Raw genomic sequence first — 57,671 nt, 5'->3', positions numbered from 1 at the left:
TCCGCTATTTTATCTAAAAGGCGTTCAATTGTATGTAAATTTAAGAAATAAGGGATCCTATGTCCGTTATATCGAGAAAAAGCATGATTATCATCAAATAAGGGATCTGATGTCCGTTATTTAAATGAAGAAATTTAATAGACTGTTTCAAGCGATGGTTTTGAACTGTTTTTGGCATGGAAGCGGATGTCCTTCACTTCATTTTTTATACAGAAACTGAACCATTGATTAAAAAAAGACCCTTTTGCATCATAAGTTCATTAAACATATATCACAATTTCGATATAATCTTGCGCAATAGACCAATCTTGTGTTAAAAAAACTTTAAAACCTAACACAGATATGAGACAATGGATGTCGAGTAATGAGACTAGTCAATTATAAAAGAGGTGAACGGCTCATGCAGCCCAAAAGTAATATCGTCCACCTTCCCGTCTATCAACCCGGAAAGCCGGTTGAAGATGTTAAGAGGGAGCTAGGGTTAAAAGAAGTCATCAAACTTGCATCTAATGAAAATCCGTTTGGCTGTTCTGAACAAGTTAAAGCAGCAGTCATTGAAGAATTAGGCAATTTTAATATTTATCCAGATGGTGCGAGCGTTGAACTAACGGCTGCACTTGCGGAAGAACTTGGCGTAGATACGAATCAAATTATTTTTGGCACGGGCTCCAGTGAAATTATTCTTATGATTAATAGAGCGTTTATCGTTCCTGGCGACGAAACGATTATGGCGGACGAAACTTTCCCGCAATACAAGCATAATGCAGAAATTGAGAATGCAACGATCATAGAGGTTCCTTTAAAAGACGGCAAGCATGATTTGCCTGCAATGCTGTCTAAAATTACTGAGCGAACTAAAATCATTTGGATTTGCAATCCGAATAATCCAACGGGTACCATTGTCACACTGCCTGAGCTTTCTGAGTTTTTGCAGCAGGTGCCAACGAACGTGCTTGTTGTACTTGATGAAGCCTACGGGGAATACATCGATGACCCGCAGTTTCCAGACGGAATACAATTGCTGCGCGAGCACCGCAATTTAATCGTGCTGAGAACTTTTTCGAAAATTTTTGGCCTAGCTGCATTGCGGATTGGTTATGGCGTTGGGCATCCTGATGTCATTCGTTATACGAATCAGGTGCGTGAACCATTCAACACGTCGCGAGCGGCACAAGCTGCAGCGAAAGCAGCACTTGCTGACAAAGCATTTATTGACTACTGTCGTGACCAAAATAAACAAGGTCTTGCTTATTTGTCGGAGCAATTTGATCGCCTTGGCTTATCTTGCTTCCCTGCATACGGCAACTTCGTAATGGTAGATGTGAAGCGTCCATCACCTGAAGTATTCGACGGTTTGCTGCGCAGAGGAATTATTTCAAGACCGCGCTGGACTTACTACCCGAATCATATTCGGATTACAGTTGGTACAAGTGAGCAAAATGAAAAATTCATTACAGCACTAGAACAGGTTTTGCAAGAATCGGCGGTGCAAGGATAAAGTTATGACGACTGTAGCGATTTTTGGAGTAGGGCTGATCGGTGGTTCGATCGCCCTTTGTTTTAAAGGAAAACCAAATATTACAGTAATCGGACATTCAAACCGCCCCTCGCAGGTAGAGAAGTACATGCAGCGGGGTGTGGTTGATTTTGCAACGACTTCAATGCAAGAAGCGGCCGAGCAAGCAGATTTTATATTCGTTTGTGTACCGGTCGGCAACATTGAGGAATATATCGAGAAGCTCAGTGCGTTTAAATTAAAACCCGGCTGTATCATTACAGATGCTGGGAGCACGAAGGCTTCTGTTATGGCATGTGCAAAATCACTTGATTTTGGACAAGCTACTTTTATTGGCGGGCATCCGATGGCTGGCTCTGAGCGTACAGGAGTTGAAGCGGCTTCATCGCATCTATACGAGAACGCCTTCTATGTGCTGACACCTGATGAGAATACGCCTGAGGAAGCAGTGGAGCGTCTAGTTGATTTACTCAGCCATACGAAAGCGAATATCGTAAAAGTTGATGCGAAAGAGCACGATGAGATAGCAGGCGCGATAAGCCATTTGCCGCATATCATTGCCGTGTCACTTGTGAATCAGGTTCGCGGATATAACGAAAATAATATGCTATATGAATCGTTAGCAGCAGGGGGCTTCCGCGATATTACACGGATAGCATCAAGCGATTCGATTATTTGGCGTGATATATTAATTAATAATCGCAAGGTTTTGCTTGAGCTGCTGCGCGATTGGAGCAAGGAAACGGATAAATTTGTGTCTATGCTGGAGAGTTCAGATGGGGATGCGATTGCTGAAGCTTTTGAAACAGCAGGTCAATTCCGCAGCAAAATGCCTGAGCGCCGCAAAGGCATGATTCATTCTGCATTCGACTGTTATGTCGATATTCCAGATCATCCTGGTATTATCGGTAAAATCACAAGTGAGCTTGGGAACAGCCTTATCAACCTGAGCAACATTCATATTATTGAGAGCAGAGAAGACGTGCCAGGCGTTCTAAGACTTTCATTCCGAAGTCAAGAGTATCTGGATCAGGCTGTTATCGTACTTACTGCTAAAGGCTATGACGTACACCTTTAATCGGGTGTTCGTCATTTTTGATTAAAAAAAGCGTTTACAATTTATTTCGAACAAAATAAAAACGCTTATTGACAAAATGGAAGCGTATACATATAATAARGGTACAGTATGGTTTCTCTCCACTCCTATCCAAATCCTGTAGCTTTCATAATGAAAGCGGACCACTCCTCGGAGTGGTTTTTTTTTTTAAAAAATAGAACCTCATTATTCTTGTAAGATGATTTTGTGTAGTTAATCTCTTGTATTTCACCCCATCTAAAGTGAATTTGTGTGGTTCTGTTTGGAATTATTTTTTCTATAATAAGTTCTGTCATGATACGTTTATCACGTGAATCTAGTCCGAGTTCAAATGCGATTGCAAGTTCACTAAGAAGGTCATCAAAATTCCCATATTTATTATTGGTTTTTGGTATAGGCATTTTTTCAAGTTTTTTATTAATTTCTTTTTGCCTGTTTTCGTACCGCTTCATTAAATCATTATAATGTTGCTCACTGAGTTTTTTATAGATATAGAAATCATCAAAAACATCCTGAATTGCCTTTTCTAAACTGTTATATTCATTTTGTAATTGTTGAAGAACATTTGTTGTCTCATCTATATCGTCAACTAATTTGCTCGATATTTGTTCTTTACTGTACCTACCATTACTGATATCAACAATTCTTTTTAGAACTGCATCATTGAGTGAAGGGAGGTCAATCACTGGACTATTACAATTTCCATGTTCATTTTTATTACTACATACATATCTTCGTGTTTTCTTGCTTCCTGTTTGTCTTGAATACATTTTGCCACTACACATTGGACACTGTAGGATTGAAGATAATAATTGTCGCTCTCTACCTCTCCAAAAGTTTTCTCGACCAAACAACGTACTCTGAACATATGTATAATCATCCAAGCTTACTAAAGCATCATAGCCTATTAGTGGATATAAAACTCCCTTCCAATTTTGCATAGCAGCATAGGTTGGATTAGTTAACATATAACGTACTCTTCGTGGTGTCCATTCGACATTTGTTTTTGTGGTTACTGAAGCACTTTTTAGCCATTTTGAGATAATGTAAGGTCCTTTTCCCTCTTTTGCCATTTTAAATGAGTGTATGACTGCTTCTGCATCTAATCCATCAGCTTTAAAAACACCTTCTTTCTTTATTAAACCAAATGGGGCAGGTCCACCATTCCAACGTCCTTTTTCTGCATTTGTTTTTTTGTTATCACTAGTAACATCACTAAGATTATCACTATAATATTCATTGAAATTAACAAGTATATTAGCAACTAATCTTCCTGTTGGTGAACTGAAATCTAATAGTTCAGCAGTGGAACAGATATCTACATCTAATTTGGATAAAGATTCATGTATAAGTAGAAAATCTTTTTTCCTACGTGTTAAGCGGGAGAGATTAAAGATTACAAATTTTCGAACACGTTTATGAGATTTTATGTATTCCAGTGATTTCATAATGCCTGGTCTTTTAAGGTAGCTGATTCGAAAACCAGAATAATCGATGTCTTTGAAGACATCTACAAGTTTCCAATTGTTAATATCACAGAATTGTTTAATTTTTGTTAATTGAGTTTGTTCTGATATATCTTCTTTATCATCGCGTTCATCACTTTGTCTTATATAGCCTATTGCTTCTATTTGATCATCTTGTTGATACGTATTATTTTCAATTCTATTTTTTACAACCAACCTAATAACCTCCTTGTTACCTTTATCAATATCTCTTCCTGAGTTCAATTACTTTCCCTAGAATGATCACTTCACAACTAGATACAAGTAATGGTTGCATTTTTTTATTTGATGGAATGAGCATACACAAATTATCTTGAAAAAGAACTCGATAAATGTTGGCATTAGTATTATTAATTGACACTAATGCAATATCGTTATAACTTATTTCTTCTGTAGCAGTACAAATAACTATATCACCTTCATTAATAAAGTCTTCAGTCATAGTATTTCCTTGTACACTGACGGCAAAGACTTCATTGTCTAACACATTAGAAATATCTATATATTGAGTTTCTAATATTCGTTTTGAACGGTGCTTTCCTGAAAAACTTTCATAAACAGGGAGTTCTATGAACTGCTTGTTTGTTTCTTGAATATTATCTTCAGAAATCATAGTACTCAAGCGTATAAATTTCAATTTTATTTCTTCAGGAGCGCGTTCAAGAAAAGAAGCTGTTAGTAGTTGTTCAATGTTTCCTCCTGTAACTTTAGCTAAAGCTCTAGTTAAATCATCTGTTGCAGGTCTATCTGTCTTACCATTTTGTAATTGACTGATGTATCCTTTACTAATATTGAAACCGAAATTTGTTAATTCCTTTGAGATATCATGCAATGTAAGACCCGATTGAGCAATATAGCTTTTAAGCATTTGATGATAAGTCATCATTTCACCTCACATGTTTATAATCTGTATTTTAATAAAAGTTTCACCAAAAAGTCAACATCATAATTATTTAACTGTTGACTGAAACTTGCGTATATTTTACTATTGATTTATCTGAATGATATGGAAAAAGATGAACAATCTTCAAATTAAAAATTTGTGAAGTGAGCTGCAACAAAGTGTCATGATAGAAACATAAATAGAGCAACCGTTAAAGTTGCTCAATCTTAATGGTAAATATAATAGCATCTAGAGTGGGATGGTGGGATGGATTTGGAAATAGATGAAATAGTAAAACTAATAGGAGCTATGTCAAATGAAGAGTTTGAGATATTAGTTAAACACTTAAAGGTAGATCCGAATATGTACATACTAGTTGATTTTTTAGAAGAGATCAAAAAGAATTAATTTTTAATAATAAACTGAACAGTTTTAAGGATATGATCGACTTGTTCTTTGTTCATTTTCTCAAGAAGTTTATACAACTCGACTTTTTTGTCATCAGTTAGATTAATTCTCTCAATATTATTCTTATCAAATAAATTTCTAATGTCTGAATGACCTATTAAATAATCGGTAGTTACATCGAAAATATCTGCCAATAGTTTAATGTTCTCTAAACTAGGTTCACGTTTACCGGCTTCATAGTTAGCATATGTTGATCTAGCTACACCAAGTTTGTTAGCTACTATTTCTTGAGTCCAATCATTTCGAATTCGTTCTTGTTCAATTCTTTTACCCATTAATTCTGAAATATTAATCACCTCAAGACTATTATAACGTTTCTTATTGAAACATATACGAAATCATTTCAATAAGAAACAAAATCATTGACAAGTTTCGTTACGAAACATATAATGAACACAATAAAGGTTTCGTTACGAAACATTTTATAAGGGGGTGACGAAATGAAAGAATCCAATCGTGAATGGCTCATTCAACTAAGAGGTCTGGAACGTCAAGAAACAGTTGCTGATCGTGCTGGAGTCAGTAGGAGTAATTACACGAATATTGAGAATGGTCTGCGTTCTCCAAGCGTTGATACAGCTAAGAAAATAGCTGGTGCTTTAAAATTTGATTGGACGCTTTTTTTTGATTAAAAATGTTTCGTTTTGAAACAATATAAGTGACTGATCCTGAATTATTTATCGATTCAATTGCGATATATAGTCATATTTCAAATCGAAAAGAAAAGATGATCGATTACGAGTCGACCATCTTCTCAGGGAAAAAGTATGATTGTTGCCTAGACACCTACAATTTTACACTTTCCCCTGTACTTACCGCAATGAATATTTCATAATTTAACCTCAAATTTTCCTTTTTGTTTTTTCCTTCAAATAAATCAGAAACTTCGTAGAAAGGAGAATACCGTTGAAAGCACTTGAAAGTTATGAAGACGAATTTTTAAAACTAGTCGCTAAAGCATTGAAGAATTACTCTAACATAAAGAAACAAGAGAAAATTATACAAAACAAATCTTAGAAGTGAATCTATCAGTGAATACGAAATAACTAATAGGAGGAATTACAATTGAATATTCAACGTATGGTTACCGACTTTGGTAACTCACTTGGCCAATTCATGATTGATGGTCATTATTTTGAGATGCCTTCATCTATTAAAGAAATTTCGTCAGAGGCTGTAGAGGGGTTATTTGCACAGACCATTCCTGCTGATTCCCTTGGAGAACAACTTGTTGTCAAGTCGGGTGATCTGTTCTTCATGGTTGGAAAACGAGCACAGGCGGAGCTCTTAGGTAATGCTCATATCTATAAATTACATGATAAAACAAAATCTGAGACGGTATGGGTTACTTGGCTTGCTGGATTAGCATTATATCATGCATTTAAATGCCCAGAGCTGAATCAAGATACCATATCGATTGAGTATTTTGGCACGTTATTACCAGTTTGGCTGGTTAAGAAAGGAAATAGTTTTAAAGAAAAATTAGCAACGATGGCAGATCGTTTTCAAGTAGAAACCTCTTTCGAACTTATTACTCCAGGATTTAGTCGTAAACTAACGATTAAAGTGAATTATGCTGAGTGCCGCATAGAAGGAGAAAATGCGCGACATGCTCTGAAACTCGATCTTGAAGGCAATATAAAGGAGGATGCTAAGAGGTACAAGGAAGCATTTACGGTCATAGATGATATTGGAGGTCAAAGTCAAGATTTATGTAAGCTGCAGCCTGATCTAAACGGAGCTCAAAAGTCAGATGACTTTGTATCATCAACGGATCAAAGTTATTTAGCGGTATTGGAGAAATTAAGAACGGACAAGCTTATGGATTATTTTCAGGACGTTCGGTCTCTGGAATCCTTTATCCTCTCACACATTGAATCTCAAATTTTTTTATATAAGGATCCAGTATCTCATGCAGAGTTCCCTCTGACAGAGGATATTGAGCCGGTACTAAATGATTTTGCAGCTGTTGCCATGCAGAAGTCATTACAAAGTTTCAATTTTAGGCAAGGGGATCTAGTGTATTACGTTCACATTGGTGGTGTAAATCAAGCACTTCGCAAATACATGATGGATTACTTATGTAAACAACTGGGCGAGAAAGTAGCTAAGCTGTATCATATATTTCCTGAAGATTCACGCAAATTGAATATTTATGCTTCAGAGATCGTTGCGAAAAATTATTTAAAACGCAACATTCCAGTTAGCGTAAGGATCGCTAATTCAGAATGACACGCCGAAATCAATACAATGTCAGCGCATTGAAATTTACGGATGATGTACATGACTTTTTGGAGCATTTATCTACAAGTCGTGAATTATCTGAATGGGTAGCACAGCAAGTTAAACAGGAGATTGGACGTATCGGTACGTCAACGGGGACATGCTCCTGCAGCAAAGTAATGGATGAATTGAAGGAAATAAAGCAGCTTCTTATCAGCGGCTGCAATAAATCGAGTCAAGAAGAGCCAGAAGACAAAGAATCTAAAACGGCCATGAAACAAATTAGTAGTGATTCGATAAATCAGCTCATTGTAGAAAGTGATTTGGAATACGGATTTTAAAGCCGTTTTATCAACACGGTGGCAGGCATGAACCATAAAATCGTTTAAAAGGAGGGATGGATGTGCAGAGGGATGGGCTTGATAAAATCATTGAGCAAAAGCGACTCATGATGCAATTAGCAGCTAATCAAAATAACAATAATCTCGTACATCCAGATGTGGTAAAGGCGAGTCAGGAACTGGACGAGCTTATTAATTTAGCGATGCAAAAGGAGAGGAGGTAAGGCAGATGGAAGCTACTGGTTTCCCTTATCAACAAGATTTAAAACAGCTTGTTGAAGGAGAAAAAATCGTACTATATCTGGCTGAAAAAGCTTATATCGTGCAGCTGGCAACGGATGAAGAGTTGGAGAAAATCAACCAAGGATTTTTTATTATGACATAGCCGAAACGCCCAGCATGGGGCGTCGCGAGGTAAATAGCCATTCCTCGCCTGAAGATGGCAGGCTAGATTGGAGGCAAAATGGATGGGGGTTGCTAAGTTAAAATCTAATTCAGAAATGGATCTTATCGATGGCATTACATATGACAAACATTATCGGATGACATATCATCCTGACTTTCATTTGAATCACGGATTAAAATTCTCAAATGAAGATTTGGAATATTTATGTATGTTTTATGGGATCGATAAAAATCGAACTTTGGCTTTTGGCTTAGGTCGCACGGAGTCAGTGATTCGATCAAAATATGAGTATCTTAAGAGAAAGGGCCTTATTGATTACTATCGTAATCGTTATCTAAGAAAATACGAAGCATTTGATTTAGCCGAAACGCTCGTTCCAGGCGTCGTGAGAAGATAACCGCTCTCACTTGATAATGGTAGGTTGAAATTACAAGCAAAGTGAGGGGATTTCTATGAAGAAGTATGAGGATTGGAAGGGCAATATGGATGATTTCTTGAAAATTGGTGATGAGGTTGATGAGGAGTTTTACGATTATTTTTTGAACGTGTTACCTCCAGCATCCTGGACTTCTTCTCTCGTCCAAATCGGTGAACCTCATAGCCACGTTGGGGGAAGGGCTACTTACGCCACGATAGCCAAAGTTGATGGGAAATGGATTTATAGAGGGCATTGTCATAGAGGTGAAACCTCGCATGCAAAATAGCTTGCAGGTTGATGCATTTGAGCAAATTCATGACTTGAAAGTAGATTTGCAGAATCTTTTGCAATCTGTTGAGGGAGAGAGGAAATTGATTCGTCAATTACTCTCTACCACTAACCGGTTGGCCAGTAGCACTTATTCTAGAAATTCTGCAGGATTTAATAAGGATGGGAGGATATTATGAAAATCTGTAATCGGGAAATTAAATTTCGTCGTGAAAACTTAGCACTGATTCACAAGGTCAACGGAATTATTGATGAATATATCTCTAGAGGATACTCGTTGTCACTTAGACAAGTTTATTATCAACTGGTCGCACGAGATATCATACCGAATACTGAGCGCAGCTATAAAAATTTGGGAACGCTCGTATCGGATGCTCGAATCTCAGGTCTGATTGATTGGGATGCGATAGAGGATCGAACACGAAATTTGAAAGGGAATAGCCATTGGAATACACCAGGGGATATTATGTACTCCGCAGCAAGTAGCTTTGCTTATGATAAATGGGTCGACCAGGACTATCATGTCGAGGTTTGGGTTGAGAAAGATGCCCTCGTTGGTGTGGTTGGTACGATTTGCGATCAATTAGATATTTCATACTTCTCATGTCGTGGTTATGTAAGCCAAACGGAAATGTGGGTCGCAGCACAGCGGCTAGTCCGAAAATAAGATGAAGGTAAAGAAACGGTAATTATCCATTTGGGAGATCATGATCCTAGTGGAATTGACATGACCCGCGATATCGAAGCGCGATTAAATATATTTGAATCCTTTCCATTAGTGCGACGAGTAGCTTTAAATATGGATCAAATTGAACAATATCTACCGCCTCCCAACCCAACTAAGCTTACAGACACGCGAGCTACGAGCTATATATCGGAGTTTGGTTATGAATGCTGGGAATTGGATGCGCTTGATCCACAGGTTATGGAACAAATCAAAGAGACGAATGTATCTGAGTTTTTGGATATTAAGCGTTTTAATGCAGCAGCTGCTCATGCGAAAGAAGCAAAAGCGACACTACGGAAGGTAGCGGATCATTGGGATGATATTAAAAAACGTTACGCTTAATAATGTACACAAGAGCCGAAACGCCTGGCTTTAACAGGCGTCGCGAGGAGATTGGTTACCTCGCCTGAAGATGGCAACCAACAACGGAGGGAGTGACAAATCTTGATTTGCATACATTGCGATAGACTATGCCATCCAATAGACGAGGGACTTTATTACTGCGATTATTGTAGCCAACAATTTGAACAAACCTTATTACCTTTAGATGACCTATATGTTGTCCCTGTTAAGCGAAAGGAGAGAACGACGATCATGCGGAGAAAAATATCAGTAACCGAACAAAATATCGCATCTATTGAGCTAAACATACCACAGACTAAAAAAGAAGAATATGTTCCTCTCGTGGAGGAGCTGCTTGAACAGTATTTTTTAAATACAAAGCGCAAACGCAAATTAGAGCTCGATTTAGAAACTATGCAATCTCAACTAGCTTTGCCAGCCATGACCGCTTCCTACAGTGGCATGAGCGGTGGCGGTGGCCCTGCAAGTCCTATCGAGGCGGAGTACATTCGAAAAGAACAGCGGATGACAAGCAAGGCACAGGAAATTGCAGATCTAGACATTGAAATAGAAGAGATGGACCGAGCATTATCCCGTTTATCATCGGAGCAAAGTGAATTAATAGAAAAACGCTATTTAGTTCGGTACAAACCATATGATTATGAGTTGCTGGAACAAATGCGTTATAACCGTCAAAAATATTTTCAGCTAAAGCACAATGCCTTATGTAAAATAGCTACCAGTTTGAAAATTATATAGAATCACCTCATCAAGAAAGGAGAAAACCTATGCTGAACGAACATAAATCAATCATCCAGCCACTTCAAACTAACACACCTATTAAGTTCAGCTACCGTTTTTTACAAGCTTTATTTGCTATTGAAGAAGGATTCGAAGCACGTCAGACGTTTCGTTCTCCGAGTGGACGAGCAAGACTCATGCATCATCTCACTAAAGCAGATTTGCAGCTTGCAATGACGCTTCAGGTAGGCATTCAGACAGTAGGTATTTCCACGTACATCAATCGTCATATTATCTACTTAAAGCTGAAGGAACTCTTTGAAGTCCCCGTAAACAAAGATCAGTTTTATGCATCCTATCATAAATTTGTTTTGCATAAGCTCATACTTGAAACAAAAGAAAAGTATATGGGTACGCTATCCATTAGCCTGCCCTCGTATTTAGAGCCTGACGGTCAGTTAGGGCGATTTATTTTGCTGCCTTCACTAGTAACGAGAAAGGCTTTTACATCGCTGTCTATAGCGGTTCAGAAGCTTTATATCTATGGTTGTGGCCAACAAGGAGATGAGAGACGTAAATTGCTGCAGCTTAATTTCTCTAAGCTTGGGCAGCTCATACATCGTGAGGATAACAGTCATATTCGGAAGGTATTAGAGCAGCTGGGATCAACTATGGTTATAGATGGTCAGGCATTGTTTTCAATTGCACGAGTGGAACGTAACTTATTCGGTGAACCAAAAGCAGTATTTCAGGTGAATGCGGCACTCATGCCAAGGCATATCACCGGCATGCATTATCGCTCTATTTTTCCTGCCAAAAAAAGCTACCGCCGCTTGATTGCCCAAATAAAGGGCTATTTAGTGGCTATTGGTTGTGAATCAATCCTGGATTGGCAAAATGGACAAGGTTTGCTGCAGCTTGCTGCGATGCTGAAGGATAAAAGCCAAAGTGTACTGCGATACGTTATGGCTCGCATTAAAGAAAGCTTTGATATGGATGGTGAGCATCCAGAGAAGGCAATAGATCGCATACGACTTGAAATGCGAGATAAAGGGGCAGCTGCACTACTGGCCATTACCAAAGAGACAGGTATCATAAGATTTGTGAAGGAACGCAAGCGAGAAGATTTTGTACTCAAGCTGAATGGTTTTATGAAGCCAGGATTTAGAAAGTTATGCCGCCGCGCTTTACTAACACTGGAACAACAGCATGCCCTACCAGGCGCGTTTAATACACTAGACTATAAGTTGTCGACCTTGGCTGCTGAAGAGCTGGAGTTGAATGTGGATCTACATACATTCCGGACGATGGCACTGGCCAAGCGCATCGATCCTACCGCCTTTAAGGATATGATTATGGATGCCGGTTATCGTATGCGTGAAGGCGAATCCTCAGAGTCATTGATGCAATGGATGGCTTGGGAAATGGACAAACTTCCTACATGGAAGCCTATACCTGATCCGCCGCAGGATTTTTGCCTCGCTACATATTTAAAAACAATGCAAGCTTAGCCCTCAGCCCTAGACTCTAGGATAAGGGCTCTTTCGCATTTCCCAATCCGTTATCGTTCCCTTCAAAACTATTCATTCTCGCAATAAAACTCACCTAATCATTTTCTGTAATCGTCCTTAACACATGATTTCTCACCCAAGTAATGACAGTTTTGAATGATGAATTTTTTGTAAGAGCATTTTCGAAAATAAACAGATAAAAAAAGCGTTGAACTAGCCAGTGGAATTTAGGTATGCAAAAACAAGAAAGTTAAACTCTATTATTTAAAAATTTTCCGTTTTTATAAGCTGTTTTTTAGAAATAGTCGGTTTATATTCGGTAAAATAAAAATAGGTTCGTTTTTATTCGGCAAAGTCTCGTAAATGCTGCGCTGTTGTTAAGGTGCGTTAAATCGTAATCGTTTAATCTTGTAATCGTTAAAGGTTATAAACGTYTTCATCATCAATCGTAGACTTAAAACAAGTTTTGATAATTTGGAACAAAGATCGATAAAATTTCGGTGTAGATTACAAAAATGGTGCTTCATTAAACTCCCTCGGTACGATGCAGGTTTCTCACGAATAGCAGAGGTCCACTAATTTCACATAAAAGTCTGTATTCCATCTTATCCCAGTCTGAGCTAACTTTCATATCTGCAGAAAATACTGGACTGATCATTCCGAAAAAGAATATACTGTACCTACGGAAACGGAGGGAGAACCATGGGACGCTACAAAGAGTTTGATAAAGAAGCGGTGCTTCATAAAGCGATGCTCGTTTTTTGGAAGAAGGGCTACGAAGCGGCAAGCATTCCCGATTTGCTGGAAGCTATGAATCTTAGCAGATCAAGTCTGTACGAAACGTTCGGAGACAAACAAACGCTTTATATCGAGGCGATCAACTGGTACAAGAAGTGGAAGCAAGCCAAACGGGACATCCTCGTCAATGCGACATCCGCAAAATCGGGAATCCGGCAGTACTTCGAGATACACATCGATTCCGCCTTGGACGGCGAGTCGCCGAAGGGCTGTCTCATTACTAATGCGGCAGTCGGCATGGATTCGCCAGATGAGCAACTGAATGCGTTGATCCGGGAGCGGTTTTACGAGTTGGAGAAATCCTTCTACGAGCTGCTGCGCAAAGGTCAGGAGACGGGAGAAATCATGCCTGAGAAAGATATCAAGACTTTATCTTATCTGCTCTCAAACCTGAATCATAGTATAAATATCGTTGCGAAGGTGCAGGGTGACCGCATCAAGATGCAGCAGATGATAGACATGGTGATGGAAATGATATAAGACATTTTTTTGCGCATTCCGGAACGATTGTTCCAGAAAATTTCTGGTGAGCAAAGGGGACTTTCTATGCATTCAGCTTCCATTCCAACGGAAAAACCGGTTTCGCCATCGCTGATTTTTATCCTGGCAGCCGCTTGCGGTATCATAGCGGCAAATCTTTATTATGCTCAACCATTGATAGGCTCAATCGGTTCGACCATCGGGCTCTCTTCCGGGGCTGCGGCACTCATCGTTACGTTGACTCAAGTCGGCTACGGGATTGGCTTGTTATTTATCGTACCGTTGGGAGACATCTTGGAAAATCGTAAGTTGATCCTTTCATCATTGCTCCTTACAGCTGCCGTTTTGACAATTGCCGCTGTAATCAAAAGCGCCATCCTGTTCCTCACCGCCTCACTCGTGATCGGAGTAGGTTCCGTAGCAGCACAAATCCTTGTACCGTATGCGGCTCATCTTTCGCCTGAAGCCGAGCGCGGTCGCAATGTGGGCAACGTCATGAGCGGGCTACTTCTGGGGATTATGCTCGCGCGTCCCATTTCAAGCTTGGTGGCGGAGTATATGGGCTGGCGCGCCATATATTTCATCTCCGCAGCATTGATTTTCGCGCTGGCTCTTGTATTGGCAAAGGCACTACCCGCAAGGAAGCCTTCGACCACTAAAGCTTACCCGGCGCTGCTGTACTCCATGCTGCATCTGCTGAAGGCGACACCGGCATTGCGCCGGAGGGCAATTTATCATGCTTGTGTATTCGGAACGTTCAGTTTGTTTTGGACTACAGTTCCGTTGGTATTGACAAGTCCGCCGTTCCATTTCACTCAGAATGAGGTCGCTCTGTTCGCATTAGTCGGGGTAATGGGGGCAATTGTGGCGCCAGCGGCGGGCCGTATGGCAGACCGTGGATGGGTTCGCCCGGCTACGGGATGGGCATTGGCCATCGTCATCTTTTCCGGGCTGCTTCCCTTGCTCGTTCCAACAAGTTCTGCACTCGCAGTCCCCATCCTCGTAGTTGCGGCGATTTTACTTGACATGGGGGTTACCGCCAACATGGTTCTCGGGCAGCGGGTGATTTTCTCTTTAGGAGCGGAATTTCGCAGTAGGCTTAACGGTTTGTATATGGCCATTTTCTTTTTAGGGGGCGCTATGGGCTCAGCGGCAGGGGGATGGGCATACGCAACGGGGGGCTGGGAGGCGGCACTGCTGATCGGAATCGCCTTACCGGCCATCGCCATGGCGTATTATGCGACGGAGTTTTCGAGATTAAGGAAGGAAAATCTCATTGATTGAGGAGCACAGTTGAGTAATCCACACGTTCTAAACTAACGGGCAGAATAATATAGAAAATTATTCAAAAGAATTCGTTTACTGTACGGAACACTTGTTCTATTATATTGAGGTATCCTATAATTAACTCGACTCAGGATGGAAAAAGAATGGGAGACGGCAATTCGTAAATAAAATTGCTGAAAAATGGAAAAGAGGTTGATTACGGATGGCGACAACTGAATGGACAAACAAAATTACCGAAATCACATTATTTGTGGAAGATTTGAAACGGTCGAAGATATTCTATCAAGAGTCGTTTAAACTTGCGATCATGTATGAAGATGAAAATTGTGCGGTGTTCGATTATGGCAATACAAGCATTAATCTGTTAAATCAAACAAATGCCCGCGAGTTAATTGAGCCGGTACGAGTAGGTCATAATGGTGATGGCGCTCGGTTTCAGTTCACGATCCAAGTACCCGATGTTGATCAGGTATGCGATGAGCTTGTAATTCGTGGTGTTAAGCTATTGAATGGACCGGTAACGCGCCCCTGGGGGCGGCGGACGGCTTGTTTTGCCGATCCGGACGGGCATGTGTGGGAGATTGCGCAGGTGCTGTAATTAATTGAGATTAGCGGGAGAGGATCAGGATGTTGAACGATTCTTCTACTATTATCGAGCAATATATGTGGAATTTGGACAGGTATTCGATGGAGCAGTTGAGGTTTAAATGCAATGAAAACGTATGGTCGATCGGGTAAATGTATATTCACGTGATCGAAGTGGCGGAAGAGTACATTGGGCATATTGAATCCTGTATCAAGGCAAAGCACGTAGAGCCTAAAGGCAAGACCGAAGACGGAACGAAGGCGTTTGCCCAAAAAGAGTGGCCCAATATCCGTGTGAAGCTTGAGCAACCACCCAACGCGACAAGAAACCCCAGTAGCAAGGATGAAATCAAAGTTGGCTTGGAGCAAGTACTAGAGAAATTGGCATACTGGGCGAGTTGCGTAAATGAGGCGAATCCGGCTTGCAAGGTGCGTCATGGTTGGTTTGGGTGGCTGAACGCGCGTGATTGGTTTGAGATGGTTGGCATGCATAGCAGGCACCATTTGCGACAGAAGGCGATACTGGACGAGAAAATTGCAAAGTTCAGCATTAGTTAGCACGACTTCCTAAAGCTATTTGCTACTGATGATTGAACTAACGGGAAACGATAGTTGAAGAACAAAAGGGATGCCTGATGGAAACCTTTCGTCGTAAAGTTCAGTTTTTATCAAAACTTATTTTAAAAATATTTGGTCTCCTTAACGAAAAAAGTAGCTTTAAAATTATTAAACTTTATTATAAAGCTACATCAATCCATGTTTTCTTTAAATATCATACTTTTTGCATACGAAATGCAAACGATGACAATGAGAAAATTAGATATACTGAAAGAGTAGAAAAATGAGAAGCGAAAGGCCGTCAGACATGAGCTGGCGGCTTTTACTCGTTTATGGAGGTGACAGAGGATTGCATGTCTTGATTTACAATTTAGAAGTAAAAGAGATACCGCCGCCAGCGTACCGGCTGCATGTATGTAATGATCAAAAAGAAATGGAAGGCATGCTCCTAAAAATGACGGTTACCCTTATTGTCATGCCGGAGGAGCATGCTGGATTGATTGAACGTTTGAGTTTGTTCGCACCCAATATCCCCATTGCTATTGTGGTCAAAGAGCATTCTCATCAACATGCACGTCACTGGACCTCGCAAGGGATTGCTTGGGTTTGGCCAGAAACCAATTGGGAGAGACATTTGAATCTTACGCTCGATGCTCCGCTGCCGGAGACACAATTAGCGGATAGCCAAGAAAAGGTAGTATCGCAAACGTATGATCAACCAACCATACTAATTGCCGTAGCAGGGGCTTTTGATGGGGCTGGAAGTACACATCTATCTTTTGCGCTTGCGAACTACCTAGCTAAACAGGGCGATGGTAAAGTGGCCATTTGGGAGGCTGGTCGCAACCCCTGTTTCGAATTTCTTGCTTTTAATCACAATGGGGTAGTCAATACTAAGCCACGCTTTGAAATGGATAAAGTGACTTACTTTAAAAGCACAGTAGACATGGATTGGGTAGAGTCTTACGCTGAGCAATTTCGCTATTTAATCGTTGATCTGGGCAATATTAATACGAGTGAACATACGAGTCTTTTCTTTCGGGCAACGATTCCGGTCTTGGTCGGGTCCGGTAGCAGCTGGCGGCAACGTGAGCTGGTGCAGCTTTGCCGCAAACATATTCATAAGCCACAAGAAAAGTGGCGAGTCGTATTGCCTATGGCTTCGGAAGATGCCAGGGATGAAATAGCGGAAACCTTGGCTGGAAGACATGTCATGTCCTTACCAACTTGCGATCCCTACCAGTTGTCGGAAGAAGCAGAGCAGGTGATCGAGCGGATTCTAAATATCACTACACGAAAGCCAGCAGGTTTCTTTGGACGATTTATAAAGCGTTAGGAGGGAAATGAGTGAGCTATATCTTACGTTACCAACCCATAGTGGATATTTCGCGAGGACAGGAGGTTATTGGGTATGAGAGCTTTGTGAGTGGATCTAGGGGAGAGAGTCCAGCTGAGCTCTTCAAACGTTATGCTGGACAAATCGCACGTTTTGATCGTGAGCTCATGCATACAGCTATCGCGGAAGCTTTACCAAGGCTCCAACCGCAGCAATTGCTATTTTTAAATGTACATCCTAAAACGTTATTAGCAGGCGTGTCATTACCTGAAGGCCTTGCCAATCAACTGGTACTGGAAATCATGGAGAGCACGATCTACAGTGCGCGTATAAAAAGGCAGCTGCAGCAATTGGCCTTGAAAGGATATACCATGGCCTATGATGACTTTGGCAAACGAAATGCCAACTTAGATCGGCTGCTGTCTACGACATTTCGACCATCATGGATCAAACTAGACAAGGCGTTTATAGCGGCATATGCTGAACCTCAAGTGCCTCTTATCATAAGATACATGCTAGAGTTATGTGAGCTCTTGCATACTAAGCTCATTATCGAAGGTGTGGAATCAGAGGAGCAATTGCAATTGCTTCATACCTGTGGTGTCCGGTACGTCCAGGGCTATTACCTAGGCATGCCAAGCCGTGTTATTGAAGGGAAAACAATCAGCTCTCAACCACTTCAAGCAGTAAAATAAGCGATTCACCATACCTGGGTGAATCGTTTTTTTATGTGAAAAAATCGAGAGAGGGGGTGAAAACAATGAACAAAGCAGGACATGTGGCACTAGGTGTGGCCGTTGGATCGGGCCTGCTTTCACTCTTGCCACAAATGGACGGACATATGGCATCGCCCATAGTCTACATTTTAGCTGTTGCGGTAGGGAGCCTGGCACCGGATTTAGATCATAAGACCAGTACGGCTAGTAACCTCATTCAGCTCTCTACACAAAACCGAAGAATGGCTCAATCACTTGGTTTGCTACTTTTGTTAATCGCGGCTGCCATATGGGGACTCCCTAGACTTGGACTCGACCTAGACAACGTATGGGCAATGAGTGCACCGCTTTGGGCTGCTGCAGGCGTTTTATGCTTATTGCTTGCGAAGCTGCGTAGCCTGGTATTGCTTGGCGTAGGAGCCTTATTACTTGCGGCATATGCCATGTATGATTGGCACTGGATCACAGCTTTTGCAGGCGGGGCATTACTTATTCTTCCCATGGTGAAGCATCGGGGGATCATTCATACGCCAGAGTTTGCGCTAGCCTTAAGTATTGGAGCCTTTTCTTTTGGGCAGCAAAGCGATCTATGGATGGTGCAGGCCATTAGCATGGGGCTTATCGTGGGCTGGTGGGCGCATCTGATCGGTGATCTATTTGGACGTGAGGGGATTGGCTCTCTAATCTCAAAAAAAATACATGTGGCTTTACGGCTTTTTGATAATGGAGGCACCGGTGAACGGTTATTGTCGGGGTTGTGTTGGGGAATTAGCATTGTTTGCTGGATCGTCTTTATAATGCCAGAAGATTGGCGAATGGAGGCTTTTTTATCTTCAATCCTATAAAACTCCTACAAACATTTCGATTGAAAGAGATCAAATGAGCAATAGTCCTATAAAAATCCTACAAACGGAAGGTGTTTTTAACAATGAAGATTAAAAAATGGTTGGTATGGCTGCCTATGATGATTATGGTTTGGATGATGCCGGTGATGGCCTATGCGGCAGATGAGAGTAATCCAATTACAAAACTAAAGAAGTATTTCAAATTCGATTGGAAACTGCTTGATGGGCTTGGTTTCATGTTTTATGTCGTGATGGTCCCAATTACGTTTATGATTATCTTCCTATTGGTTTACAGCATATACGATATTATCCGTTTTGGCATAAAAGTCAAACAAGCAAAAGAAAGTATGGGTAATAAGAAGTTTTGGATTGAAACGGGCGTTGTATTCCTCATTATCTTCTTCTTCTTCTCCGGTCTATTCCTAGACTTTCTGGAGCAGGTATATAACTGGACGAGCACACAAGATATTACTTCCGGTATGTAATGCTTAGTTATCTCGCATCGGAAACGTCGGAAGCTTATCTCAAGAAGATGAAGAAAATGTACGCTATTGATGTCAATCAGTTGGGGGCGCTGGAATGGGTGCTTGTCATTGCAGGCACCTTTGCCACTATCGTATCCACCATCGCCCTTGTCTACTGGCTGTATAAAATGATCCTTTTCTTATGGCAGGTGAAGTTGGCGAAGGCCAATCTGAATGATTCAAAGTTTTGGAAACGGATGGGGATTGCGCTCGCTATTATTATGCTCTTCGTCACTTCAGGGATGTTTGCTATCTTAGAGGGCATCTTTAATGTTTTGGGGAAAATGGGGTGGACGATGTGATGCAAGATGTTTTTTACACCTATTTGGCTGCTGCAGTGGAGGAGCCAAAAGAGAGCAATGATAAATGGTATATACCGGAATGGGTGACGGACTTAGGTAGTCAGTTCCGCGATATAACCCAAACGTTTCAGGATCTCATGTCGGGTAAGCTAATTAAAGATGCTATCGATGGCGTAGTTATCGGCTGGACGGATGAGTTTCTTGCACCGTTATATGGGACATTTGCAAAGAGTTACTTGTTTACCCCTCATATTGCTGATATCAAAGCAGTATTTGTAGGGTGGTCGATTATTTCCATCATTAGCTTAGTTGCGCTACTGGTAGGTATTGGTATGCTATCCATCCAGATTATAAAGGGCAAAAAAGAGATGGGTCAGCTCTTAAAAGTATTTTTATGGAGCTTTATATCTGCCGGTGTAAGCCTATCGGTTATGAATTTTATAAACGTGGGTTTAAACTGGCTCACACAATTGACGCTCGCTGGCATTATCGGCAAGGCTGACATTACGTATCAAAATTTAACGGGTGAAGAGATCCTAAAGTCATTGGTAATCGGCATCGACAGTATAACGAATCCTGCGTATGCCGGCATGTCGCTCGGACAATTAATGGCAGAAACAGAAGGCGGTATTTTTATACTGTTTTTTGATGTATCGGGGATTATTGTGCCATCCTTTGTGCTGTCGATGCTTAAAAGTATTATTGTCATTATCATGGCCATCTTTGTAGGACTCTGGATAGCTTATACAGCGTATTCCGGAAAGCTAGAAACACTGGTAGGATTTATAAACATTTATACTCGAACCTTGTTTGCGGGTTACCTGATGGCTGTGTATTGGGCGATTTTTGTTAAAGCGCAAACAGACTTTGGGGCGGATATTGGGTTTATGTCGGACATTGGCATCCATCCTGCTATTGCTGCTCCGATCACCGCCATTGTGTTGTTTGTGCTCCTCTTCTTTGTTTGGCTCCGTCCGGTATGGTTAGCGGCTAAAATGCCGGTACATCTCAATGGTGGTCAAGCCGTCGAAAAGTTAGGAACGTTTGGTCATCGCAGCTCAATGGCTTTAAATGCAATGGGTAAGCGATTTGGCTCAGAAGCGCTCCAAAGAAAAGGTTTAAGCTGGTCACAGTCAAGTAACCGTGTAGCCGATGTTGGCAGACGGATGCAAGAGCGAAATGTGCAAAAAGCCATCATGAAATCAATCATGACCGGTGGTGGTTCTGAAGCATTGCAGGGTGTGAAATACGAAGCGCCTGCCGTGTGGAAGCATAAAACGGGTAACGTGGTTATGAAAGAAGCTGGTCAAGAAGTGACGAATCATGGCTTGAATTTACTAGATATCCCTGCGCACGAACTTGAACATCAGCTAAAACCGGAGGGCTTTGTATCAGGTGCCGTCATTCGAGTGGATCAAGAAAGTCGAGGAGACATGGAGAAAATAGTCGGTCATCTCGAACAAACGTATGGTAAGGGTATAGCATACAACGCAGGCACCGGTGAGCTGTTAGTAGAGAAAACGGTAAGACCTGTTATGCGCGAGCTGCAGGATGCGCAGATCAAGTCAGCAGCCAGTCATGGTTATACCAAAAATGGTGTCTTTATTGATAGTGACAAGCAGGATATCCGCCGCTTTACGAAGTCTGAAGCAAGTAGGGAAACACTTGATGCTTTAACGGAGAAACTGCCGGTTTATACAAAAACCAATTTAAGTACAACCGAAGCACAATCGGCCTATAACCAGCTGAGTGAAAAGGGAAAACAGTATCCATGGGTCAAGCAATTGAAGCTGGTAAATGGACAGCTATGGATTCCGGAGATTGATATGCCAGAAATTTTGCCATTGCTGCAAAACCTTCGCACGGAGAGTACACCTTATGTGCGTTTTGATTTGCCGCGGGGATCGCAATATTTGGCAGATCTTGAGCAGCAATTGAGATCCAGCGGTGATACTGATTTACTTGCTGGTTTTGAGGCAAATGTAACAGAGAATTACATTATGGTAAGAGAAACGCAAGCCAAACGACTAGAAGAAGTCCATAAGCTATATCGGGAAAATAGGCTGCCTTTCTGGCGGACCATGTCCGGAAAAATCATGGTCATTATAGACGGTATGCCAGTAGATCATGGGCAACAACCGCTAAATGGGATGGATATGGGCAGTTTTGAAAAGCTGCAAGCGGATATGTTGCGGCAGCATGAAGGAACAAGTAAAAAGAAAGGAGGGAAATAGGTGGCAGAGGATCTCAGTCGGCAAGAACAGGAAAATGAGTTGTTGAGTGCTTATTTTTTAGGGGATATACGAGAGGATATACAGTATCTGGGTTTGACGTTTAATGATATCGCTTGGGTAATGGGGAATACGCTCTTCGGAGGCGGATTCCTTTTTTTATTGCCTTTGCCATTTTGGATTAAGATCCCTGGACTGCTATTGATCTTTGTCTTATCCATATTCGGACGATTATTTTCATGGTCTTATCGGCGTCGTCGTCGTTATCGGTATATTCGGCAAAAAAATACAGGCACCGGTGATGAGATGGAGCAGCTGCTTGGTGCTGAGAGTGATGGCTGGTTTTATCGCAGCGGCAAAATGTTGCATATGGTCATTTCGTTGCAAGCAGATCCATGGCAAACCGCGGTCTACAACCAAAAGAAACAACGAATTAACGGCTTTGAACAATTTTTAAGGGCATGCGCAAGCGAACGTTTTGAGGCTTCGATATCTTCTGAACAGATTTCGGACTATCAGCACGAGTTATGGACAGCTAAAGCTAATAAACCGGTAGCTTCCGAAGGTATGGCAGCTCTGAAGCAAAACCGTATAACGATGTGGCGGAACATGGCTGAAAGCGGTGAAGCAAAGCGGAGCGTGTATGTGCTGCGTTTATCCGTCATGGAATACCAAATCGATTCGCGTGAACGTGATGACGAAACAACCGAAATGACCAAAGAAGAGCGCCAGCGCTTTCGCATGATCGCGGAGCTGCGCGAAAAGCTGCAGCGTGTATTAGATCCGCTAACGGCATCAGGCCACGAGGTAACGATTCTATCAGGGCTTAGCATGCCGGAGCTCATTGGCCGCTGGTTAGATCCAATCAGCTGGGAGCGTTGGATGGCAGCAGAGGGGAATTGGGAGCAAGAGGCGCCTGAAGAGCTTGTTATATCGTTAGCAAAGGAGGATAGCAAGGAAGAAGAGGTTGACCATGAAGAGAAGGAACAAACGGATAGCCCACCTCGCAAAGGCGTTTTAGCGGTCATAACGGCTGGTCTTATTACGCTGGCGAGAAAAGTCGGCTATGGCTTACGCTGGGCAGGCAATGCATTACATCGCATTCTAGCGCGTTTGAAATCGAGGAGACCAAGGAAGGAAGTCCTGGATGATTTATTACACATAGCAGATTCACTATCGGATCTAACCCTGCAGGGTGAAGAAGAGGAGAAGGAACAGCAACTTATGTCTGCTCTTCAGGGGATCTTGTTTCTGACTTCGCCCACCTCTAGCGGGAAGTCATTTTTAACGGCCAATATGGCTGTTGCGCAAAGCGGTGAGGGTGTAATTCTACACGTGGTGGACTTATCACCGGATCGTGGTACGCATACGTATCTCAATCCGCTGCGCGTATCAAGCTCGGAGCCAGGATGGGAAGCTTGGACGTCACGGAATGCACCAGGGCTTACCTTGTGGCTGCCAAGTGAAGAGCAGCGTCCTCACATTGAGGAAACCATTCGTCTTCTTCGCAAGCTTTCGGAACAGGGTCCGGTCTTGGTTGATCTTCCCTTTGCGCACCCCTCACGAGCAGAGCTGCTAAAGCTTGGTCAAGCGGTTGCGATTGTAGATGGTGATTATCACCACTGGCTGCAATGGGAGCAAGCGGCAGAGAGCTGGCATGGCGAGGTATGGCTTAACCAGTGTGAAGAACCTATGACAAGTCATATGGCTACGCTGCTTAAGGAGAAATGGGGCCAGCGTGTATCACTTACATTCCCGCATTTTCAAGAGGCAAGCCGGTGGCTCTTCCAGGGCCGACCTTTTGTCTTAGATCCTAAAGCGGTTGTTCATTTTATCCAGGTAGAGGAGGAGCAGTCCCATGTTAGCGGAAACCAAGCGGCTAGTTAAAAATTGGCGAAAAGAAAAATCAGAAACCGTAGTCAATGTTATTGATGGTAAAGACGATAAAAGTGGCCACTTTGTGCGCGTACTGATGATTAAGGGATATCCACCGGTGCTGCTCACCGGCTACCTGGACAAGCTCGATGAGCTGGTGGGCAAGGAAGGCGCTACGCTGCGTAAAACGATTCGTTATGCAGCCAGCGATGTGACATGGAATCTATCACTAAAAAATAAATTAAACCGGCTAACCGTGTCGATAGCCAAGCAGCAGGAAGACGATCCAGCTAGAAAAGCGGAAGTGCAAGCGAAAGAAACGATTTTATCCTTACGCGATGCGAAGCAGCAGGACAATCGCAAACTGCTTGACGTTTATACCTATCTTACGATTACAGCTCCAAAGCGCCATCAGCTCCATGCAGTCGAAGTAAAACTTAAACTCTGGTTTGATGAGCTAGATTGCAAACTGGATAATCTGCCATTTGAGCAGCAGGAGGCGCTGAGGCAGACGAGTCCTATATTTGATCCCCACACGCCAAATAGCGAGTTCTTTAACAAAAAGCATTATGGCCATGTGACCACGGATACCGCAGCTGCGCGCACCTATCCCATGACAAGAAGTGGATCTAGTGATGGGCAAGGTCCTTATTTCGGCAGACGGACAGAAGACGGCTCTTTTACCTTTATTAATATTTGTGATCCCGATGATCCAAGAGCACAAAATATTACGGTTTTCGGTAAAACAGGACAAGGTAAATCCTACTTTTTAAAAGCCTTAGTTGTTTCGTTGCTAGAGGAAGGCATACATGTATTTGTTTTCGATCTAGACGGCGAGTGGCGCGATCTTTGCGAATATGTAGGCGGGGTTTATATCGATCATACGGCAGACCAAGGCCGCTACTATGAGCCGCTTACGATTATGCCTGCGCTACCTGAATTGGATTTGGATTGCATTAACTTTAATCGTTCAAGGCGAGGGAAAGCCATTGATAATGGTGTTCGCGCCTTCTCGCTGCTTGCAGATGGCTTAGCTAAGGCAGAGCTTTTTGAGGCAGGTGAAGCGATTAAACGTGTGTTCGACAAAGCTGGCATTGTGAAAGAGAAGCCAGAAACGTGGGATGCGCCATATACGGGTCCGCGACCAACCATTCATCGTGCTTTTGAGGAGATAGCCGAGGAAGCGAAGAAAGAAAATCCGGCAGCTAAAAGCTTGTACGATGCCATCAAGATTTACTTTATTGGCATTTATGATGGCATTTTTCAAATTGAAGAGTCCATCACCTTTCAAAAGACAAAACTTACCGTCATTAAAGTCGGAACGGGTCAAACGGATAATAGCGACGATAAAGATGAACTAGCCAAACAATCGCAACTTAAAATGTCGATGGCCATTGACGTTGTAAACTCCAATATTCAATGGTTGAAATTCGAAGGCGCTTATTTTTCAGCGGTGCTAGTGGATGAAGGTCAGCGACAAACGAAAAATCCAGAAATGAGGCGCGAGATTTTTGCTTGGTATACAGCGATACGGAAGTGGAACGGCATGATGATCCTTGGATCTAATACGCCAGCGATTATGCTCGATACAGCAGAGGGCGAGGGCATGTGGGAAAACACGAGTGTTCGCGTTTATTTCTACATGGAGCAATCAGCGATTAGAAAGCTTGCTGAGCACTCCAATGTGCCGATGGAAATTCAGGAGCGCATATCACAAAACGAAGATACCAATCAATACATCCTGGAGTATCACAAAAAATATGATGAGCTGGTCATGGTGGTACCTCCTGAAGAGAGCGCTTTGTACAAGACTCGTGGTCTTAAACAGGCAGGGTAGGTGGGAAAATGCAAGGTTCCATCACCAATACAGTACAAACCGTAAAGAAAGCCCGTGCTATCTATAAGTTAATTCTTCTGCTAGGTACACCGGCTTCAGTCGTCCTTATAATTTTAGCTGTTCTGATTGTTCTTATTATGCTGCTCACCGTTCTCCCCTTTCTCTTATTTGCTGAGGAGGGGAGTTTGAATAACCAAGGAGCGTTAGGAAGTTCTTGGGGACCGATCCAGCTCGATGCCGACGGCAGCAATTATCAATGGCCGGTGCCATCGATTACGCGCATTACGTCGTATTTTGGTATACGAGATATTGGCGAAGGCGCAGAAGCGCATGGCGGCATTGATATTGCTGATGGTGCTGCGAACACAGAGCTGCAGCCGATCTATGCGATCGCTTCCGGCACAGTAACCATTGCGGGAACGCTGGGTACATTCGGACAAGCGATCTATATTGATCACGGTGGGGGGCTGGTGAGCATCTATGGACACTTGGATACGCGAATGGATGTAGAGCCAGGGAGCGTCGTAAACAAAGGGCAGCGAATCGGCAGGATCGGTGCAGGTAAAGTGGGGCGCTCGACGGGTCCTCATTTACACTTTGAAGTGCGTGTCAATAATAAACGAGCTAATCCACTTGATTATGTGCAGCCGGTCATTCAAGTATCAAGCGAATTGTCTTATCGTCCGCTCGATATTGCACTGGCTAATCGCTTCTTAGTGAGCAAAAAATCAGCGCTTGCTGACCGCTCGATTTTAAGTGCCATCGATCAGGCAGGAAAGGCGCAAAACGTCGATCCTATGCTTTTACTTGCGATCACAGGGCAAGAACAATCCTTTGTTCCGATCACCAAAAAACATGCAGAACTGATCGTTAAAAACCCTTGGAATGTATTTGGATGCTGGTGTAGCGGCAAAGGCGCGACACTCACCACAGAGCAATCTGCGTTGATCGCTGCAAAGACGATTGTAAAGCTTTCGCAGGATCGGCCAAGCAATCGTAATGCGATTGAATGGCTTAGCGCGAAGGACAACCCACGAGGCTATTACGCAGAGCATGCAGGCTGGTGGATTGGTGTCACCAAATTTTATAGTGTGCTGCTCAATTTGAAGGAGTGATTTATTATGTCCACCCTTGTAATCCTTATTGGTCTGGTACTGTGGTTCCTACACCGGCAGGGGAACAATTTTGTCATACCGAAATGGATTTGGACCATAATCGGTTTATTTTTGATTTTTATGGTCGTAAAGAACTTAAATGATGTTTTTGATTTTGCAAGTCATGAGGCGTCGGAATGGTGGCCATTAATTCAAGAAAATGCTTATCGGACAAGCGAACGGGTACGTAGTTTTATACAACAGATGATGCAGGGAGGCTGATTCATTCATGGAGGGTGGGGGGAAAGGGAAATCAAATGAAAAAGAAAGCTTTGCACAATATCTAACACGCATATGCGGAATTACGCTGGCGGTTTGTATTGCGTTGCAATTTCTAAATGTGCCAGAGGTGATATCGCTATTTGCGCTGCAGCTCATCCGCTATGTACTTATGCTATTTGGTTTGTTTGTAGCGTTGCCTGCAGCCATGCAATATGTATGGCGCAACCGGCTTAGATGGTTGGAGCGATATCGCGAATGGAAGCAACGAGAACGACCGATCATGATGCCAGTAAGCGCTCTTCAGGGGCAGGTAGAGTCACAGCCCGTAAGTGTTTCTGATGTTTCAACCAACCAATTGATGAGTGCTCCAACTAATCCCTTATCGGATGGTCCATTGATCGCTCCCTTTTCATATTTGCCGGTTAATCCTAAACCACATTCTACATCTATATTGCGAGTTGAGGGGGCTGGTCAGCTAATCTCTGATGCCCTGCAGCTGGCCGGTATTCCGTTGGAAGGTGAAATTGATGTTTTAGCAGTAGAGAGTGGTCCGACGCTTCAAGCGATTTCCTTTCAATTGCCGCCGAAAGTGCAGCTCTCCAAATTAATTAGCAAGAAAGAAGATATTGCTAATCATATTGGTCACCATATGGGGTTTGATGTGACGTCTGCTCCGCAATTTAGAAGTGCAGCAGCCTTTGTCGTGCCACAAGCCGACCGTGCATTTGTTTATATGCGGGATATGGTACACGAACTTATAGCTTTTGCTGAGGATGCAGCCTTGCCCGTAATTTTCGGTAAGGATATTCTTGGAAAGCCTATTCTTCAGGATTTAGCACGTATGCCGCATTTACTTATCGCGGGTGCAACCGGTTCGGGTAAATCGGTATGCATTAATACACTTATCAATTCGTTACTACTCACCCGATCACCGAAGCAATTGCGATTGCTGCTCATTGATCCAAAACAGGTCGAGTTTACCGTCTATCGAGGGCTGCCGCATTTGCTTGTGCCGCCAGTATCAGATATGCGTAAAGCAATGCTCGCTTTTAATAAAGTCATTATGGAGATGGATCAACGCTATGAAAAGTTTGCAGAAGCTGGCGTACGTAATTTGGAGGCTTACAATGGCAAGATGAAGCAAGACCAGCTGCCCTATATCGTGGTCATTATCGATGAGTATGCGGATCTCATGTTGGTAGCTGGTGATGAGGTAGAGGACGGTGTACAGCGGATTACGCAAATGGCTCGTGCCGCTGGTATTCACTTGGTTTTAGGAACGCAGCGACCAAGTGTGAATGTGGTGACGGGTGTGATTAAAGCAAATCTTCCTTCACGGGTGGCCTTCCGGCTGCAGAGTGCGGTTGATTATCGGACGGTACTTGATCGTGGAGCTCCTCCATTGCTAGGGTACGGGGATGGCGTGTGCATGATTCAAGGGGGGACGTTGCAACGATTCCAATCAGCTGCAACGAGTGCGATTGATAATGAAGCAACAGAGTTAATTGAGGCATTAAAAACTTTTTGGTCAAAGGATACTGGAAAGCAAAACGAATGGACGATGCCAGAAGAGGACAGCGAAACAGGAACGACCTCGAATGAGGATCAGCCGCCATGGGAAGCTGACCAGGAGACGGATGGAGCTGATCCGAAAGCTGATAAAACCGAGCAGCCAAGCTATACCGATGATCATCCGAAGAGTGAATATGAGCAGGTACTTGCCATAGTACGCGAACACGGAGGATTTTCGATGGAGGTAGTACAGAGGAAATTGCGAATAAGTTATGCTGCAGCGACAAGGCATATTGAACGGATGCTAAATGATAACGTGATTGGTCCATACGATAAGGATGCGAAAATGAGACCATTGGTTCGTGATGCTGAAGCACAGCATGAACATGAGCAAACAGAAATTCTCCAAAAGATGAAACGCTATATTTGCGAACATCGATCCGCTAAGAGCTCGGAGCTGCGTGAAGTGTTTTCGATCCGGAAAGAAAAGGTTTTAGAATATATGCAGCAGCTTGTAGATGATGGTTTTTTAAATCCTCCCGAAAACACGCGAGCCGGTTATACGATAGCCTGGTCAGATGAAGTCATGCAGGCATTTCTTCAAGATAATTAAATGACAGTAGAGTATGAATTTAGATTAAAAACAGACTGCTTCTATTTGGTAATAATTATTTATTGGTTCCCGTTGATTAGTTCCCACTCAAATTATGTATATGAAACCGATTGAAAATCCCCATTCTATAAGGTTTTCTGCTTGTTTTAACTGGGAACCAATAATGGGAACCAATGATGGGAACCAATAGAGGGAACTCATTAAAATGAAAGGAGAATAGCAAATGAATACTGCTAAATTACCCATGAGTAAGGATGTAGATATGGCAGTCATGCATACGGCCGAGGCTTGTAAGACTAAATCTCAAAAACTCGTACTTAGTGAGATCAATCGAAATATCATAGATGAAGTTCTTGAGATTTACGAGCTTAAGGCGTCTTTTGCGGAACAGGGAGTACCCATGCCGAATAAGATTCTAATGTATGGTCCTCCTGGCACGGGGAAAACCATAACTGCTTTTTATTTAGCACATATGCTAGGGTTACCACTTATCCTTGTTCGCCTGGATACCATTATCGGAAGCTATTTAGGGGAGACGGCGGGAAACGTTCGAAAAATATTTGATTATGCGATTCAGAATCCTTGTGTTTTTTTCTTAGATGAATTTGATGCTATTGCGAGGAATCGATCTGGAAGAAGAGATGTGCAAGAGATGTCTCGCGTGGTGAATACACTGCTCCAATGCCTGGACGAGTTTCAATCTGAAAGCATATTACTTGCCGCAACCAATTTGGATGAAGAATTAGATACGGCAGTATGGCGAAGATTTGACACCAAAATGAAGTATGATCCGCCAACGGATTCAGAACGAAGGATTTACACGCAAAAGCTATTTGATAATTATGAGAAGAATCAGCTGATTGATGATATAGCCATTGCTCTCGCTTCATGTAGCTTTGCAGAGATGGAGCAAATCTATATGAAAGCAAAGCGGAAGTCGATTTTGAGGAAGACAGACATTACCCTACAGCATATTGAAGAGGCAAAAGAAGAATATATGGGAGATCGGAAGTAACGGTCATCATAATCTTTGAGTGCTATAAGGAATTGTGGTATCGTTGAGCAAGAGATTATTCCATAAGGGAGGCGATTTTACTTGGAGAAAAAGTCCAATAAATCGTTGAAAGAACGATTAGCGGTTGCTAATCAAAAGATCGATGTTCAGCTGCCGGATCTCTGGCTGCAGGCGGAACAAAATTTAGAGAAGCTAGAAGAAGATTATCATAAGAATCAAATAAATAAGGGGATAAGAGACTAAGGTATATCAACCTATAGTCTCTTTTTATTTGTCCATATGAATCATAATCGCGGCGATGTTTATTTGGTGTTATATCCATTTGATGATGGGGAAAAGGAAAAGCTAAGACCAGGAATTATTTTAGATACGAAGGATAAACGCTCGATTGTGATCAAAGTGACTTCGCATGAAGAGCGAGGGAACGATAGTCGAGATCTCGCTTTAGTATATTGGCAAGCAGCTGGCCTTCAGAAGCCATCGGTAGCTCGATGTTCCATGTTTGTACCGCTTAATCATGACAAAATTGATAAGTATTTAGGGACGTTGCACCCGGAAGATTTGATAAACGTCCTGGCACATTTTTATAAATAATAACGAAGGCCGATCCGCTGAGGATCGGCCTTTGTCATGAAATTGACGGAAAAGAGCTGAGTAAATGATTAGAATTGTTGATACTAATCCTGAAGTTCTCGCTAAATTTTTAAAAGTCGATGTTGCTCTCATAAAAGTCTGGAGTGATCGAAGTATGACAGTTGGCCATGATACTACACATGATTATAAGGTGAGTCGAAGGAAGATTCAGTACGACGTTGCTTTTGCACTATTTATTCGTTCTCAAATTCTAATGCATATCAAATTTGCTTTTTTAACAGGTAGTGTGGCGCTGCTCTCCCTGATGATGCTCACATTTTTCTTTATTGATCGCTATGTCATTGGAGTGATCGTTTAGCTTAATGTGGATAACCACGAAAAATAATCATACTTTTTGCATACGAATTGCGAACGATTGCCTTCAAAATCCTTGCTATGCTTGTAATAGATAACAAGAGCCACACGAAATGGATGGAAGGTTTGGAGGTGGGAATCTTGCTAGGCAGGCTATGGCAGCCAGCGCTCACTGATCGCTTAATCGTCATCATATCAGTTGATGATATAGCGATCATAGTAACCGATCACCATCAAATCATACCTGAACACCTGAGGTGAAAGGAGCTGCAAGAGTGAAAGAGATTGCGATGAACGATGTTGCCAAACAACTACAAATGGCGGAGAGCAGCTTGCGCCGCTGGTTGCCAATGATGGAACAAGCCGGTTATGTGTTTGAACGGAAAGATAATAATCGAAGGCAGCTTACCGAGCAAGATATCGTCGCGTTTGTGGAGTTGAAGAGATTAAGTCAGGTCATGACACTGCCGGAAGCATGTCAGCGGGTAGTTCAGCTGATTCCGCAAGAGTCTACGGGTAATCGAGCGCAAGAAGAGATTCTCTTCGAGCAGCTGCTCGAAGCATTACCGGAGGCGATTTACTGGCAGGGCAAAGACGCACCGATTGCTGAGCTCCGTACTCAGTGGTTCAAAGTTAAATCTTCGTAACGAAAGGAGAACGATATGAAAGTAAGTCTGAAAAAAGTAAATCGAATGTTGCTTTATCTATTTGCCATGGTGGCTATGCTCGTGCTGCTCTACTTCCTCGATACGAGGTGGACCGTTTTAATGGATACACAAAATGTAGTCGTAGCATCCAGGCAGATGCTTCCGCATGAGGCGATAACGGAGGACGATCTTTTGATTGTCCGAATTAAAGAAGATTATGTGATTTCTGGTGCCATTCCGGAAGAGGATGCTCATTTACTTGTAGGCCAAGAAGCCTTGCAACTGATTGAAGCCGGCGATCAAATGACCATCAATCGCGTAGATAAGACGTCTTTGCTCAGTGTACCAGGAGCAACGGTGGTGGAGATGCCGGAGGATTGGATTTTATCGGTACCAGGCAGTTTGCGGAGGCTTGACCGAATTACGATATTCGCAGTGCCGACTGATATCGAGAAAATCAATCCAGAATCAGGCATTGCGGAGCCGCTGCTATCTCAGGCGGAGAAGGTGATAGAGGATATCGTGGTTGCTTATTACAAGGATGCGAGCTCAAATGAAGTCAAGAATGCTGAGGGTAACGTGAATCCGAATGTACGGGTGGATGCAACGGTTCGTGGGCGTAAGCTAGAGCTGCAATTAACGCCGGATCAACTGAAACTCTTGTCGGAAAAAGCTGCCGGTGGCTATCAATTTATTGTGGGGTATGGCTCATGAACATTGGGTTTATCGGAAATGATCAAGAATTAAGTCGCCAATTGCGCCAGGCTGCACAAACCGAAGCCTTATTTTCTTCTTCAGAAGTAACGAAACCGGAATTGATTCAGGAAACATTTAAAACCTGCCAGGTGGTCTTAATATCGGACCGGCTGGTACAACCGCATGAATTGGAAAGCGTTGTAGAGCTCTTACAGGGAAAGAATCTGGTTTATCTGCTCAGCTATAAAGCAGACACGGGGGTCACCGAAGACGCAGCGCTTGTATGCCAGCGAATCGGTATCGGCGTATGCCGACCGAAGCGAACCATAGAGCAATTGGTGGAGTACGTGCATCAACAATTTATGGGTGGCGCGCCGGCTATTCGCAATGGGGGGCAAGTTATTGCTCTGGTTGGCGCGAAATCTCAAACCGGATTAACAGGCAGCACCTTGTCATTAGCTGAAGAAATCGGAAAACGGATGGATCGGAAAGTCGCCGTCATTGGTCTGGATGCTTTTACGCCAGGTGATGTGTTTATCACCTACTCCGGTACCTATCTGCATGACTTGTATACCCAAATTAAAGACGGTGGCATTCTAACGCCAACAGAACTGGTCGCTCATATGCACCAAACGAAGCATTTCGCCTTTTTGGCAGGCAATGCGGATCCGACGAAACGGTACCGGTATTCGTCGGAATCAGTAGCACATGTCATCGCTTGTGCACGGGAGGCTTTTGATATCGTACTGATTGATGCCGGATCTAATCCCGATAATAATCTCTGTTTGCAAGCTTTACTGTATGCGGATATGCGGATCGTCGTAACGACGCAGCAGCCATCTGCACTGGCCAACTGGCAAAGATTTGCGCCTTTGCTTCGGATGGTCAATCACGAGCAACCGATGTCGTTTTTGTTACTCATCAATAAATGGTCGAAGCAGTGGGGAGACACCAAAGAGATTGAGCGTAGTATGGCTGCCTCGATGCTAGGATGGTTACCCGATCTAAAAGAGGATGGCATGCTCTGTGAAATGGAACGTCGGTTGCTGACTACAGTAGAGCACCCAAAATATAACGAGCAGCTCAAACGTATGGTTGATTTATTGCAATCACGATTTAACTGGCCCATGCAAAACGAAAGTCCAAAAAGTAAATGGTTTGCTAGGAGGTGAATACGATCATGGGTGCATGGCGTGAAAAAGATTTTCATATCTCGGAATTGGAGAGTAAGGCCGTGCAGCAGCCGGTAGCGCTTAAAGCAAGCAACAATGCCCTTACGGATGAATTTAAAGCGCTTTGCACACAAGTGCGTACGGTCTTTAGAAAGAAAAATGAAGAGCGGTCGGATAAAGAAATGAAAAAGTGGCAGGCCCTGCAGCACGATGCGGTGGTTGGTATAACAGAAGCCGTGCAGCTTTTTAAGGGTGAAATTGAAGAATACTTAAAAACGAACCAACTGCAGCACATTATGCAGCCAAGCTATTATCATTCATTGGTTGAAGCTGTTTTTCAACAAACGTTCGGTCTCGGTCCAATTTCGGTGTGGAATCATCATCCGAAGTATCACATATCCCAATCTGCACGAATCATGGGGAAAAAGATTTTTTTTGATATTCCTGGCGAGCCTGATTTACAGCCATTTGGATACGAATCAGAGGAAGAGGTTATCGAGAATATCATTGAAAAGATCAGGATGAAAGATGAATTTTCGCACATTAATAAACACAATCCCAAGTTAGAGCTCGATTTAGTAGATGGGACAAGGGTAACAATTATGATCCCGCCGCTCGTTCGTCGACCTACGATAATTTTTCGTAACCAAACGATGCGAGCACCGACGCTGGAGGACTTAGTAGCGGCAGGGAGTATTCCATCCGAAGCTCTGCCACTGATACGCGGAATATCAAAAGCGTTGCTTAATTTGATTGTTTCCGGAGAAGTGCGTTCGGGCAAAAGTACGCTGATTAAAGCTATCTATGCTGAACGCCGCAGACCAGGACGAGTGGCTGTAACCATTGAGCGTGGCCATTCGGAATTAAAGTTAAGCGAATTACATGAGAATGATCAACTCGTTGAATTTGTGGTAAAGACGGATGCAGAATATGATAGCGTGTTTGACCTGGTACTGCGCTCCGATTATTTCTTTGTGATTGTGGGAGAAACGCGCAGCATTGAAACGGAACTATTTCTTGTTTCGTGTGAGCGCGGTAAAGGCGGCTCCATGACCAGCTATCATACCGAGCGTATAGCTAATATCCCTGGTCAATTGGCTCGCCTCGTACTGCAGCGATTTCCAAATCGTCAGTACCGCGAGGAGTTGATTCGGGTTGCCGAAAATATCCATCTCATCATTGTCATGAAGGAGCTTGATGATGGATCAAAAAAACTTCTACGAATGACGGAAGTTAGGCTAGATCCGTATACCTTTGAGGTGAGTTGTCACGACATTATGCGATGGGATATGGAACAAAACAGCTGGACATATTGCGATGATTTATCTGTAGATACCATGCAAAAGATGAAAGAAACCGCGCCGCATTACGCCGAACAAGCCTTCTTTGCTTTAAAACGACTAGCTGAAGATAAGCCAATGCTTGGATCCAACATAGAGGTCGCATTAAGCAGCCTTGAGGGGGAGGAGGCTAGTGCATGATTAGCCAGCTCGATCTATCTCTTGAAATGATATTAAAAGCGGCGATTATGCTGCTTTACACAGGCTTTGCTTTCCGGTTCATTGGTGCTTTGCAGAATATGATTTTTCGGTCATGGAGTGTGCCGCTTTATCTGAATACGCCGAAGAAAGCAAACGATGAGGAACAAACATTTAGTCATTTAGAGCTTTTGCTTCGGTCAACCAGTAAGACGTTTCATCGTAACTCCGTTAACCAGTTTCTTATCTTCAGTGGTGGCGTGTTTAGCGTCATGTATCTGCTCCTGTTACTTGGCTTTAACGGCGGGGAGTTTGTAACCTGGTGGAATAAACGCGCATTTGGTTTAGCAGGCATAACGGCGCTCGTGCCTTACGGTTTGCTTAGAGTTAAGCTCTACAATATTCGCAGAGAAAATAGCTATGCTTTGATTGAAGCAACGGAGCTCCTTATTCTAAAATACCGGAGCCCTGGGATTCATGGGGATCTCTATCATGCCCTTTATAACACGGCTGATGAATTGCAGGGAACGATGAAACGAGCATTTAGTGCATTGGTATCTGTATTACAGCTGCAGGGTAAGATGGCCATCCGTGAGGGTGTGGCGCTCTTTAGCTATCAAATCGATAATAGCTGGTCGAAGCAGCTCGGTGTGTTGTTCACCAAAGCCGCGAAAGAAAATCGAGATATTGGACGAGCTTTGGAGAAAGTGCATACCGATATGCAAGAATCGAAACGAATCGTCGAGTCCGAAAAATCGGAATATACGGATTCTATTATCATGGGCTATATCCCTTTGTTCCTTGTACCGGCTGCCATTTTTGGCATTAATAAAATGTTTGAAGGGGCTATCTTTCACGTCTTATTTGATGATCCGAAGACCTTACAGGCATTAATCATTTGTATTATTTTTGTTGTGATTGGCTTAGTGACTTCTTTGATTTTGTCCAAGCCGAAAATTGAGGTGTAACCCATGCTAATCCCTATTTTTAAGTTAGGTTTGTATCTACTGATGGTGATCTCTCTACCACTGTTTATACGAGAAATTTTATATATTCGGCGCCGTAGTCCACCGCCACAATTAATCAAGCAATTCATTCATTTTGCGGGTGGTCAGAAGGGGCGAATTACGCAGCTCTATCAAGATGATCGCTTGGATGCAGCCTTTTCGATTGCAGGATTTATGAAAAATGGTTCGGCCTGGCAATACAAATTTTATCGCGATTTGCTTTTCATTATTGTTGTTATTGTTTTGCATGGATTTTTCCTGGTCTATCAGCAGTATCCACTGAAGGGGATGGTCATCGCTACTTTGTGCTATCTGTTGACGTTGACGGGGGCATCCATAGCGCCAGGACGCTTATTCCTGGTCATGGCCGGAAAAGAAAAGCAAAAGCAGAAGAGCGATGAGATTATTGATCTTTATATGCTGCTCTCTAATGATTATCAGGCGGAGAATAATGATCATTACCAAAGCGTATTTGCCAAGCTGACGGAATTTAATGTTTTTACAAAAGCGCTTCGTCCGGATCTAGATCGTTTGCTATTAGATCTTCCGGTGGATGGTCCCCGCGCATTCAAAGTTTTTGGTGAGAGCGTAGGAACCAAGGAAGCAAAAACTTTGGCGGATTTGCTTGAAAAAATCAATGAGTCTAACCCAGAAATGGCCGTCGATCTACTTGATAAGAACTACGATACGTTTTTGGATTTTCGTAGGCAACGTCGCAAGCAAAGATTGAAGATAAACGGGTATATGGGCCATACGGTCGTATTCTTAGCAATCATTTCGGTCATTTACTTTGTGAACATGGCCGCGAATGCCTATAAAAGCATCCTCATGGATGCACTAAACTAAAACGCCTAGAGGGCGAGAGGAGATTTTAAAATGAAAGAAGCAATGGGTACTATTCTACTAATCGCAGCAATGTTTGTATTGATTGGCTTAACTATCTTTGCAGATGATGGAACGTTCGGTGATGCAAAAGTGCAGAGGGATCGCTCGCATACTATTTCTAACAGCACAACCGTACCCACAGTCTTGAAATAAGGAAGGAGGGTAGCCAGCATGTCTAGATAGGCATGCTGGCGATTTTAATGAAAATTGTTATTGGTTTTGTCATTTTGACACCCATTTTCCTATACTACTTGTTTCAGCCAGGCGTGGAGCGAACGATTAGTTATAAAGACCAAGTCTTGCAGAAAAAAGCGTTTGAAGCTGCACATTTAGCGGCGATTGAAGGGCGTATAACGCCAGAAATAAAAGAGGCTATCTTGGATGAATTAACAGCCGTTTATTTTGACCGCGATAAGATTCAGATCACCGGCACAACGATAACGGCGCCTCGTGGTGAGTTAATCGAGGTTACGCTTCGGTATCCGCAGGGACCTACGCAAATTTTTAATTTATTCGGTAGTGACGAAGCTAGAGACTACAATTACCCCATTTCCATCATGAGTGAGTATATTGAGGAGCGATCATGAAATGGGTCATTATGCTACTTTTAATGATGCCCATTTTCATTATCTATAGCGCTTGGAGTCATGATGAACACCTGTCAACCAAGTTAAAAGCTGGGCTAAAAGAAGGTATGGATCTAGCAACGCATGACGCATCACTGCAGATCATAGAAGAAGAGCTGGAAATGGGGAAGATCCGATTTGATCCCATGAAATCGGAGAAGGCATTGCTCAACTCATTACAGACATCATTCAAGCTTAATTCACTCCTGCAGCCTCTACCTGGCGGCATCTGGAAGGATCCATTTGAGCTCGTGTGGTTCGAAAAAATAGAGACCGGCAATTTCCCAATGCTTTATCATAGCGGGCCACCTTACTACTACTCGGATACGTTAAAAGGGCCATCGATCATTGCGATCGTGAAGGTAAAGCATCCGCGATATTACGGGGTATCTGACGATATCACTTACATCGTAGGCAGCAGCCATGAGTATGTTAGGTAATTTTAAAGGACTATAGCACAATCAGCTGTAATCCGGCTTTTTAAATCGCGAAGAAAAGTTTATACTATAGTCAAGTTAATTAATACACGGTACAATTCAAAATTAAATGCAAACATGACGCCCCTTGCGTATGCTAGGTACAAATTAAGTCAAGGCTCAATACAAGGGGGTGGGTGCATGAAAGAGAGGGATCCGGATATGGCGGTAAATAAAAACGAAACAACTCCAAGGATCGTGCATGCTGCAGACGAGGCCATACTGAAAATAGCACTAAAAGGAACAGAAAAATACGATAAAACACTTTCAAAGCTGGCGAAAAATTAATTTTGAAAAACTTATAGAGAGAAAAGAAGGCGGAGTTATTTTATGGATGATACTAGCACTGAAAAAAATGATAAGACAAATAATTGGGGTGGAGCTCGTTTAGGGGCTGGAAGAAAAGACGGCCTGAAGAAGCAAAAAAGAAAACGAGTATTGTCCCTATTCTTAACAGATGCACAATGGACTGCACTTGAAAAAGAAGTAATTGAAGAAAAGGAAAAGCTATCATCGCTTGTAAATAAAAAATTGGAATCATATGCTAATGATTTAATAGTGAAACATGGGGTATTCGAAACGATAAAAAATGAAAATAAGGACAAAAATGGCGAGTAGACCTTTAAGGTTTACTCGCCATTTTTATTGATATTAACCTTCATGTTTACAACTTGAATTAGTACTGCTAAAATTCGAGTTAAGAAGCTGAAGGAGGTTATTTATATGTATGAACTAAGTAAAATTATTTTTATGGCTATTGTCATTTTAGTTTTTGGTGGCATCGGATATATGTCTCTTCCTTCAATGAAAAAACCATCTCCTAAACGTCGTGAGACACCTGTGTTTATGGTAATTAAGGCAGAAAACTAACAGCACAATGAAGAATTGATAGCCCAGGAGGACAAAATATATGCGGATTAAATCAAAAGAATCTTATAATGGTGGCGGTAATTGTATGCTTATTGAATTGTTAGTGGAAGGTGGGGGAACTCTAGCATCAATTACATTAACTGAAGAACATATAGTAGGTCGGAAAATTCCATATAAAGATGATGATGGAGAAAAAAATTATGACTTTCATGAAGCTGTACTATGGACAGCTACAGATTCGCAATCACTAAAGTACATCCCTGAAGAAATAAAGTCTGAGGTATTGAAGGTATATCAAGATTACCGCAAAAAATATAATCGTGATCAGGATATCACTGTGAATTCGTAGGCGGTGAACTAGGGATGATTAATGAGTTTTATAGTGTTAGTCAAGCTTCCTTGCAAGCTCAAAAGTTCTGCGAAGAAAACCATGGCTGGAGAAGAATCTGCGATATTTGGGACAGTGAAAATTTGTATCTTACATGGGAAGAGTTGCCTAAAAAAATTCGTAACTATTGGATTGGGAAATGCGGTGAATATTCTGCAGAGTCAGCTTGGCGTGAGTTTGGAAATTCGATTTGTAAAGTACCTTTCGGATGTGTATCAGGAAAGGGAGATTTTCACCCAAACTATGAAATGGTTAATGCTCCACTTGGACATAACATGATGATGATTTTCAAGTTTGATGAGCTTCAACGAATATCAAGTGTTCGTAGTAGACACATAATGCGACAGAGAGGAATAAAAAACCGCCTCTCATAAGGCGGTCAATTGAACTATCGTCTCCCGTTAGGGAGTTTAATTACGACAGCCCGCAGATCGAATTCATATCAATTGAAATTCAAGAAGATCCAGGTTATCACGAACGAGAATCATTTTGTTTTTATATTCCCAACGGCTGATCAAATCAGGAAGCTTCACCAAATTGTAGTCTTTATTCCATGCGAACAAGTTGTGGATACCTTCTATTGTCTCGCGCTTCTTGCTTGGAACGATGCCTGTAATGCGCTCTTTATAGCGCCTCCATATTCGTTCTTCCTGGACGGACAAGGGTGTCATCAAAACGACGATCTTATCTGCGGCGGCAAAGCTCGGCTCAACCCACGACCTGTACACACCTTCAACGATCCATGAATCAAATCCGATGATCTTTTTGAGCTGACGGTCCCGCTCTTCTTCCGGTGCCTTGACGCCGTATTCATTCGACTGATTATGCCAGAAAATATCGTCTAGATCGTAATGCGGGATCCCGAGCTTCCCGCTCAATAAAGTCGCGATATAGGATTTGCCGCTTCCTGAGCCGCCGATGATATGGATTCGGATTGTGAACACCTCTTCCTTCCAAAATGTATCTGTAAATCGATGTCGAGATTTTTTCGTCATATTGTTTGAAATTTCCTGCCTGTTAGTTTAATCTCCTTCTCCAGTAAGGAGTAATGTGTCGCAGTTCGACGATATTGCGTTACAACATAATGAATACGAATTTTCATAACCCATATTTAGGAAGGAGGATGCGCTATGTGCGGAACGTGTGGAGGAACGGGAACGATAATCGAAGTGGTTTGTTTATAATAATCATACTTTTTGCATACGATTTGCTAACTTTATTAACCTCTAGAATTGATATCTTTAAAGAGTGTAGATTTGATGCTTGTAGTCATCCATATCGGTAGTAGATGACATTTTTATAAGAAAGGAAGTGAAGGGTTTAATAAGAAAACAAGAATGTCGATAAAATAGTTAGATAACTAGATTGATTAATTTTGGTAAATAGAAAATAGGAGTGATCCCAATGAAAAAAATGAAGCTAGCCGTAATCATGACGTTTGTGACAGTATTGCTTGCGTCGCAGACCGTAGCAGCTGCAGCTGCTTTTACAGATACAAAGTCACACTGGGCAAAATCAGAGATCGATACTGCAGTGAGTCAAGGTTGGATTAATGGTTATAGTGCAACAAGCTTTAAACCTAACGATAATATTACTCGTGCTGAGTTTACAAAATCGTTGGTAGCCGCGATGAAATACAAGTTAGAGGATCAAGACACACCTTTCATCGACGATAAAGGATGGTTTCGTGCATCGATCTCTACAGGTCTAAAACAATCCATCATTAAGGTGAATGAATATAAGGAATCACAATTCGAGCCTAATCGGAAAATCACTCGTGAAGAGATTGCCCGTATGACAGTTAGAGCGCTTGGCAAGGATGCGGATGGGGTAAAGTCAGGCTACCTAGCAATTGCGAAACAGAATGAGATTTTGAAGGGCTATCCAGATGGGACAATGGGTGGCGACAAGAATGCAACACGAGCTGAAGCTGTTCTGATGATCTCTAATACTCTTAAGGCAAAAAATCCACAAGTTAAGCCGGTTGCTTATCCTAAAACAGACAAAGAGCTTGATGCATTGATTCAATCTTTGCCTAGTTTCAAAGGGCATACTACGATTAGTCGTGGAGCTGTTGGTGTAAATTTAAAAGGATCAGATGTTTTTGAGGATCATAATGTATGGATCGAGTATGATGCAGAATTAAAAAGAACTACAATAAATGTTGATGAACCATCTTCCGATGTAAAAGCTTTGCTTAAGGATCTTTTAAAACAGTACTATCCACAATCTTATGAAAAGGCGTATTCCAATTATATTAAAGTAGATGGAATGAAATTTGTTGAAGGTAAAAATTCAATTAAAACGACATATGATGGACGTAGTTTTCTAGTGTATAAAGCGAACGATAATGTCGGTGTTGTATTTTGGATAGGAGGCTAAGTAAAAATGAAAATAATATTTCGAAAGCAGCTGCGAGCGCAGTTGCTTTTTTTGTTGCTTGTTGTCGTTACTGTTACTTCAATACCATTTCAACCTCAGAGAGTTGAGGCGGGGGTATGTCCATCTCCTCCAAGCTACGGAACAAAGGCTGAAGGGATAATAAGCGTTTATAAAATTCCTAAAATGAGCTCAAACTGTAAAGCCCTTAACGAAAAGTATTTGCTTAATTCATTGAACATAGGTGAATCAGTTGTTGTATACGGTAGTCCTTCTGAAGTTTCAGGTAATGAGACGGACAAGAAGACTGGACAATATCGTTATCTTGGTTGGGATGCGAGCGGATCTGTTTATAGGAACTGGAGATTCCCACCAGACTCTAGTGCAACCGGCAGCGTAGCGAAAAATTGGATTAAAAAGCCATGGGCTCAACCTGAAGGCCAACGTAGAGGGTTGAAAGAATCTATAGATTTTACACGTAATCCTGAAGCTCCAGCGTGGTTATCTAAAATGGTAGATCCCTACAACAAACCATCTTACTCTTCTAATTTTATAACAAGCTATAATGCACTCAAAGGTGCAAGCTGGACTAGCGACACATTGCTCGATTACGCTATTATTCAACAAAAGCCAACTGATTTCACTCCTGGTGTTGTCCAAATGTGGAGCGAATGGACGGACGGTTCTTGGTGGTATGAAATCTTTACAATAAAACCTATGAAAACACTTGATATAAATGTCATTCCAGAGACAATCGATTTGGAAGTAACGAAGGTCGTACACCCCGACGCGGTCTATGTGAACCAAGCTACCTCAATCGTTGTCACCGTCAAAAATAATGGAAATAAAAATAGCGGCTCCTTCGTTGTGGGCCTATTTGGCAGTTCTCCTGAACCTACAAAGCCTATAAGTAACCTTGCTCCTGGTGCAAGCTCCACAGTAACATTTAGTACGAGCTTTGCGACTAGTGGTCTTAAGAAGTTGTCGGCCAAGGCTGACTTTAATGGCCAGATTACGGAAACAGATGAAACTAACAATACAAAAGCATTTCAAATTATGGTCAATAAGCTAAATGAGCCGACCACACCAATGGCCATCATATCACACGTTGAGGGAGATCATCGCACCGAGCCAGAGATAACAATTAAGCCTTCAGCAGATCCAAAACTTGATGATAAACTCTCTTATTCACCAGGGAAGGAAGCTATCACGATACGAGAATGGAAATATAAGAATCCGGCAGGTAAAACGATAGCGACCAAGCCAGCTGCCAAAGACTTTGCAGCTGAAGGAAAATATGTGGTGGAGCTGCGCGTAACAAATAGCGCTAAAAAGGTATCTGAGTGGGCGGAGCTTATAATAAATGTGGCCAATAAAGCAGTACCAACTCCGACTCCTTCAGCATCACCAGAACCAACGCCTACACCTAAGCCTGATTTAATAGCGGACATTGAATTTCAACCTTCAACTATCATTGCAGGTGAAAAGTCATCGCTTATTAATCGATCAAAAGGTTTGAATGGCTATACGTGGAAATTCACCGAAAACTTGAGTACAGTACTACCCAATAATACAGACTATGAGTTTATGTATAACACATATAATACTCCTGGCTTCTATACAGCTGAAATTATCGTAACTGATGAATTTGGTGGATCTCAAAAGGATACTGCATTACTTCGGGTTGTAGATCCCAAACCAGTAGCCATCGTATCAGGAATAACACGTGTGGTACAAGGGAGACCTCTAGAGCGGCCATACAACCTCTTAAATTCGTATACTCCTTTAGAGGATAGAGGCGAAAAAATTGATTTTAGCAAGTCAGAGATGCGTTATAAAAAAGTAGGCGATGCAGCCTATACAAATGGGTGGTTTACCGTAACGCCTGCTAATTTAGGTGAGTACAGCATCGAGGGTAGAGTTTATGATACAACCGGTAGAGTAAGTGATTGGGCGAATCTAATCATGGAGGTTATACCGGATGCACCACCAACGGTAGCAGTGATAGCGCCTGAAGAGTCTTATCGGGGTAATGGCTTTATGCTTTATATCGATGCGGAGAGTCCTGACGGTGACATTCTAAAGTATCTGTTTCTTGAAGAACGCTATGACCAAGATGGTGATGGAAACTTTGAGGAAGAAGCGTGGAAACCGCTATATGATGGGGCTTTTAAAACAACACATTCTGTCAACTACACGACCGTTGGTAAGCGGCAATATCGCGCCTCAGTAACTGAAGACTATGGAATGAAAGGAAATTCAGGAATTGTCACGACCGATATTCTGAATTATGCTCCTTCAGTTAACTTTAACGTGTTTGGAATTACGCAGCAGCCAGGGCAGGGAGAAGACAGCGGCCCACCAATAACTAACTATTCGACGCAATCGATATTACGTTCGTGGACGGCTAAGACGCCATACAAAGGCGGAAATGCCCAAAAAGCGGCATGGAAAGCGGATGCTACTACACTATCGACAAAAAATGGAGTATACGCAAACTTTTCTGTGGGATACCCAAACTCAGGAAATGGAGCGAACTCACGAACAAAATATCAGCTTGCTGCAGATATTGTTGCTAAACCCACTTGGAGTGTGCCAATTACAGAAATATTATTCAACAAGGTTTTCGGTGGGAACCGGCTATATTCTTATAATCAAAATTATAGTTTGCCAAACTATCCCTATACATTTTATGAACGAAATTCAATTACAGGTGAGCTTTTAAGGACGGTTAATTTTGATACACCTTCTGGCTTCACACTTATGGAAATTGACGGAGATGAAATCTTCTACTTTGCAGATAGAAGTCAAAATGCAGCCAACCCATATTTAGTGGTCATTGCGCGGTACGATAAAAATGGTGTGTATCTTGATTCCATTCATTTGCAATCTAGTTTAACATCACCTAGCGGACTAGGCAGCGGAATTGGGCCGGCTCTTGTCCAAATCTCATCTAATGGCGAGTATATGTATGTAGCTAGTAAATTCTCGTATGATGTGCCAGAGCAATATAATTATAATTACAATAATCAATTGCGAATTTTCAAATACTCCTTAAAAACGAAAAGCTTAGTGTGGGAAGCACCAGGGGAGAACTTGGATCGAGGATTTATTTCAAACATTAACTTGACCGAAGATGATAACGGAGATGCATACTTCACGTATAACTTTGAAGATCGCTATTCTTCTGGTTTAGGAGGAGTGAGAGGTCTCGTTGTACAAGTGAAAAAAAATGGTGTAGCTCGTACCGTTACTGTAGGGGGTGCAATTGGACTATCWGCGGCTTCCATATCTGATTCAAAAAGATTTGTATATGTAAATTATGTGTCCATGGGTAGCAGTAAAACAGGTACTACTATGTTTGAGGCAATTGAGAGCGGTACTGACTATTACGGTGAAGAAATATTTAAGAGCGCTTTTGGAAGAAGGGTTGTCAGTTACGAAAGTTCACATCCATTAGGTTATTCAGATGTAGCACCCAATGCAAATCCAATCGTATTTTCCAATTTATTGACGTATTCCCAAGGTAGAACGCACGAATCGTATAATGCATTTTTTAATTACTATGGAGACCAACACGGCGGTTTTCAAGGTGTAGATTATGGTTCAAACCTTGGTAAAATATTTATCAATCAATACGATCAGATTATTTATCCTGTGTTTATGGGTGTGGGAAGCTCTTGGGGTGATGCTGATGCACCTAAAAAAATATGGTCCGTTTTGTATAATGCAACAACCAATAGTGTCATTGCCCAGACACCATATTCCGGACCAGAACCAGGAAATAATCAAAAGCAATCAGGATCATCAACACCTATTTTACCTGATGGCWCCATTTATGTTTTTTACGAAAAAAATGTCATGCCGTTTGTTTCAGCTAACGCAAATGGTTCAATCAAAGAAATAGATCCGAATACAGTTGAAATTACTAGCGATGATTGGGGCGGAATGCTCTATGATGCAGGAAGCTCGATGAAAAACTACGCCTTAGAATTTCATGCGAATGTTAGTGATATAAGAAATGACAAGGTTATCGGAGCTGCTTTCCAGATCCAGAATGAAAAGAATATGTATGCTATGGAGTGGAGCAAGAACACCCTATCGTTATTCCGTGTGGTTAATGGTGTGAAAACGTTATTGCAATCTACACCTATGACACGGACTGCGTTTAACACGTATCCGATTAAAGTAGAATCGGTTAATGGCATCCAGCGTGTATATGTGAATTATGCGAAAGTACTAGAGGTTGCCGATGGTACGTATTCAAAAGGTTTTGCCGGTTTAATGTCGTTAGGACAGTCGAATGCTGTTTTCTCCAATGTTAAGAAACTAAATTATGGTGATATGTACACCGAGGAGAAATATGAAGCTGTACTAATCAATGAAACGATTACCTATGACAAAATCTTCTCCGATATAGAGGAAGATCCTAAGATACTAGAAGAGTGGACGTACAGCCACAACCCTAATATTTTTGAGAATCCTGAAGGGATGAGCATGTATCATGGACAGACACGTTCAACAACTTTAAATTCACTAGAGAAACCTGGTGTTTACGAGATTAGCTACAGAGCGCAAGATAATCCAGGTATATCATCCTATCGTAAATGGTCGGAGCCGGTCACTAAGCTACTATATGTCCATCGTAGACCAATTGCACTGCCTGATGCGCGGTTCACAGGTTATGTGTATGGTGAAGGTGAAGCAATTGATTACGATACCTTTGATACCTCTTACGATCCGGATATCCCCAATCGCCTGCTTGATAAAGTGTTCCGCACACGCTGGGCGGATGAAACAACGTGGACAGCCGGTAAACGGACAATTTATAGCCGTCCAGGTGTCGAACTTATCATTCAAGAGCAAGTAAAGGATCTTCATGGGGCTTGGTCATATTGGGCGCAGCAAGTTATTTACAAAGACGCTTTACCGCCTGTGAACCAAACCAAACCAGTAATGACCATAACCTATCCAGGAGGAACCTCAGCGGCTGCTCCTACGGTACTCGTAAAAGAACCGACGATAACCTGGACCTATTACGATGCAGAGAATGATCCACAAGAGCAGTATCGCTTATCACTAACATATACAGATACAAATGAGGTTGCGTTGTATATTGATTATGCAGGATTAGAGAAAAGCTTTAAGGTAATGGATGGTATGATCAATCCTGGACGTGTTGTACGTGTACAAGGGCAGGTCTACTCAAAGGGTGCTTGGTCAAATTTAAGTAACATCCGCTACTTTGTGCTGGATTTACCGCCAGATACGCATTTACTCTCGTATAACGGAGCTAATGCAGATAATCCGGTCTACACCAACATTAATCGACCGCAGCTGCGCGTATTTACCATTGATCCGGAGAACCATCCAATTACCGCAATAGATTATGAAGTTTATCGCGTGTCGGATGGTGCAAGAGTGGTTGATACGAATGCCACGGTTGCTGCAGCAAGCTATACCACAACAGCTCTAGCAGACGGATTATATTACTGGAGAGCCAGGGCAAACGATGGTTTTCTATGGGGACCATATTCTTCAAATGGTTATTTCTTTGTGGATACCGTTAAGCCTGCAGATGTAGATGAGCAGTTGGAGGTTGAACCGACAGCCGTAACGGTGAAGTTTAATGCCTTTAGCGATGCAGCTCCGTCCTCTGGCCATGCGACACGCACATTCTATCTACAAAAGGTAAATAGTAATGGCAGCGTGACGAATATTGACTTAAATCAAGATGGCACAACAGAGTACAGTATACCGATTTCCCTGCAGGCGAAATCATATCGTGTGTCTGGACTAGTGGCTGGCCAAGAGTACCGGTTGACTGTGCTAGATTATGACGTAGCCGGTAACGAGGGTTATTATGCCTATATTCATTTCAGTACGAACCGAGCACCGACAGCTGACTTTGATTGGTCACCTAAGCCAGTGTATGAAGGGGATCTTGTAACCATAGCATCATCTGTCAACGATGAGGATGGAGATCCGTTGTCAGTGGCGTATGAACTCACAAGTCCATCGGGAGCTAAGCGGAATTTCAGCTATACGCTTATACGTAGCGGTGCATCTTATCCGAAAACAGGGCCGGTGCTGCAGCTAATGGAAGTTGGAAACTGGAGCGTCAAACAAACAGTAAGTGATGGCATTGCAGATCCCATTATCGTGACGAAAACAATGCAGGTTCTCGCATTGGGAATTACGGCAGAAGTAGTGCATACGGAAGAGTGGGAAGCAAATCGACTGCGATGGAATGAAGTAAAACCGAAGGAATTGCGAAGTCCTTCAACCTTTTGGGCGGGTGAACGTTTTGTTCTTAACGCGAGAACAACAGATACCGGCGTTAGTACCACAAAGGCGACCAAGGTCGAAGTAGCAGCGGAGCGAATAGGCAACACAAGCTTAGCATCTACCGACAAAAAGGCATGGAGTGGTTATATAGGTGCTGAGCAAGCTAAGGTTAAGTTAGAGTCATTACAAGATGGGGACTATATATTCCATTTTAAAGCCACGTATTCGAATGGCGTGGTGAAGGAGACGGATGTAACCATACAGATTAAAGATAATTGGACTGCATTTTTTGAATTTCATAAAGCTTGGTAATTTGGTTAGAAGGCAGTACTGCCCGTAATATTAACAGTACTGCCTTTTCTTTAAATTAATTTAGAAATAGAGGACAAATAAATCATTTATAGAATATGACAAAGAGTTACAAAAAAATACAAATGAAGAAATCGCAGAAAGTGGAGGAAAGTTAAATGCTAGATGTACAGCAACAAGCTAATACGGATACTAGAAATAGATGGGATAGTTGGTCTTCTTTAAGAAAAATGCATACTGAGATATGGGATAAACTAAGTGTTTCACACAAACCGTTATCAGGCAGAGCTTTATTATTAGGTGCAGGAAATGGGAATGATGTGGATATTCAGAAACTTGAGTCTCTGTTTGACGAAATAGTTATTGTTGATATTGACCCAGACGCTCTGAATTGTTTTATGGAAAAAGTTAAACAGCCTGATAAGTTTAAAAGTATGCAACTTGATTTAACGGGATTCGCGAATCAAGTGCCTGACTTGAAGAACATGTCTGAACCCGAAATTATTGGCCTAATAAATACATTGAAACCAAATTCAGAATTGGCATCATTAACAGGGAAGTTTGATTTCATTATGGGTTGTAATTATACTACACAATTGATTGGACCTAAGTTTATGATGCATAACCAACAGAGTGGAAGTACATATGTTGTGGCTGTTAATCAATTCACAGTGAAAGTACTCGAGAATATTTTTTATCATTTACGCAACCTCCTAAAAGATGATGGATTGCTTTTACATTCTACGGATACTTTTGAAATGCATACTAACTCAGCAACTGGCTATTCTTCACCAGCAACAAAACCTATTATGGAAGCAACGAAAGGAGATTTGTCGAAATTATCGGAAATTGTACCAGTCTTTGGTTCATTAGCTGCTCAAAGCTTAACGATTTCCGGAAGTGTAATGACGACAGTTATGATGATTGGACTAGAATTTAAGAGGCTATTTATTATACCATGGCACTTTCAAAGAACAGCTACAATTGAAAGAATATATATCAATTTTCTCACTGCGTTTACAAAGAAATAAAATGGATACAGAATACAGAAAAAGCAACCTTTAGATTTCTGAGGTTGCTTCTTGGTGGGCGCTGCAGCTTTTAGGCTGAAGCACCCTTTTTTTGATTTTCATAATGGTAACCGCAGATAGATTATTCGATAACTCATGGGCATAGCGTTTTTTCAGGGTCCTATGCGATCTCATCTTTAGGTTCGTAATAAGCAGTGAAATCCGGAACGCTAATATTGCCACATGGATTACATAGGTCATAGGATGAGCTTAAATCAATGCCCCAAAGGCTAACGTATTTATCCGTCATTCGGGTTGATGTGTGACCCATGATACGTGATAATGCGATGGTATTTCCTCCATTGACTACCCAAAGCCTTGCAAAAGTATGTCTAAACGTATGAGGACTTACCCGCATACGGTCAATATCTAAATAGCTACCTAATAATTTGCCGGTTTTACGCAGAGCATCTCGTATGGATGATGATGCTAAGGCTTTTTATAGCGTGAGGCAAACAAGTAATCGTCTCGTTTAATGCCATATTTGTTGATGTAATTCAGTATCAGCGTGGATAGCTCACGAGAGAAGGGAACTTCGCGTTCCTTGTTACCTTTCCCTAGCACTAGCATGATCCTTTTGTTATGATCAAGCGAATAAACATGCAGGTTGGTTGCTTCCGAGATTCTTAGGACTGTACTGGCCAACATAAAGATTAACAGAGCCATCCGTTCTTTATATTGTGGTGTTGTTCGTATTTCTCGGACGGCATTGATGTTAGCTTGTAATTGTTCTGCAGAAAAACCTTGAATGACCGATTGTTTTTTAGGAGGCTTCCGAATCCCCTTCACTAAATCACCATTATATAAGTTCTTCTCCGCAAGGAATAATCCAATTTGTCTTAAACAATAGTAATGTTTCAGACGTGTTCCTGTAGAAAGCGGTTGGCCATTATGATAATTTGGCCGCTCACAAAGCCAGGCTAAATACTCGCGTGAAACACTAACACTTAGTTCGAGTACACTATAGCCTCGACTATCGCAAAACCTACAAAACTCACAGAATTGAGATACAAAATTTCGAATCGTTTCGGTTACAAATCCTTCACTAATTAACCATTTTTTAAAATCATTTTCCAGTTCGATCATTTATGCCTCCATTGATATGAGAATAGATAGAATGCTTCCAAATTTAACAGAAATATAGTAAGATTCTACTACATTTGCATACGTGTGGGCATATTTTCCTGTTTTAGAAATGGATAGACAACATAAAACGACAAAGGGGCAAGACAGATGGCCAGGCGCAGAAGAAAAAAGGAAGAGTTAGATCCATTACAGGCATTTATACTGCTACTCATGATTGGGGCTGGATGGGGAGCCTACTCGCTTACGAAATCGATTGTAGCTGCAGGGATTGCTGCCGGTGTAATTTTTGCGGGCTACGCCTTTATTATCTTCTCCATAAATCAAAAACAAATCGAGCGTTTAAAGAGATCCGGCATTGCAGAAATCGATAAGATGGAGGGGCGACAGTTTGAGAAGTATTTGGGTCATCTTTTTAAAGCACACGGTTATGCTGCAGAAGTTACACAAGCTGCAGGTGATTACGGTGCAGATTTAATCATCTCAAAAGCTGGAAAGAAAATCGTGGTCCAGGCGAAGCGTTATAGCAAAAATGTTGGTCTAAAGGCCGTGCAAGAAGTACATACAGCATTGAATCATTACGGAGCAACAGAAGCGTGGGTTGTTACCAACAGTGATTATACAGAGCAGGCGTATACATTGGCCAAATCTAACGGCGTTCGTTTAATCATGCGGCAGCAGCTGATTGAGTTGATGTTAGCAATAAATCCTGAACAGAAGGCTCCAAGTTCAAAACAGATTACCCAACAACCAGAACTTGAAAATGAAGTCGCAGTGAGCAACGAGAATATGGAGCCTGAAGATCTGGACTGCCCCCAGTGTGGCTATTTACTTGTAAAACGTAATGGGAAACGGGGAGAGTTTTATGGCTGTTCCAATTTCCCTAAATGTCGACACACTATGGAAATTATAAAGAAGCTATCGGGCAGTTTAGTTGAAAATCAATCACGTTGAACCGTATAAGATACTCTTACACAGAGAATTAAGTAGTGATAATAGATTTGAGAGGTCGGAGTAGACGAGTTTTATGTTTAATAATGAACGAGTAAACAGGTGAAAATAATACTTTATATTAGGAGGATTAACACATGGCAAATCGGACAGGAACCTATGTTGCTTTTGATGGTTTAGGAGAAAAAGATCCTACAAAGTCTGACTTTAGATATTATTCCACTATTCAAGCATGGAGTGCAAACAAAAACATCAAGTTTTCGTTAACTAACAGTCATGAGAAAACGGATGCAGTACGCGATACAAGTAAACGGACAACTCTATATGCGCGGATTCAGGAACGACTTAAATCATCAAAAAACATGCTCGTCATCCTTACCAAAAAGACTCGTTTTACCGGAAGCGTTTTATCCTATGAGATAGAGCAAGCCATAGATACATACAAAATTCCGCTTATTATTGCATATCCCGAGTTTTCATCCATTTTGAATGTAGAGAGCCACAGTGACATATGGCCAAAGGCGCTTGCCGAGCGTATCAATAATACTGGTGTAGAGGCTATCCATATCGCATTTGCTAAGGATTGCATTATGGATGCTATTACGCGTTTTCATGTGAACGGTGAGCATCTTAGTGATGGGAAGAATTATTACAACCGTGACGCGCAAATCAAATGGGGCTTAATTCGATAAAGGAGCAGATGCGAATGAAAGTCTCGTTTTTTGATAAAAAGATACTACATACTTTCTACGGCTTTCTAAGCGTGATAAGCGTTATCACCTCTATTGTCTTTCTCTTTGTTGAAATAGAGCCCAAAAACAAGGCGCTCATTGGTGGAGGGACACTGATATTGCTGGTCCTTGTTTACATCGGAATTTGGATTCATGCCAATTTACGTCGGAGCATCAAACTAACGATTAACAACTCAGAGGTTGAGGTGAAGTTTGGTGATTTATTCTCTGAGGAAGCTGACCTGAAAGCAGTTGCTTTTAATGAATATTTCGACACAATGGTAGACGAGAAAGTTATTTCAAGCACTTCCCTCAACGGAATATATATCAAAAAATTCTATTCGGGAAATGTAAATACTTTAGACGACATTATCTCTTCTGACAACCATTTACCAGAGATGATCGCCTCCACAAACGAGGGAAGGACTATTGGAAAGAAAACTCAATATAAACTAGGAACAATATGTATGGTAGACGATTATCTCCTTACGGCGTTCTCTCGTTTCGATGCTAGTAATAAAGCGTACCTCGAGATAAACGACTACATAAGCTGCCTTTTAAATTTCTGGACTGAGATAGACAGAGTCTATGCTGGGAGAACAGTAGCCCTACCCGTTTTGGGATCCGGGATCACACGCTTTAAAGGATACGAGAATATATCAGATCAAGAATTGCTCGAACTCATTATATTGACATTTAAAGTGAGCCGCATAAGATTCACGTTTCCTTCTACGGTGAAGATCGTAGTCTGGCAGAAAAAACAAGAAAAGATAAACCTACTTTCGCTTAAGGATTTAGAATCGTGAAAGAATATTATTAACATAACTATTAAAAATGGTTAATGCTCAAAATTCTGAATTGACTCTCTATAGATGCTGGTGTTACCGTGCTTGATATAATCGTAAACGAAAAAGAAGGAAAAAAATTGCATAAGCACTACTCACCTATCTCGAGCAATGTAATTTAAAATCAACTAATGATAAACAATAGCTCAACTTAAAACGTTTGCACTCGTTGTTTCAATTACTAGGTTCTTATAAATTTTTTTTTGGAGAAACCGATGATACTAATGGGGCTATTTGGAGTTCAAAGGAATTTCCTTTATTAAGGATTCATCTGAATTTTTAACGTTTCCTACATCTCTTGAGACTGGATATTTCATCATTTCGTCGGCAGGAAATGGTTTGAGAAATTGTGAGACGTCTTCCATTTCGGGATTTAACCAGCCATGTATATCCGTTAATATGACCGGCATACGATCATGCACATCTGAAACAAGCTGATTCGGCGTAGTCGTGATAATGGTACAGGTTGAAATGGGTTCCCCATTAGAGTCTCGCCAGGTATCATAAAGTCCAGCAAAGGCATAGACAGCTTTTGTTTTCATCTGAAATCGATAGGGCTGTTTTCCTTCACCTTCCTTACGCCACTCATAAAATCCGTTACTTGGGATCAAGATTCGGTTTCGTTTTAACAAACTGCGAAATGCTGGCTTTTTCTCGATTCCTTCAGCTCGTGCATTTATCATTTTATAAGCTATTTTAGGATCTTTGCTCCAAAAAGGAATGAGTCCCCACCTAAATCCTGAGAGTACCCGTTTTCCTTCTTTAAGAATAATGCCTGGTACGATTTGTGTAGGGGCAACATTATATCGCTTAGTATATTCATAGTCGGTTTCAACTATGGCAAAGGTGTTAATGATCTCATCGAGCTCTGAGGTTATCGTGTATCGTCCACACATGCATAGATCCTCCTAAATGATTATTCCACATACAAACGCAGCCTTGGTTCATTTTTACGCAACCCACGGCTGCCATTGTATTTATAATTGTAGCCGGTCATACGTTTATAAAAACAACTATTCCATTTTTTCGTTATTTTCTATGTATTCCTTCGCCTTATTTAACGTATCTACAATTCGACCTGATTCGTGTTCGAGCCAATTTGACGCCATTTCAGGATCAATATTGCCAAACATAACATTCCCAATGATATGATCCAATTCGTCAGATGCTTTATCCAGTTCTTTAACCAATATTTCTTGCTCCGTTTCTTTTAATGCTAATATGGATGTTCCACAGGTAATACAAGAGTAATCTAAAAGGTTGTCAATCGGGATCTCATTCTTATTATTGCAACCAATACATGTGACCGTTAAGGTTTCTTGCTTCAACATGCTTTAAACTCCTTCTAAATTATCAATTTCATACTCCACGATGTGTTTGAATTTTCCGCTGCTCATGATTTTTTCAAATATCCATTCGACTTCTACATTTCTATCCTTAATACTCCGGACTTTTCCGACTTTTTTAGCGCCTCGCACACGTACATAGTCGCCTTCTCTCATCCATTGCCACTCCCAAATCCTAATAGCTTTGGCTGCCGTAAGATACCGGAGTCGCTAAATTCTAAAGCGGTAACCCTGCAGGAGAAGGGGATGCTAAGCCATCTAACATCTGATTTCTTCATGCCGGCAGACAATACGGGGAAGGGACACTCTCCAGGATGCTGCTCCATAAATTGCTTCAGCACCTTTTTGGAAGCCGCATCTATACCCGATACGTGGCCAACATATCGATCCTCGAACCGCAATACCAGGCTAGATACATATCCTGACTTTAGTTTTATTCCAACGACTTCAGCAACGATCCGAACTTCTTTTCTTTTTTTATACCAGTATCGATGCTTTTTAGCTTCAACATAGGGGCTGTCTAGCTTTTTGGATATGATACCTTCCCACTCATGAGTATTAACCCAATCCCATAGTGCAGGTCCATCATATACCAGGTCAGTAACAAATAACCTTGGCTGTTTTGTTGGAAGCCTTGCTGTAAGTCGCTCATATCGCTCCCTGAAGGGGAGAGAGCGAATATCTTGTCCATCATCATAGAGCATATCGAAAGCTACAAAAATCAGATTGTCATCATATTTCTTACGGCTAACCCCGATCAGGACGCGCTGAAAGTTTGGTCGTGTACCGTCAAAGTAAGCAATTTCTCCATCAAGTACACAGGCACCGATTCGTAGCGGTTTCAAAAGTTCTACGATCTCAGGAAATCGATCATTGCGGAGTTCTACGCGCTTTGAAAATATTTCTATGCCACCTACGCCGTCAAGTCTCACCAGAGTACGCACACCGTCCCATTTGATTTGATAGCCCCAGTCTGGACCGGTAGGTATATCCGGTGAAGTGATTGGGGCCATTGGTACGCCAGGCAGAACCATAATAGGAGTCATGATACGTTATCCTTAGATTTCGCAGCGTTTTTTCGTTTCCTAGTGGGCGGAGAATTATCAGTCACAGGCTTAGTTGAATCTAGGCTTGCTTGTAGAGCAGCCAGGAGATCAATTACATTTGATCTATCTTCTGCTGCAGGAGCAGTAACAACATCTATACTCTTACCGGTGATCTTTTGTTCAATGAGATCAAGAAGGGATATCCGATAATCGTCCGTATATTTGCTCGGTTCAAATTTCTCACTCAGCTGCTCCACAAGAGCTTTGGCCAATGAGAGTTCTTTTTCGTTTATAACGGTTTGTGATGGAAGATTTGGGACTTGAGAGAGCGAGCGTATCTCGTCCGGATAAAACATGGTCTCCATACAAATGCAGTTGTTGACGGCGCGGATCGCCGCAAGACTGCTTTTACTGCGTATGGAAATTTTGGCTATGCCAATCTTGCCAGTCTGTTTGATCGCCTCCAGCAGCAGGCTGTAGGCTCCAGCGCCTGCCAAATCAGGGGCCAGGTAATAGGCTTTTTGAAAATAAAGGGGATCAATATCCTGTAGATCAACGAAATCCAATATCTTAATTGTTTTCGCGGCTTCATTCTGGAAGCGTTCGAGCTCTTCTTCTTTAATAATTACATATCTGTCTTTTTCAGACTCAAAACCTTTTACGATTTCAGCTGGATCAATTTCTTTGTCGCATTGCCTACATGTCTTTATATAGGAAATAGGCATACCACATTCTTTATGTAGGCTCCGGAAATGAATATCTTTGTCTTCGGTTGCGGTATACATTTTAACCGGCACATGTACCAGGCCAAAGCTGATCGCGCCTTTCCATACCGTATGCATGTCTGTCACATCCATTATTTTTCAATTAGAATGCTCCGGTTTCAGAAAAGTATTCAGATATTCATCATACTTTTTGCTTACGAATTGCTGACTTATCAAGCAAAGCTGAGTGTTAATCTTAAAATGATAGATGATTCAAATTAATCGTTCTTAGAAATGTTAATAGGTATTTGAAAATGAAAGCAGAGAGGAGGAGTTAGTTGAGGGGACTGACCCCCATTTGTGAGACAGGGATCAAAACACCTTCAAGTTTAAACGGCCAGTCGCCTGTAATCAATCGGCGACTGGTTATTTAGTTTCGTTTGAATACGAATTGCGTTATAGTAAGTGATGTAGTCTCGAACGGTCTGTTCAACGATTGCAGTCGTTGTATGGCTCAACCCTTCGAGGTAGAACGTTTCAGACTTTAGTGTGGAATGAAACGATTCAATGGGGGCATTATCAGCGGGCGTTCCCTTGCGGGACATGCTTCATGGTAATGCCTTTTCCTTTTACAGCTTCCTGATACCCCAGCGACGTGTAGACGCTGCCCTGRTCGCTATGSAGRATCGCACCAGGCACAGCTGGYAATTGATTRAGTGTATCYAGGACAAAGKCCGTRTCTTGYGTATCGGATAGACTGCTAGCTACGATCTCYCCGTTATATAAATCGAGGATGCTCGATAGGTACATCATTTTTCCRCCGAATGGTAAATACGTAATATCCGTGACGAGTTTATGCATCGGTGCTTCAGCTTGAAATTGCCGCTTTAAYAGGTACTCAGCTACATAAGCAGGCTGCCCTGTWTGCTTTCGTTTCTTKACTCTGACTCGACATTGWAGCTGCTCACATTGCATGATTCGTTGTACGCRCTTGTGATTAATCTTGTGCTTTTTTCGAAGCAGTGCAGTAATCTTTCGGTATCCGTAACGGAATTTATGCTCAGTGCAGAGTTCTCGAATCTCTTCAACCATGCTRTCCAATGGMCGAGTTTYGTTTTTTGYTCTCCATCGGTAATAGGTAGCACGTGGCACACCCAGCCATGMACAAGCTTTGGTGATCGTAACTTCCCCGTGAATCAACTCAACCAGTTCAACTATGATTTTTGGTGACAACTCCTTTCCATTTCCTTGTACTTTTTTAGCACATCTATTTGTTGCTTTAAGAACCGATTCTCCGCCTTTATTTGCTCCAGTTCCGAGGTAAACTCAGGTCCTTTACCCCAGTTCCGAGGTAAACTCAGGTCCTTTACC

At 42.0% G+C, this 57,671-nt stretch carries 61 protein-coding genes and 2 pseudogenes; 52 read left to right on the top strand and 11 right to left on the bottom strand.

What is annotated here, in order from left to right; genetic code table 11:
* Positions 1-400: 400 nt before the first annotated feature.
* Positions 401-1,498, top strand: a complete 1,098-nt coding sequence (gene hisC, locus AC1DPK_RS29445; RefSeq protein WP_477512461.1) for a histidinol-phosphate transaminase — start codon at positions 401-403, stop codon at positions 1,496-1,498.
* A gap of 4 nt (positions 1,499-1,502) precedes the next feature.
* Complete coding sequence (locus tag AC1DPK_RS29440) at positions 1,503-2,594, top strand: prephenate dehydrogenase (protein ID WP_477512460.1); 1,092 nt, start codon at positions 1,503-1,505, stop codon at positions 2,592-2,594.
* A gap of 125 nt (positions 2,595-2,719) precedes the next feature.
* Here the strand turns inward: AC1DPK_RS29440 and AC1DPK_RS29435 are convergent, their stop codons facing one another.
* From AC1DPK_RS29435 to AC1DPK_RS29425, 3 genes are all read right to left on the bottom strand, one after another.
* Positions 2,720-4,294, bottom strand: coding sequence for a recombinase family protein (locus AC1DPK_RS29435; protein ID WP_477512459.1), 1,575 nt, complete (start codon positions 4,292-4,294; stop codon positions 2,720-2,722).
* Between the two features lie 25 nt (positions 4,295-4,319).
* Complete coding sequence (locus AC1DPK_RS29430) at positions 4,320-5,003, bottom strand: LexA family transcriptional regulator (RefSeq protein WP_477512457.1); 684 nt, start codon at positions 5,001-5,003, stop codon at positions 4,320-4,322.
* 401 nt (positions 5,004-5,404) lie between these two features.
* Positions 5,405-5,764, bottom strand: a complete 360-nt coding sequence (locus AC1DPK_RS29425; protein WP_477512456.1) for a helix-turn-helix domain-containing protein — start codon at positions 5,762-5,764, stop codon at positions 5,405-5,407.
* 144 nt (positions 5,765-5,908) lie between these two features.
* On the opposite strand from AC1DPK_RS29425, the gene AC1DPK_RS29420 reads away from it, so the two are divergent.
* From AC1DPK_RS29420 to AC1DPK_RS29205, 44 genes are all read left to right on the top strand, one after another.
* The gene (locus tag AC1DPK_RS29420; RefSeq protein WP_441883423.1) at positions 5,909-6,100 is read left to right on the top strand and encodes a helix-turn-helix transcriptional regulator; all 192 of its coding nucleotides are present in this window, start codon (positions 5,909-5,911) and stop codon (positions 6,098-6,100) included.
* Between the two features lie 433 nt (positions 6,101-6,533).
* Positions 6,534-7,700: an Alp7A family actin-like protein gene (locus AC1DPK_RS29415; protein ID WP_477512455.1), complete on the top strand. Its 1,167-nt coding sequence runs from the start codon at positions 6,534-6,536 to the stop codon at positions 7,698-7,700.
* Positions 7,697-8,032, top strand: coding sequence for a hypothetical protein (locus AC1DPK_RS29410; protein ID WP_441883427.1), 336 nt, complete (start codon positions 7,697-7,699; stop codon positions 8,030-8,032). Before AC1DPK_RS29415 ends, AC1DPK_RS29410 begins: the two co-directional genes overlap by 4 nt.
* Before the next feature lie 62 nt (positions 8,033-8,094).
* Entirely contained in the window at positions 8,095-8,256 is a 162-nt protein-coding gene (locus tag AC1DPK_RS29405; protein WP_441883429.1) for an aspartyl-phosphate phosphatase Spo0E family protein, read from the top strand.
* A 5-nt stretch (positions 8,257-8,261) separates the two neighbouring features.
* Positions 8,262-8,417 carry a hypothetical protein gene (locus tag AC1DPK_RS29400; RefSeq protein ID WP_441883431.1) on the top strand — a complete coding sequence of 52 codons (156 nt, stop codon included), beginning with the start codon at positions 8,262-8,264 and terminating at the stop codon, positions 8,415-8,417.
* Positions 8,418-8,499: 82 nt separating this feature from the next.
* Positions 8,500-8,835, top strand: coding sequence for a hypothetical protein (locus AC1DPK_RS29395; protein WP_441883433.1), 336 nt, complete (start codon positions 8,500-8,502; stop codon positions 8,833-8,835).
* A gap of 55 nt (positions 8,836-8,890) precedes the next feature.
* On the top strand, positions 8,891-9,142 hold the full coding sequence (locus AC1DPK_RS29390) for a hypothetical protein (protein WP_441883435.1): 252 nt from the start codon (positions 8,891-8,893) through the stop codon (positions 9,140-9,142).
* Positions 9,143-9,319: 177 nt separating this feature from the next.
* Positions 9,320-9,811 (top strand): hypothetical protein, encoded by a 492-nt coding sequence (locus tag AC1DPK_RS29385; RefSeq protein WP_441883437.1) that lies wholly within the window; start codon positions 9,320-9,322, stop codon positions 9,809-9,811.
* 132 nt (positions 9,812-9,943) lie between these two features.
* Positions 9,944-10,213, top strand: coding sequence for a hypothetical protein (locus tag AC1DPK_RS29380; RefSeq protein ID WP_477512454.1), 270 nt, complete (start codon positions 9,944-9,946; stop codon positions 10,211-10,213).
* 252 nt (positions 10,214-10,465) lie between these two features.
* A complete protein-coding gene (locus AC1DPK_RS29375; protein WP_477512453.1) occupies positions 10,466-10,972 on the top strand; it encodes an ArpU family phage packaging/lysis transcriptional regulator in 507 nt (168 codons plus the stop codon).
* A 29-nt stretch (positions 10,973-11,001) separates the two neighbouring features.
* Positions 11,002-12,465, top strand: coding sequence for a hypothetical protein (locus AC1DPK_RS29370; RefSeq protein ID WP_441883442.1), 1,464 nt, complete (start codon positions 11,002-11,004; stop codon positions 12,463-12,465).
* A gap of 702 nt (positions 12,466-13,167) precedes the next feature.
* Positions 13,168-13,743 (top strand): TetR/AcrR family transcriptional regulator, encoded by a 576-nt coding sequence (locus AC1DPK_RS29365; protein WP_441883444.1) that lies wholly within the window; start codon positions 13,168-13,170, stop codon positions 13,741-13,743.
* A 66-nt stretch (positions 13,744-13,809) separates the two neighbouring features.
* Positions 13,810-15,027: an MFS transporter gene (locus tag AC1DPK_RS29360; RefSeq protein ID WP_477512452.1), complete on the top strand. Its 1,218-nt coding sequence runs from the start codon at positions 13,810-13,812 to the stop codon at positions 15,025-15,027.
* A 205-nt stretch (positions 15,028-15,232) separates the two neighbouring features.
* Complete coding sequence (locus AC1DPK_RS29355; protein WP_441883446.1) at positions 15,233-15,628, top strand: VOC family protein; 396 nt, start codon at positions 15,233-15,235, stop codon at positions 15,626-15,628.
* A gap of 161 nt (positions 15,629-15,789) precedes the next feature.
* Positions 15,790-16,173, top strand: a complete 384-nt coding sequence (locus AC1DPK_RS29350; protein WP_477512451.1) for a DinB family protein — start codon at positions 15,790-15,792, stop codon at positions 16,171-16,173.
* Between the two features lie 283 nt (positions 16,174-16,456).
* On the top strand, positions 16,457-17,509 hold the full coding sequence (locus AC1DPK_RS29345) for a CpaE/TadZ family protein (protein WP_441883450.1): 1,053 nt from the start codon (positions 16,457-16,459) through the stop codon (positions 17,507-17,509).
* Positions 17,510-17,520: 11 nt separating this feature from the next.
* A complete protein-coding gene (locus AC1DPK_RS29340) occupies positions 17,521-18,204 on the top strand; it encodes an EAL domain-containing protein (RefSeq protein ID WP_441883452.1) in 684 nt (227 codons plus the stop codon).
* Between the two features lie 65 nt (positions 18,205-18,269).
* On the top strand, positions 18,270-19,070 hold the full coding sequence (locus AC1DPK_RS29335) for a metal-dependent hydrolase (protein WP_441883454.1): 801 nt from the start codon (positions 18,270-18,272) through the stop codon (positions 19,068-19,070).
* A gap of 83 nt (positions 19,071-19,153) precedes the next feature.
* A complete protein-coding gene (locus AC1DPK_RS29330; protein WP_076269575.1) occupies positions 19,154-19,555 on the top strand; it encodes a hypothetical protein in 402 nt (133 codons plus the stop codon).
* Positions 19,556-19,611: 56 nt separating this feature from the next.
* Positions 19,612-19,896 (top strand): hypothetical protein, encoded by a 285-nt coding sequence (locus tag AC1DPK_RS29325; RefSeq protein WP_477512450.1) that lies wholly within the window; start codon positions 19,612-19,614, stop codon positions 19,894-19,896.
* A complete protein-coding gene (locus AC1DPK_RS29320) occupies positions 19,896-22,130 on the top strand; it encodes an MFS transporter (RefSeq protein WP_441883458.1) in 2,235 nt (744 codons plus the stop codon). Before AC1DPK_RS29325 ends, AC1DPK_RS29320 begins: the two co-directional genes overlap by 1 nt.
* Complete coding sequence (locus AC1DPK_RS29315; RefSeq protein ID WP_441883460.1) at positions 22,131-24,014, top strand: hypothetical protein; 1,884 nt, start codon at positions 22,131-22,133, stop codon at positions 24,012-24,014.
* Positions 23,986-25,839 (top strand): helicase HerA domain-containing protein, encoded by a 1,854-nt coding sequence (locus AC1DPK_RS29310; protein WP_441883462.1) that lies wholly within the window; start codon positions 23,986-23,988, stop codon positions 25,837-25,839. The genes AC1DPK_RS29315 and AC1DPK_RS29310 overlap by 29 nt, the downstream gene beginning before the upstream one ends.
* Positions 25,840-25,847: 8 nt before the next feature.
* The gene (locus AC1DPK_RS29305; RefSeq protein WP_441883464.1) at positions 25,848-26,954 is read left to right on the top strand and encodes a M23 family metallopeptidase; all 1,107 of its coding nucleotides are present in this window, start codon (positions 25,848-25,850) and stop codon (positions 26,952-26,954) included.
* A 6-nt stretch (positions 26,955-26,960) separates the two neighbouring features.
* The gene (locus AC1DPK_RS29300; RefSeq protein WP_441883466.1) at positions 26,961-27,215 is read left to right on the top strand and encodes a hypothetical protein; all 255 of its coding nucleotides are present in this window, start codon (positions 26,961-26,963) and stop codon (positions 27,213-27,215) included.
* Positions 27,216-27,222: 7 nt separating this feature from the next.
* On the top strand, positions 27,223-29,340 hold the full coding sequence (locus AC1DPK_RS29295; RefSeq protein ID WP_477512449.1) for an FtsK/SpoIIIE domain-containing protein: 2,118 nt from the start codon (positions 27,223-27,225) through the stop codon (positions 29,338-29,340).
* A 223-nt stretch (positions 29,341-29,563) separates the two neighbouring features.
* Positions 29,564-30,355 (top strand): AAA family ATPase, encoded by a 792-nt coding sequence (locus tag AC1DPK_RS29290; RefSeq protein WP_441883470.1) that lies wholly within the window; start codon positions 29,564-29,566, stop codon positions 30,353-30,355.
* A gap of 81 nt (positions 30,356-30,436) precedes the next feature.
* Positions 30,437-30,598 (top strand): hypothetical protein, encoded by a 162-nt coding sequence (locus AC1DPK_RS29285; RefSeq protein ID WP_441883472.1) that lies wholly within the window; start codon positions 30,437-30,439, stop codon positions 30,596-30,598.
* A 36-nt stretch (positions 30,599-30,634) separates the two neighbouring features.
* Positions 30,635-30,949, top strand: coding sequence for a type II toxin-antitoxin system PemK/MazF family toxin (locus tag AC1DPK_RS29280; RefSeq protein WP_441883474.1), 315 nt, complete (start codon positions 30,635-30,637; stop codon positions 30,947-30,949).
* Between the two features lie 64 nt (positions 30,950-31,013).
* Positions 31,014-31,307, top strand: a complete 294-nt coding sequence (locus AC1DPK_RS29275; RefSeq protein WP_441883476.1) for a hypothetical protein — start codon at positions 31,014-31,016, stop codon at positions 31,305-31,307.
* 271 nt (positions 31,308-31,578) lie between these two features.
* Positions 31,579-31,950 (top strand): hypothetical protein, encoded by a 372-nt coding sequence (locus AC1DPK_RS29270; protein WP_441883480.1) that lies wholly within the window; start codon positions 31,579-31,581, stop codon positions 31,948-31,950.
* Positions 31,951-31,965: 15 nt separating this feature from the next.
* A complete protein-coding gene (locus tag AC1DPK_RS29265; protein WP_441883482.1) occupies positions 31,966-32,664 on the top strand; it encodes an SAF domain-containing protein in 699 nt (232 codons plus the stop codon).
* A 170-nt stretch (positions 32,665-32,834) separates the two neighbouring features.
* Positions 32,835-33,818: a CpaE/TadZ family protein gene (locus AC1DPK_RS29260; RefSeq protein ID WP_477512448.1), complete on the top strand. Its 984-nt coding sequence runs from the start codon at positions 32,835-32,837 to the stop codon at positions 33,816-33,818.
* Between the two features lie 8 nt (positions 33,819-33,826).
* Positions 33,827-35,299, top strand: a complete 1,473-nt coding sequence (locus AC1DPK_RS29255) for an ATPase, T2SS/T4P/T4SS family (protein WP_441883486.1) — start codon at positions 33,827-33,829, stop codon at positions 35,297-35,299.
* On the top strand, positions 35,296-36,264 hold the full coding sequence (locus AC1DPK_RS29250; RefSeq protein ID WP_441883488.1) for a hypothetical protein: 969 nt from the start codon (positions 35,296-35,298) through the stop codon (positions 36,262-36,264). The genes AC1DPK_RS29255 and AC1DPK_RS29250 overlap by 4 nt, the downstream gene beginning before the upstream one ends.
* 3 nt (positions 36,265-36,267) lie before the next feature.
* Positions 36,268-37,149 carry a hypothetical protein gene (locus tag AC1DPK_RS29245; protein ID WP_441883490.1) on the top strand — a complete coding sequence of 294 codons (882 nt, stop codon included), beginning with the start codon at positions 36,268-36,270 and terminating at the stop codon, positions 37,147-37,149.
* A 30-nt stretch (positions 37,150-37,179) separates the two neighbouring features.
* Positions 37,180-37,341 (top strand): hypothetical protein, encoded by a 162-nt coding sequence (locus tag AC1DPK_RS29240; protein ID WP_441883492.1) that lies wholly within the window; start codon positions 37,180-37,182, stop codon positions 37,339-37,341.
* A 32-nt stretch (positions 37,342-37,373) separates the two neighbouring features.
* On the top strand, positions 37,374-37,775 hold the full coding sequence (locus tag AC1DPK_RS29235; protein WP_441883494.1) for a hypothetical protein: 402 nt from the start codon (positions 37,374-37,376) through the stop codon (positions 37,773-37,775).
* A complete protein-coding gene (locus tag AC1DPK_RS29230) occupies positions 37,772-38,254 on the top strand; it encodes a hypothetical protein (protein ID WP_477512447.1) in 483 nt (160 codons plus the stop codon). Before AC1DPK_RS29235 ends, AC1DPK_RS29230 begins: the two co-directional genes overlap by 4 nt.
* Before the next feature lie 177 nt (positions 38,255-38,431).
* The gene (locus AC1DPK_RS29225) at positions 38,432-38,578 is read left to right on the top strand and encodes a hypothetical protein (protein WP_441883498.1); all 147 of its coding nucleotides are present in this window, start codon (positions 38,432-38,434) and stop codon (positions 38,576-38,578) included.
* 42 nt (positions 38,579-38,620) lie between these two features.
* The gene (locus AC1DPK_RS29220) at positions 38,621-38,908 is read left to right on the top strand and encodes a hypothetical protein (protein ID WP_441883500.1); all 288 of its coding nucleotides are present in this window, start codon (positions 38,621-38,623) and stop codon (positions 38,906-38,908) included.
* A gap of 105 nt (positions 38,909-39,013) precedes the next feature.
* Positions 39,014-39,160 (top strand): hypothetical protein, encoded by a 147-nt coding sequence (locus AC1DPK_RS29215; RefSeq protein ID WP_441883502.1) that lies wholly within the window; start codon positions 39,014-39,016, stop codon positions 39,158-39,160.
* 40 nt (positions 39,161-39,200) lie between these two features.
* Positions 39,201-39,509, top strand: a complete 309-nt coding sequence (locus tag AC1DPK_RS29210; RefSeq protein ID WP_441883504.1) for a hypothetical protein — start codon at positions 39,201-39,203, stop codon at positions 39,507-39,509.
* Positions 39,510-39,523: 14 nt separating this feature from the next.
* Positions 39,524-39,922: a hypothetical protein gene (locus AC1DPK_RS29205; RefSeq protein ID WP_441883506.1), complete on the top strand. Its 399-nt coding sequence runs from the start codon at positions 39,524-39,526 to the stop codon at positions 39,920-39,922.
* 63 nt (positions 39,923-39,985) lie between these two features.
* On the opposite strand, the gene AC1DPK_RS29200 is transcribed toward AC1DPK_RS29205, so the two are convergent.
* The gene (locus AC1DPK_RS29200) at positions 39,986-40,543 is read right to left on the bottom strand and encodes a P-loop NTPase family protein (RefSeq protein WP_441883507.1); all 558 of its coding nucleotides are present in this window, start codon (positions 40,541-40,543) and stop codon (positions 39,986-39,988) included.
* Between the two features lie 409 nt (positions 40,544-40,952).
* Between AC1DPK_RS29200 and AC1DPK_RS29195 the strand changes: the two genes are divergently transcribed.
* The 3 genes from AC1DPK_RS29195 to AC1DPK_RS29185 all read left to right on the top strand — a co-directional run bounded on the left by AC1DPK_RS29195 (position 40,953) and on the right by AC1DPK_RS29185 (position 49,555).
* The gene (locus AC1DPK_RS29195; protein WP_441883508.1) at positions 40,953-41,930 is read left to right on the top strand and encodes an S-layer homology domain-containing protein; all 978 of its coding nucleotides are present in this window, start codon (positions 40,953-40,955) and stop codon (positions 41,928-41,930) included.
* Between the two features lie 6 nt (positions 41,931-41,936).
* On the top strand, positions 41,937-48,527 hold the full coding sequence (locus AC1DPK_RS29190) for an Athe_2463 domain-containing protein (RefSeq protein ID WP_477512446.1): 6,591 nt from the start codon (positions 41,937-41,939) through the stop codon (positions 48,525-48,527).
* 155 nt (positions 48,528-48,682) lie between these two features.
* Positions 48,683-49,555, top strand: coding sequence for a hypothetical protein (locus AC1DPK_RS29185; protein WP_441887177.1), 873 nt, complete (start codon positions 48,683-48,685; stop codon positions 49,553-49,555).
* Positions 49,556-49,715: 160 nt separating this feature from the next.
* On the opposite strand, the pseudogene AC1DPK_RS29180 reads toward AC1DPK_RS29185, so the two are convergent.
* A pseudogene (locus AC1DPK_RS29180) lies at positions 49,716-50,242 on the bottom strand (tyrosine-type recombinase/integrase).
* A gap of 585 nt (positions 50,243-50,827) precedes the next feature.
* Here AC1DPK_RS29180 and AC1DPK_RS29175 point away from each other — a divergent pair.
* The 3 genes from AC1DPK_RS29175 (at position 50,828) to AC1DPK_RS29165 (ending at position 53,165) form a co-directional block, all read left to right on the top strand.
* A complete protein-coding gene (locus AC1DPK_RS29175) occupies positions 50,828-51,631 on the top strand; it encodes a restriction endonuclease (RefSeq protein WP_441887175.1) in 804 nt (267 codons plus the stop codon).
* A 134-nt stretch (positions 51,632-51,765) separates the two neighbouring features.
* A complete protein-coding gene (locus tag AC1DPK_RS29170; protein ID WP_441887173.1) occupies positions 51,766-52,320 on the top strand; it encodes a TIR domain-containing protein in 555 nt (184 codons plus the stop codon).
* 14 nt (positions 52,321-52,334) lie between these two features.
* Positions 52,335-53,165 (top strand): macro domain-containing protein, encoded by an 831-nt coding sequence (locus AC1DPK_RS29165; protein WP_441887171.1) that lies wholly within the window; start codon positions 52,335-52,337, stop codon positions 53,163-53,165.
* A 269-nt stretch (positions 53,166-53,434) separates the two neighbouring features.
* Here AC1DPK_RS29165 and AC1DPK_RS29160 read toward each other — a convergent pair whose 3' ends face one another.
* From AC1DPK_RS29160 to AC1DPK_RS29135, 6 genes and pseudogenes are all read right to left on the bottom strand, one after another.
* Positions 53,435-54,100, bottom strand: a complete 666-nt coding sequence (locus tag AC1DPK_RS29160; RefSeq protein WP_441887169.1) for an SOS response-associated peptidase — start codon at positions 54,098-54,100, stop codon at positions 53,435-53,437.
* Positions 54,101-54,217: 117 nt separating this feature from the next.
* A complete protein-coding gene (locus tag AC1DPK_RS29155; RefSeq protein WP_441887167.1) occupies positions 54,218-54,535 on the bottom strand; it encodes a hypothetical protein in 318 nt (105 codons plus the stop codon).
* 3 nt (positions 54,536-54,538) lie between these two features.
* A complete protein-coding gene (locus AC1DPK_RS29150) occupies positions 54,539-54,706 on the bottom strand; it encodes a hypothetical protein (protein WP_441887165.1) in 168 nt (55 codons plus the stop codon).
* Entirely contained in the window at positions 54,703-55,596 is an 894-nt protein-coding gene (locus AC1DPK_RS29145; protein ID WP_441887163.1) for an ATP-dependent DNA ligase, read from the bottom strand. The genes AC1DPK_RS29150 and AC1DPK_RS29145 overlap by 4 nt, the downstream gene beginning before the upstream one ends.
* Positions 55,593-56,438, bottom strand: coding sequence for a non-homologous end joining protein Ku (ku, locus tag AC1DPK_RS29140; protein ID WP_441887161.1), 846 nt, complete (start codon positions 56,436-56,438; stop codon positions 55,593-55,595). Before ku ends, AC1DPK_RS29145 begins: the two co-directional genes overlap by 4 nt.
* A gap of 251 nt (positions 56,439-56,689) precedes the next feature.
* Positions 56,690-57,671: pseudogene (locus tag AC1DPK_RS29135) on the bottom strand (IS3 family transposase); the annotation flags it as partial.

This window comes from Paenibacillus sp. 01T424, from assembly GCF_056398745.1.
The sequence above is the reverse complement of the archived record's forward strand: the minus strand, read 5'-3'. Positions and strand labels throughout refer to the sequence as shown.

What these genes read in the sequence shown, in the direction of transcription:
- hisC (WP_477512461.1), top strand. Translation starts at nt 401, where the DNA reads ATGCAGCCCAAAAGTAATATCGTCCACCTTCCCGTCTATCAACCCGGA.
- AC1DPK_RS29440 (WP_477512460.1), top strand. Translation starts at nt 1,503, where the DNA reads ATGACGACTGTAGCGATTTTTGGAGTAGGGCTGATCGGTGGTTCGATC.
- AC1DPK_RS29430 (WP_477512457.1), bottom strand. Translation starts at nt 5,003, where the DNA reads ATGATGACTTATCATCAAATGCTTAAAAGCTATATTGCTCAATCGGGT.
- AC1DPK_RS29420 (WP_441883423.1), top strand. Translation starts at nt 5,909, where the DNA reads ATGAAAGAATCCAATCGTGAATGGCTCATTCAACTAAGAGGTCTGGAA.
- AC1DPK_RS29410 (WP_441883427.1), top strand. Translation starts at nt 7,697, where the DNA reads ATGACACGCCGAAATCAATACAATGTCAGCGCATTGAAATTTACGGAT.
- AC1DPK_RS29400 (WP_441883431.1), top strand. Translation starts at nt 8,262, where the DNA reads ATGGAAGCTACTGGTTTCCCTTATCAACAAGATTTAAAACAGCTTGTT.
- AC1DPK_RS29395 (WP_441883433.1), top strand. Translation starts at nt 8,500, where the DNA reads ATGGGGGTTGCTAAGTTAAAATCTAATTCAGAAATGGATCTTATCGAT.
- AC1DPK_RS29390 (WP_441883435.1), top strand. Translation starts at nt 8,891, where the DNA reads ATGAAGAAGTATGAGGATTGGAAGGGCAATATGGATGATTTCTTGAAA.
- AC1DPK_RS29385 (WP_441883437.1), top strand. Translation starts at nt 9,320, where the DNA reads ATGAAAATCTGTAATCGGGAAATTAAATTTCGTCGTGAAAACTTAGCA.
- AC1DPK_RS29380 (WP_477512454.1), top strand. Translation starts at nt 9,944, where the DNA reads ATGGATCAAATTGAACAATATCTACCGCCTCCCAACCCAACTAAGCTT.
- AC1DPK_RS29375 (WP_477512453.1), top strand. Translation starts at nt 10,466, where the DNA reads ATGCGGAGAAAAATATCAGTAACCGAACAAAATATCGCATCTATTGAG.
- AC1DPK_RS29370 (WP_441883442.1), top strand. Translation starts at nt 11,002, where the DNA reads ATGCTGAACGAACATAAATCAATCATCCAGCCACTTCAAACTAACACA.
- AC1DPK_RS29365 (WP_441883444.1), top strand. Translation starts at nt 13,168, where the DNA reads ATGGGACGCTACAAAGAGTTTGATAAAGAAGCGGTGCTTCATAAAGCG.
- AC1DPK_RS29360 (WP_477512452.1), top strand. Translation starts at nt 13,810, where the DNA reads ATGCATTCAGCTTCCATTCCAACGGAAAAACCGGTTTCGCCATCGCTG.
- AC1DPK_RS29355 (WP_441883446.1), top strand. Translation starts at nt 15,233, where the DNA reads ATGGCGACAACTGAATGGACAAACAAAATTACCGAAATCACATTATTT.
- AC1DPK_RS29345 (WP_441883450.1), top strand. Translation starts at nt 16,457, where the DNA reads ATGAGAAGCGAAAGGCCGTCAGACATGAGCTGGCGGCTTTTACTCGTT.
- AC1DPK_RS29335 (WP_441883454.1), top strand. Translation starts at nt 18,270, where the DNA reads ATGAACAAAGCAGGACATGTGGCACTAGGTGTGGCCGTTGGATCGGGC.
- AC1DPK_RS29330 (WP_076269575.1), top strand. Translation starts at nt 19,154, where the DNA reads ATGAAGATTAAAAAATGGTTGGTATGGCTGCCTATGATGATTATGGTT.
- AC1DPK_RS29325 (WP_477512450.1), top strand. Translation starts at nt 19,612, where the DNA reads ATGTACGCTATTGATGTCAATCAGTTGGGGGCGCTGGAATGGGTGCTT.
- AC1DPK_RS29320 (WP_441883458.1), top strand. Translation starts at nt 19,896, where the DNA reads ATGCAAGATGTTTTTTACACCTATTTGGCTGCTGCAGTGGAGGAGCCA.
- AC1DPK_RS29310 (WP_441883462.1), top strand. Translation starts at nt 23,986, where the DNA reads ATGTTAGCGGAAACCAAGCGGCTAGTTAAAAATTGGCGAAAAGAAAAA.
- AC1DPK_RS29305 (WP_441883464.1), top strand. Translation starts at nt 25,848, where the DNA reads ATGCAAGGTTCCATCACCAATACAGTACAAACCGTAAAGAAAGCCCGT.
- AC1DPK_RS29300 (WP_441883466.1), top strand. Translation starts at nt 26,961, where the DNA reads ATGTCCACCCTTGTAATCCTTATTGGTCTGGTACTGTGGTTCCTACAC.
- AC1DPK_RS29295 (WP_477512449.1), top strand. Translation starts at nt 27,223, where the DNA reads ATGGAGGGTGGGGGGAAAGGGAAATCAAATGAAAAAGAAAGCTTTGCA.
- AC1DPK_RS29290 (WP_441883470.1), top strand. Translation starts at nt 29,564, where the DNA reads ATGAATACTGCTAAATTACCCATGAGTAAGGATGTAGATATGGCAGTC.
- AC1DPK_RS29280 (WP_441883474.1), top strand. Translation starts at nt 30,635, where the DNA reads ATGAATCATAATCGCGGCGATGTTTATTTGGTGTTATATCCATTTGAT.
- AC1DPK_RS29275 (WP_441883476.1), top strand. Translation starts at nt 31,014, where the DNA reads ATGATTAGAATTGTTGATACTAATCCTGAAGTTCTCGCTAAATTTTTA.
- AC1DPK_RS29265 (WP_441883482.1), top strand. Translation starts at nt 31,966, where the DNA reads ATGAAAGTAAGTCTGAAAAAAGTAAATCGAATGTTGCTTTATCTATTT.
- AC1DPK_RS29255 (WP_441883486.1), top strand. Translation starts at nt 33,827, where the DNA reads ATGGGTGCATGGCGTGAAAAAGATTTTCATATCTCGGAATTGGAGAGT.
- AC1DPK_RS29250 (WP_441883488.1), top strand. Translation starts at nt 35,296, where the DNA reads ATGATTAGCCAGCTCGATCTATCTCTTGAAATGATATTAAAAGCGGCG.
- AC1DPK_RS29245 (WP_441883490.1), top strand. Translation starts at nt 36,268, where the DNA reads ATGCTAATCCCTATTTTTAAGTTAGGTTTGTATCTACTGATGGTGATC.
- AC1DPK_RS29240 (WP_441883492.1), top strand. Translation starts at nt 37,180, where the DNA reads ATGAAAGAAGCAATGGGTACTATTCTACTAATCGCAGCAATGTTTGTA.
- AC1DPK_RS29235 (WP_441883494.1), top strand. Translation starts at nt 37,374, where the DNA reads ATGCTGGCGATTTTAATGAAAATTGTTATTGGTTTTGTCATTTTGACA.
- AC1DPK_RS29230 (WP_477512447.1), top strand. Translation starts at nt 37,772, where the DNA reads ATGAAATGGGTCATTATGCTACTTTTAATGATGCCCATTTTCATTATC.
- AC1DPK_RS29225 (WP_441883498.1), top strand. Translation starts at nt 38,432, where the DNA reads ATGAAAGAGAGGGATCCGGATATGGCGGTAAATAAAAACGAAACAACT.
- AC1DPK_RS29220 (WP_441883500.1), top strand. Translation starts at nt 38,621, where the DNA reads ATGGATGATACTAGCACTGAAAAAAATGATAAGACAAATAATTGGGGT.
- AC1DPK_RS29215 (WP_441883502.1), top strand. Translation starts at nt 39,014, where the DNA reads ATGTATGAACTAAGTAAAATTATTTTTATGGCTATTGTCATTTTAGTT.
- AC1DPK_RS29210 (WP_441883504.1), top strand. Translation starts at nt 39,201, where the DNA reads ATGCGGATTAAATCAAAAGAATCTTATAATGGTGGCGGTAATTGTATG.
- AC1DPK_RS29205 (WP_441883506.1), top strand. Translation starts at nt 39,524, where the DNA reads ATGATTAATGAGTTTTATAGTGTTAGTCAAGCTTCCTTGCAAGCTCAA.
- AC1DPK_RS29200 (WP_441883507.1), bottom strand. Translation starts at nt 40,543, where the DNA reads ATGACGAAAAAATCTCGACATCGATTTACAGATACATTTTGGAAGGAA.
- AC1DPK_RS29195 (WP_441883508.1), top strand. Translation starts at nt 40,953, where the DNA reads ATGAAAAAAATGAAGCTAGCCGTAATCATGACGTTTGTGACAGTATTG.
- AC1DPK_RS29185 (WP_441887177.1), top strand. Translation starts at nt 48,683, where the DNA reads ATGCTAGATGTACAGCAACAAGCTAATACGGATACTAGAAATAGATGG.
- AC1DPK_RS29175 (WP_441887175.1), top strand. Translation starts at nt 50,828, where the DNA reads ATGGCCAGGCGCAGAAGAAAAAAGGAAGAGTTAGATCCATTACAGGCA.
- AC1DPK_RS29170 (WP_441887173.1), top strand. Translation starts at nt 51,766, where the DNA reads ATGGCAAATCGGACAGGAACCTATGTTGCTTTTGATGGTTTAGGAGAA.
- AC1DPK_RS29165 (WP_441887171.1), top strand. Translation starts at nt 52,335, where the DNA reads ATGAAAGTCTCGTTTTTTGATAAAAAGATACTACATACTTTCTACGGC.
- AC1DPK_RS29160 (WP_441887169.1), bottom strand. Translation starts at nt 54,100, where the DNA reads ATGTGTGGACGATACACGATAACCTCAGAGCTCGATGAGATCATTAAC.
- AC1DPK_RS29155 (WP_441887167.1), bottom strand. Translation starts at nt 54,535, where the DNA reads ATGTTGAAGCAAGAAACCTTAACGGTCACATGTATTGGTTGCAATAAT.
- AC1DPK_RS29150 (WP_441887165.1), bottom strand. Translation starts at nt 54,706, where the DNA reads ATGAGAGAAGGCGACTATGTACGTGTGCGAGGCGCTAAAAAAGTCGGA.
- AC1DPK_RS29145 (WP_441887163.1), bottom strand. Translation starts at nt 55,596, where the DNA reads ATGACTCCTATTATGGTTCTGCCTGGCGTACCAATGGCCCCAATCACT.
- ku (WP_441887161.1), bottom strand. Translation starts at nt 56,438, where the DNA reads ATGCATACGGTATGGAAAGGCGCGATCAGCTTTGGCCTGGTACATGTG.